We start from the raw sequence: 57,671 nt of genomic DNA, 5'->3' as shown, positions 1-57,671 counted from the left end.
AACTCCACCACCTTGAAATGGAAGCGATCCACAACGGGTCGGTGGCCAGCGTCCACTCGTGGGAACTGGTCACCGCCGTTGACGGTCCGGGCACGCGAATGACACTCTTTCTTTCCGGGTGTCTGCTGCGCTGCCAGTACTGCCACAATCCGGACACCTGGAAGATGAAGGACGGGCTCCTCACCACGCTGGACGACCTCGTCGCCCGGGTCAAGCGCTATAAGGGCGTCTTCGACTCGACCGGCGGGGGTTTGACCATCTCCGGTGGGGAACCACTCATGCAGCCGGCCTTCGTGACGCGGCTCTTCGAGGAGTGCCACAAGCTCGGCGTGCACACCACCCTGGACACCTCCGGGTTCCTGGGTAAGAGCGCGTCGGACACCTTGCTGGACAATCTCGACCTCGTGCTGCTCGACGTCAAGTCGGGCATCCCCGAGACTTACAAGGAGGTGACCGGCCGAGACCTCGCACCGACGATCGCGTTCGGTGATCGCCTGAGCGAACGGAACATTCCCGTCTGGGCGCGTTTCGTTCTCGTACCGGGGCTCACCGATGCCGTCGACAACGTCGACGCCGTCGCCGAGATCGTGTCGCGCTGGCCGAACGTGCAGCGCGTCGAGGTCCTGCCCTTCCACCAGATGGGTGAAGACAAATGGGACCGGCTGAACATCCCGTATCCGCTGCACGGCTCTCACCCCCCGGATGAGGCACTGCTGGTGCGGGTCCGGGCCCAGTTCGAGGCACGGGGCCTGACAGTCTTCTAAACAGTAATCACCGCTCGACCCACCCGGATCAGACGAGGCGTGGCATCTCTACAGATGCCACGCCTTTTCTGCGCAGTAAAGCAGAGGATGCCTCCTGCCAACCTGTGAAAGCGCTTACAAGACAACTAAACTCGGGTACATACAAAGGCATGCATCATGTCACAATGAGAGGCAACACAATGACAGCCGCAATGGCAACCCCGTCCGTCATCCTCAGCAGCAGAAAAGCCGGAGTGGTCCGACTTATCGGCATTCTCGGGCTCGTCGGCGGACTCGCCTTCCTGCTCGTCGGCGGACTCGGCTGGACCACGGTCAGCAGCCAGCTGAGCGATGAGGACATCACGGTTGCCGAAGACGCGTCGTTCCTCGGCGGCGCGCCGGTCGTCGGCCCGTTCTCCGCCTACGCGCAGGCGGACATCATCAACCACCACGCCATGGAGGCCAGTGGCGGCAAGACCTACGCGCAGCTCGAGCAGGATGACCCGACTCGCCCCACCGTCATGACCGCCTCGCTCCTGCGCGCGTCACTCTTCACCTCGATCCTCGCCTTCGGCGTCTCCGCCTTCGCGATGGGCGTCGGCGTCCTGGTCGCCCTGTTCGGCTGGGCCATTCTGACCCTCGTCCCGGGCAAGAACGCCACGGTCTAGCATCTGATCCCCGGAGCGTTGCGCTCCGAGAGCCCGGCAGCATTCGCTGCCGGGCTCTTCTACTTTGCGCAACCCCCTATCCCCTGAGTCCTCCTCAGGTTTGCATGCCATGGGACCCGATCGGGTTCGTGGACGCGTGGGGTGGTGCAATGGGTACGTCGGGATTCACCGAGCACAGAACCGCGGTGGGAGTCGTGGGCGGCCTGCTGGGTCTCGTGGCCGTGAGCGTCGTGGCCGGCCTTCTCGTCACCGCCGCGGTCACCCCGGTCGTCGCGCTCTCCGGTCTCGGAGCCGCCAATACGATCACCGTGTTCGAGAACCTGCCGGGCTACCTGGACATCGAACCGCTTTCCCAGAAGAGCGACATCTACGCGACGCAGAACGACGGCACACCCGTGCTGCTGGCGTCGTTCTACGATCAGAACCGCATCGAGGTCGGCTGGGACGAGATCAGCCCCTACGCCCGGGATGCCGTCGTCGCCAGCGAGGACCCGCGCTTCTACGAGCACGGCGGGGTCGACGCCCAGGGCACCCTTCGCGCGGCGGTGACGACCGCGGTCGGGGGTGTCACGCAAGGAGGGTCGTCAATCACCCAGCAATACGTCAAGAACGTGCGCGTGCAGAAGTGCGAGCTCGAGTCGGACGAACGGCTGCGCAGGCAGTGCTACAACGCCGTCACCGCAACCACCCCTGACCGCAAGATCAAGGAAATGCGCCTCGCGATCGGGGTGGAGAAGAAGTTCCCCAAGAACGCCATCCTGCGCCAGTACCTGAACATCACCGGTTTCGGCGGCACCGTCTACGGCATCGAGGCCGCGGCGAACTACTATTACGGAACGACGGCCGCAGCGCTCACCCTGCCGCAGGCCGCAAGTCTGGTCGCGATCCTGAACAACCCGGCCAAGTTCCGCCTCGACAACCCCGGCAGCGCGACCAATGGGGAGGCCGGCGGCTACGCCGTGAACAAGGCGCGCCGGGACTATATCCTGCGCGAGATGGTGAGGTACGAGAAGATCACCGCGGCGGAATACCGGGCCGCCGTGGACAGCCCGATCCAGCCGGCCATCCAGGAGCCGAGCACCGGCTGCCAGACCGCCGGCGGCAGCGCCTACTTCTGCGACTACGTGACATACCTGCTCCGGAACGACCCGGTCTTCGGAGAGGACGACCAAACCCGTCTGCAGAACTTCCGGCGCGGCGGCTACGACGTGTACACCAGCCTGGACCTCGACCTGCAGCTGGCGGCGGAGGCGACCATGGCGGTCAATGTGCCCATGGAGTATCCCGGTTGGGACGTGGGCAGCGTCATCACGAGCGTGCAGGTCGGCACCGGGCGGGTGCTGGCGATGACTCAGAACAAGCGGTACAGCCAGGACCCGACGGTTCAGGCCACCAGCGCCAGCTACACGGGGGTCAACTACAACACCGACTATGCCGAGGGTGGCTCGAGCGGATTCCAGCCCGGGTCGACCTACAAGGTCTTCACCCTGGCGGAATGGCTGAAGACGGGCCACCGGCTGGATGAGCGCGTCGACTCGGCACGGAAGGCCAACTGGGGCACGTTCAACGACAGTTGCCGAGGGCCGCAGAACTACGATTCCCAGAACTGGAACCCGCGGAACGACGCCGGGGAGAGCGGCGGCAACTACAGCGCGCTCGAGTCCACGCTCGGCTCGATCAATACGGGCTTCATCGGGATGGCGAAGAAACTGGACCTGTGCGGCATCCGTCAGACCGCGGAGGCCTTCGGCGTGCATCGCGCCGACGGTGACCCGCTCATGCAGACCGCGGCGGCCGTGATCGGCACGAATGAGGTGGCGCCGCTGACCATGGCCGTCGCCTTCGCGGGCATCGCTAACCGCGGGGTGACCTGCTCACCGATCGCGATCGACCGCATCGTGGCCGCGGACGGGGACGAGGTGCCCGTGCCGACGTCGAACTGCGTCGCCTCGGTGAACCCGACGGTGGCCGCCGGCGTGGTCTTCGCGATGCGCCGGGTGATGACCGATGGCACGGCGCAGCAGTCCTGGGGCGCCACCGCTCCCCGGGTGCCACTGATCGGCAAGACCGGCACCACGGACGGCGGCAAGGACACCTGGATGGTGGGGGCCAGCTCGGAGGTGGCGACCGTCGCCGCCGTCGTCAGCGTCACCGGGGAGGCCCGTCAGCGTTCCATCAGCTTTGCCAGCGGTCCGGCCGCCACGGCCAGGCACCGGATGTGGCCGGCCGTCATGTCCGTTGCGAACGCCAAGTACGGGGGAGACGAGCTGCCCGAACTCGGGCCGGCCCCGGTGATCGTTCCCGCCACGGACTCCGGGAATCGGGACGACTCGACAGACAACTCGACAAACAACTCGACGGACGACTCCGATGATTGACTATTCCGATGATCAGGGATTGGGGGAACCGGAGACGGTGACGAGCGCCTCGTTGTGCTTGAGGAACCCCGGCTTCCAGGGTGGGTCGAAACGGGCGAAGTAGGGCCGGCCGTCGGGCCGGAGTCCCTCGCGGTGCACGGCGTCGACGAGCAGGGCGCCGTTCTGCGCAAACCTGTCTTCGCTCCAGCTGCCGCTGAACCGGCGGGCGGCGACCGTGCGCTCGGGAACCTCGCGCCTGCGCACCTGCGCGTTGCGGGGCACGGGTACGTCCGCGGGCGGCATGCCGTCGGGGAGCACGAAGCTGACGGTGTGGCTCTGCGGGGCCGTGGTCTCCTGGATCACCGGCGCGGTCATCGCGATGCGCGTCGAGGTCTGGTTATTACCGCTGATGTACTGGAAGAGCGGTCCGAAACCGCGGTTTCCGGCCGCGGCGAAATCCCCGGCCACCTCCACCTGCACCAGCACGGCGCGGGGATAGTGACGCAGTTCGAAGTCGGTGTACTGACGGAGCACGTCGTAGCGCTGTTTCTCGGTCATGACAGGTATTTTAGGCGCGAGGCAGGCCAGGCGCGCATCAGGCGGTGCGTCGGGGCCACAGATGGCGCACCTTCGTGGTCGCCAGGGCGGCGAATTCGGCGGCGAGTTCCTCGGCCAGGTCAGGGGTGCGGTCGGCGCGCCGGGCGGAAGCCTCGTCGGCGTGGCGCAGAGTGACCCGGCGGGCGACATCCGTGAGGTCCCACAGGTTCTCGCCCGTGACGGACACGCCCTTGGCGCCGGACCGACGGGTGCGGCCGCGCACCAGCATCCGGTTGGTGTGGAACACGGGACCGCCGATGCGCTCCTGGGCGTCGTGGAAGAACACGACGTTCGAGACCGGGCCGGTGCCGTCGTCGAGGCTGACGAAGACCACTCGGCGCCCACTCCGCATCGGCGGCGTGTGCGTGGCCCGGCGCACTCCGGCCAGAAGCACCTCGGTGCCGCCGGGCAGGTTGATCAGCTCGGAGGCCGGCGTGACGCCCAGCTCGGTGAACAGCGGGTAGTACCGGGCCATCTGGTGCCCGGACACCGCCAGCCCCAGGTCCCTGAGCTCGAGGTCGGTCTGGCTGCGGCCGCGCAGCTCGAGCGAGGTCACCGCGTTGAACCGGGACCCCTCGTATTCGAGCACCGGCAGCGGCACGTCGAAGGCGAGCTGGTCGTCGTGGATGGTGACCGCGGTGCCGCGCAGCGACTGGATGTGGGCGAGCAGCTCGTGTCGGCGGGCGCGGTCATAGCCGATGAAACTGTCGAGCGCCCCGACCCGGGCGAGCGCCTCGAAGGTGCTGCGCCGCGGGCGCACCCGGTCGCGGAAATCCTGCAGCGAGGTGAACGGCTGGTGGCGCACGATGCGGGCGCGTTCGGCGGCCGTGCAGCCGGAGAGTTCCGGCAGGGCCAGACGGATCCCGCGCCGGCCGCTGTCGATCTGCTCCACCCGGTAGTCGAGGGCGCTGTATTGCACGTCCAGGCCCAGTACCGGCACGCCGAGCAGCCGCGCCTCGGCCACGATCAGGTCCTTCGGCCACATGCCAGGGGCGTGGGTGAGGAGTCCGGCCAGGAACACGGCGGGGTGGTGGGTCTTCAGCCAGGCGGACTGGTAGGTGGGTAGGGCGAACGCGGCCCCGTGCGCCTTGGCGAAACCGAAACTGCCGAACCCGGCGAGCACCGTCCAGGTGCGGTCGATCACGGCGGGCGTGAACCCGCGCTCGCGGGCGTGCTCCCGCACGTACGCCTCGATCCGGGGGAGGTGCTCCGGTTTGCCGAGGTGGCGGCGGAAGACATCCGCTCGGCCGAGCCCGCAGCCGGTGAGTTCGTCGAATAGGCGCATGACCTGCTCGTGGAAGATGACCACGCCCTCGGTCTCCCGCAGGAACGCCTCGAACCGGGGATGGATGTAGTCGGGCAGCACCTCCCCGTGCCGGGCCTGCAGGTATTTCAGGGGCATGTTGTTCTGCATGGGCCCGGGCCGGAACAGGGAGATCTCCACGGTGAGGTCGTTGAAGACCTTGGGCTGCAGCTTGCCGACCAGTTCCATCTGGCCCGGCGATTCGATCTGGAAGATGCCGAGGGTGCGGGTGGAGCGGATCAGTTCGAAGGTGGCCGGGTCGTCAAGCGGGATGCGGTCCAGGTCGATGGTCTCGCCCGACAGGCGGTGGTGTTCCTCGACGGCGTGGGCCATGGCCGACTGCATGCGCACCCCGAGGATATCGAGCTTGATCAGGCCCATCGGGTCCATGTCGTGTTTGTCGAACTGGGACATCGGCAGCCCCATGCCGGACGCCTGCACCGGGGTGCGGTCGAGCAGGGAGGCGTCGGAGAGGATCACGCCGCAGGGGTGCACCGAGATGTGCCGGGGGAGCCGGTCGAGCTTGATGGTCAGGTCGACCAGCAGGTCGAGCTGCGAGGAGGCGCGTACCTCGGCGGCCAGTGGCTCGAGCTCGGGCTTCTCGGCCAGGGCGCGGCGGAAGTCGCGCGCGTTGAAGCGCCAGATCTGCTTGGCCACGGCCGCGACCTGCTCATGGTTCATGCCGAGGGCCAGCCCGGCGTCGCGCACGGCCCCGCGGCCCCGGTAGGCGTTCGTCATCGACATCAGCGACACCCGATTGCTGCCGAAGGTGTCGAAGAGCTTGCGGTAGATGTCGTGCCTTCTGGCCGACTCGACGTCGAGGTCGATGTCGGGCAGGGTCTGCCGCTCGGGGGAGAGGAACCGCTCCCAGAGCAGCCCGTTGGAGATGGGTTCGACGGAGGAGGTGTGCAGGGCGTAGTTGAGTACCGAGCCCACCCCGGATCCGCGTGCCTGGATTCGGATGCCCATCTCCCGGATGATGTCCGCCACCCGGGCGACGGTGAGGAAATAGCCGGCGAAGCCGAGGTGCTCCACCGTCTTCAGCTCGTGCACGAGACGGGCGTGGGCCGCCTCCGCCAGCTTTCTGCCGGCCGGCGACGTGACGGGATACCGGGAGTCGATGCCGGCCCTGGCCCGGGCGTGCAGCTCGGTGAGCGGGTCGCCGCTGACACCGATGATGCGCGCCTCCGGCATTCGTGGACGGCCCAGGCCGATGTCGGTGTCCGGGTCGAGGCTGCACCGCTCGGCGAGCTGCTCGGTGTCGCGGAAGAGCCGGTCGACGGCGCCGTCGTCGTGCAGCCCGGCGTCGACGACCATGCGCGCCACCTGCCTCATGGCGCCCTCGGGTTTCAGCCAGGCCTGCCCGTTGGTCTGCAGCTGTTCCAGGTTCGCCAGCGCCGTCAGGGTGCGGGCCGCGTCGGCCAGGTCGGCGGTGACGGCCTCGTCGGGGGTGCCGTAGCGCACGGCGTTGGTGAGCACCGCGGGCAGTGCGGCGTGCTCGAAGAGGGCGAGCATGCGGGTGGCCGGCGTCACGCTGCCGGGACTGCCCGGCGCCGCCAGGTGGCACACGATCTCACCCACCACCGACTGCGGCGGCAGGGCGCGCAGCCACGCGGTGAGGCAGGCGCCGGCCGCGTCGGTGTCGCGGCGCTCGACCGATTGGCCCACATCGGAGGCGGGGCCGAGCAGCACGGTGAGGCAGCGGAGCCCGGCCAGCTCGGCGAGGTGCGAGCGCGCGATGCTGGGGGTCCGGCCGGCGTCGTGGGCGGCGCCGCTGTGCGCGGAACTGACCGCGCGGCAGAGGGCCGCGTAGCCGCGCCCGTTCAGATCGCCGTGGGCGAGCACCACGACCCGGCCCAGCGGATGCCCGTCGTCGTCGTGCACCGCGAGGTCTGCGCCCAGCCCCGGCCGGATGCCCGCGGCCGCGCAGGCGCGCACGTGCTTGACCGCGCCGTAGAGACCGTCTCGGTCGGTGAGCGCCAGGAAGGAACCACCCTGAGCCTGCGTCTGCTCGACCAGTGATTCGGGGAGGGTGACCCCGAAGTGCGTGGAGTAGGCGCTTGCGACGTGGAGGTGTGCGAACATGTGTGTACTCCTCTGGCAGGCAGGTTGACGGGTGATGGATCGAACAAATGTTCGATGTAGGGAGTGTACGTCAGTCGGCCGACACGCGCCAGTGGCAGTCCGGTCAGACGGTCCGGCCGGGCAGCCTGACTAGGCTAGGTGGCTCAGTCGCCGTTAGCCTCGTTTGGAGATCCCCATGACCACGCCCACTTCGTCCTGGACGGACTACCTCGGCCGGGCCGCCGTCCGCTCCGGCCAGGCCCTGCTGGTCCTCGCCCTGCTGGTGGTGGCCGTCTACGGGATCACGCAGCTCAAGCTGGTCTTCATCCCGCTCCTGCTCGCCCTGATCGTGGCGTCGGCGCTGCGCCCCGTGATGAGATTCCTGCTGGCCCGCGGTGCGAACGAGTCCCTCGCCGCGGCGATCACCCTGATCTCGAGCGTCGCGGTCTTCGGCGGCATCGTCACCCTCGTGGTGTTCGGCATCCGTGGTGAGTGGGACACCCTGTTCACCTCGGCCAACGACGGCCTGGACACCCTGCAGGAGCTTCTCACCAGCGGTACGCTGCCGATCGATTCCGCCCAGATCGATTCGGTGCGCGAGTCGGTCATCGACTTCGCGACCAGCAGCCAGTTCGGGTCTGGAGCTTTGGCTGGGGTCTCTGTCGCGGCCGAGATCGTGGCCGGCGTGGTGCTCGGCCTCGTCGTGCTCTTCTACTTCCTCAAGGACGGCCCCCACATCTGGAGCTTCCTCATCCAGCCTCTCGCCGGCAAGCGCCACGCACGGGCCGTGCGCATCGGCCTGAGCAGCGTCGACGTGTTCGGCAACTACGTGCGGGGCACGGCAATCGTCGCGTTCGTCGACGCCCTGTTCATCGGAATCGGGCTGTGGATCCTGCAGGTGCCGCTGGCACTGCCGCTCGCCGTCATCGTCTTCGTGGGCGCGTTCATCCCCATCGTCGGGGCGACGGCGGCCGGCATCCTGGCCGCATTGGTGGCCCTGGTCACGAACGACCTGACCACCGCCATCATCGTGGTGGCGATCGTGGTCGCGGTCAACCAGCTCGAGGGCAACTTCCTGTCCCCGGTGGTGCTCGGCAAGTCGCTGCGCCTGCACGGTCTCGTGATCCTGCTGGCCCTGACGGCCGGCACGATCCTGGGCGGCATCGTCGGCGCGATCATCTCGGTGCCGATCGCCGCCGTCGGCTGGGCCGTCATCAAAGCCTGGAACGCGCCCACCCTGCCGTCCACCCCGCCGCCCGTTCCGGAGCAGCCGGCCGTGTCGGTGGAATCCGTGCCACCCGGCCGGTCGATCGGGGCGTCCGGTGCCGCGGCCTAGCTAACCAATTCGACGGAGATTTTCGTTCACAACCGCCTTTTCGGCGTTTTCTAGGCTGTTTCGGGCAAAATCTCCGTCGAATTCGTTTGGGCCAACCCGAGCTCCTGCCCGCCGAGCGGTGCGAAAAACGCGGCGACGGATGCCTCCGTCACCGCGCCGAGACCGGCCGGCGACCACCGGGGGTCGCGGTCCTTGTCGATCACCTGGGCCCGGATACCCTCCTGCAACTCGCTCCGCTGCAGGAAGCGCAGCGTCACCCGGTACTCCTGGTCGAGCGCCGCGTCGAGATTCGGAAGCCGCCGGGCCCGGCGCAGCGAGGCGAGCGTGACCGCGAGGGCGGTCGGTGACCTCGTGAGGATCAGGGCGGCGGCGTCGCGTGCGCCCTCCACCGGTGAGCGGTGCAGGGCGGCGACGATCTCGCCCACGTCGTCGAACGCGTAGCACTCATCTATCCAGCGCCGCTGGGCGAGGAGCGGGGACGGCGGGGGAGTCTCGGCCAGGGTGCGCACCGCCTCGGCCGCGTCGCTCCCGGCGAGGGCCCGGGTCAGGGCCGGGAGCCGGTCGCTCGGCACGAAGTGGTCCGCCAGACCCAGCGCGATGGCGTCCGCCCCGGAGGCCAGGCCGGCGGTCAAGGCGAGGTGGGTGCCGAGCTCGCCGGGGGCGCGGGACAACAGCCAGGTTCCACCGACGTCGGGCACGAAGCCGATCGCGGTCTCCGGCATGCCCAGCCGTGTGCGCTCGGTCACGATCCGGGTGTTCGCATGGCCGGAGACGCCGACCCCGCCGCCGAGCACGACGCCGTCCATCACGGCTACGTACGGTTTGGGATACCGGTGGATCTGCGCGTTCAGCTGGTACTCGTCGGCGAAGAACGAGGCGGCCTCTGCGTCGAAGTCCGCCCGGTCGTGGGCGTCCGCTTCCGCACCGCGGTAGATCGCCACGATGTCGCCCCCGGCGCAGAGGCCCCGTTCGCCGCCCCCGGTCAGCAGGACTGTCTCGACCTGCCCGTCGGTGGCCCAGTCGGTCAGCACCGCGGACATCCGTCGGATCATCGCGTGGGTCAGGGCGTTCAGGGCGGCCGGGCGGTTCAGGATGATCCGGGCGAGCCGCCCGTCGCGGCGCAGTAATAGGTCCGGCCGGTCATCCGTGAACTCGAGCATGGACCACACGCTACCGCCACGAACTCAGATCCCGGGGAACAAACGAGGTATCCAGTAGCGTGGTGCTCGTGAGCGGGAAGCCAGCGGGAAGCCAGCGGGAAGCCAGCGCGAAGCCAGCGCGAAGCCAGCGCGAAGCCAGCGCGAAGCCAGCGGGGGCGGGGGCGACCGAGGGTGCACCGGCTGGTCGGCGAGTGCGTCGTCCTGGGTGGCCTGGCCCGGCAGGACGACGGTCGTTACTCCCTCGGTATGCGGCTCTGGGAGCTGGGCGTGCAGACGCCCACGGCCCGGACTCTGCGCGCCATCGCTCTGCCCCGCCTCGAGGACCTCACGGGGCCACCCGCGCACGTGCGCCTGGAGACCATCGCAGGAGCGGCCCACCTGGCCGCGCGGGAGCGGCCCGCGGAGGCGGCCGCGCTGTTGCTGGCCCAGCCGGGCAGGCAGGCCGGCCGGCAGGCAGGCAAGCAGGCGGGGGAGCCGGCCGCGAATTCCGCGCTGACGGTGGTCCGGGGTACCTTCAAGACCATCGACACCACGAACTGAAGCCGAAGGACCCTCCCATGGACAAGACGTTCTCCTCCGCTGCGGCCGCCGTCGCGGACATCCCGAACGGCGCCTTCCTCGCCGTCGGCGGCTTCGGCCTGGTCGGCGTGCCGATCGTGCTGATCCGGGCGCTCCTCGCCCAGGGCACCGCTGACCTCCGCGTCGTCTCCAACAACTGCGGCGTCGACGGCTGGGGGCTCGGCGAGCTGCTCCGGGAAGGGCGGATCAGCCGGGTGATCGCGTCCTACATCGGTGAGAACAAGGACTTCGCCCGCCGCTACCTCGGCGGCGAACTCGAGGTGGAACTGACCCCGCAGGGCACCCTCGCCGAACGGCTCCGGGCCGGCGGCAGCGGCATCCCCGGCTTCTTCACCGCCAGCGGCGTCGGCACCATGGTCGCCGAGGGTGGGTTGCCCTGGCGCTACGGGCCGGACGGTTCGGTGACGGTGTCGTCACCGCCCAAGGAGACCCGCATGTTCGCCTCGCTGCGTGGCGGGGAGAAGGAGTACGTGCTCGAGGAGGCCATCGTCACCGACTACGCCCTCGTGCGCGCCGCGAAGGGTGACCGGCACGGCAACCTCGTGTTCGAGAAGTCCGCCCGCAACTTCAACCCGGTCGCCGGGATGGCCGGCCGCATCACCATCGCCGAGGTCGACGAGCTGGTCGAACCCGGCGAACTCGACCCGGATGCCATCCACCTCGCCGGCATCTACGTGCACCGCATCGTCGAGCTTTCCCGTGACGAGGCAGCCGACCTGCCGATCGAGAAGACCACCACCCGGCCGCGGCCGGCCGCATCCGTTGCAGAGGAGCGCTGATCATGCCGTTGACCCGCAATGAAATGGCCGCGCGCGCGGCTCAGGAGCTCACCCCCGACAGCTACGTCAACCTGGGGATCGGGCTGCCCACGCTGATCCCGAACTTCCTGCCGGAGGGGGTGCACGTCATCCTGCACTCTGAGAACGGGGTGCTCGGCGTGGGCCCGTACCCGTGGGAGGGGGAGGAGGACCCGAAGCTGATCAACGCCGGCAAGGAGACCATCACGGTCAACCCCGGGGCCAGCTATTTCGACTCTGCGCAGAGTTTCGGAATGATCCGCGGCGGCCGGATCGACGTGGCCGTGCTCGGCGCCATGCAGGTGTCCCGGGCCGGCGACATCGCCAACTGGGCCGTGCCCGGCAAGATGATCAAGGGCATGGGCGGCGCGATGGACCTCGTGCACGGCGCCGAGACCGTGATCGTCGTGATGGAGCACACCGCGAAGAACGGCGACTTCAAGATCGTGGACGAGTGTTCTCTGCCGCTGACCGGCAAGCGCGTCGTCACCCGCATCATCACCGACCTGGCCGTGATCGACGTGACGCCGGAGGGTCTCCTGCTGCGCGAGATCGCGCCGGGGCTCACGGTGGCCGAGGTGCAGGCCGCCACCGCGGTGTCGCTGCTCGTGCCGGAAGCGCCGACACTCATCCGCACGCTGCGCTCCGCCGTGGACGACGCGGCTGATCGCGCCGAATCCGAAGCTGCCGCGCCATGAGAGACGTCGTCACCTGCACCTGCACCTGCACCGGCACCTGCCACCCGCACCGCACCGGCGGGCGCGATCTGCTCGAGACCATGTCTATCGGCGGCGGCCAGGGACTCGCCGCCATCTTCGAGCGGGTATAGCGAGCGGGTGCAGCGCGCCGTTTTGGTGCCCGTGCTGCAATGGGGCAAGATGGCGGGGAGCATTGGGGGATGCCATTACCAAGCCCAACACCCGTCGTCGTCTGCTTGTCGCACTCGGTGTCGCCGCAGCCATGGTTCTGAGTGGCTGCACCGCGGGCCCGGAGCGTGCCGACCCGAACGATGCCCCGATCGCGGCGGACATCGCCGGTCGGCTGGACTCGGCCGTGGGCGAGGCGATGGCGCTGTCGGGGTCCTCCGGAGCCCTGGTCGGCGTCTGGTCTGCCGCCGGCAACTGGACCGTCGCGCCCGGCACGACGGAAATCGGCGGTTCGGCCCCAATGAGCAGCGGGATGCATTTCCGCATCGGCACCAACACCACGGCCATGACCTGCACGGTGCTGCTCCGCCTCGTCGACAAGGGAAAGGTCTCGCTCGACGACCTGGTCTCCACCTACCTGCCCCGCATGGTCGGGGTGACCGGCATCACGCTCGGCCAGCTCTGCCAGGGCACCTCGGGCCTCGAGACCTACAGTTCCGTTCTGGCCGGGGAATTCGTGCACAACCCCCTGCGCACCTGGCCCGCGATGGAGCTCATCGCCCAGGGGCTGGCCGCACCTCGAAACGGTGCGCCGGGCACCGTGTGGGGTCCCTCGAACACCGGGATGGTGCTGCTCGGGACGGCCCTCGAGCGGGCCACCGGTCAGGAGTGGTCGGCGCTCTACGACGAGTACATCTTCCATCCGCTCGGTTTGCATGACACCTCCTATCCGCATGCCGGCGACGAGGACCTCCCCGCACCACACGCGCATGGCTACGCGGCACAGGTGGGTGCGGACGGCCCGGTGTGCACGGACATCGCCGACATCACCCTGCTCTCCAACTCCATGAGCGGCGTGGCCGGCGGCGTCGTCTCCACGCTGGCCGACATGAGGATCTGGGCGGGAGCTCTCGCGGCGGGGGGTCTGCTGTCCGAGACGTCGGCGAGCGCCCAGTGGAACACCGTGACCGAAGACCTGGAGGCGCCCGCGTGGCAGAGCTACGGCCTCGGCGCGGAGCAGGTCGGGCCGCTGCGCGGTCGCACCGGATCGATCCCTGGCTTCATCTCGGCGACCCTGGCCGATCCGGACCAGACCCTGACCGTGGTGGTCATGCTGAACAATTCGAGCGCGGGCGACCAGTTCGCCCTGACACTCGCCCGGCAGTTGGCGGCCATCGTCGCCGAGGCTCCGGCCGAGGGTGACACCGAACCGTCGGTCGTGCTGCCCTGGACGGTGGAGCAGACCCGGGCCGAGCTCGCCGCCGATGCGGCGTGCCCGACCCCGGCGGAGATCGTCGGCTAGAGGAGCGAGCCCGGTCAGCAGGCCCGGAGCCCGGGCGTACTCTGAACGTGTGGATTCAGCAGGAACGACCAACGACCGCGACACCGTCATCAACCAGGTGACGACGGCGCCGCTCGACCTGGCCGCGCACGTCGTCGCCGTCTCCACCGGCTCCTGCGGGGCCGTGGTGACCTTCATCGGCCAGGTGCGCGACCACGATCCTGACGCCGCCGGGCCGGTGACCGGCCTCGATTACAGTGCGCATCCGGATGCCGGCCGTATCCTCTCCGAGATCGTCGCCCGAGTCTCCCGGGAGTTCCCGGAGGTGAACCTCGCGGTCAGTCATCGGATCGGCCACCTCGACGTGGGTGACCTGGCCCTGGTCGCGGCCGCGGCCAGCGCACACCGCGCGGTGGCCTTCGAGGCGTGCGAACGCCTGGTGGAGACCGTCAAGCTCGAGGTGCCGATCTGGAAGAAGCAGTACGAGGTCGACGGATCCACCGCCTGGGTCGGCCTGACCTGATCCCAGCGCCGGTCCCGCGCCGGTACCGGTTTAATAAACCGGACGTGTATCCTGTTTATTAGCGGCCGACTCGGTCGTGTCACCGAGGAGGATCCATCCCATGACCGCCGAACCCATCACCCTGAGCAGCGCGCACACCTGCAACTGCAACCATGACGACGCCGAGACCATCGTGCTCGACGGCCGCACCATCCCGCACGCGGTCCGCCACGCGGCCATCTTCGGCGCCCTGGAGTCCATTGCGCTCGGTTTCTCGCTCGACCTGATCGCCCCGCACGACCCGCTGCCCCTGCTGGCGCAGTTGGAGAAGGCGCGCCCCGGCGCGTTCACCGTGTCGTACGTCGAGCGTGGCCCGGACGCCTGGCGCATCCGCTTCACCCGCGCCGCCTAGTCTCCCGGGAATCGACCACCACCGTGCACGGCAACGGGCGACTCGCGTTTCTGCTGCTCGGTGGACTCGCCCTGCTGGCCGGGCTCGACGGAGCACTGCTCCTGCTGGGCTTCTCGGCGCCGGTGGTGACCGCGCGGCTGGCGGATGTGCACGGACCTTTGATGGTCTTCGGGTTCGTGGGCACCGTCGTCGTGCTGGAGCGGGCCGTCGCCGTGCGCAAGACTTGGGCCTTCCTGTCGCCGGGGCTGCTCGGCCTCGGCGGCCTGGCGCTCATGTCGCCGCTTCCCGTGGTGGTCGGCCAGCTCGCCTTCGTGGCCGGATCCGCCGTGCTGCTGGCCATCTACCGGGCGATCTGGCTTCGGCAGCCATCGACGTCCGCCGCGGTGCAGGCGCTCGGCGCCCTGCTCGGCCTCACGGCCACCGTGCTCTGGCTCGGCGGCGTGCCCGTGCCCGTGCTGGTGCCGGCGATGACGCTCTACCTGGTGCTCACGATCGCCGGTGAGCGGCTCGAGCTCGCGCGCATCTCGCCATCCGTCGATCACCGGGCCGAGATGTGGATGCTGGCCGCCGGCCTGTTCCTGACCCTCGGCACCGTTCTCGCCCTCGTCTGGCCTTCTGCGGGCTACCCCGTTCTCGGGCTCGGGCTGCTCACGCTGGTCGCCTGGCTGTTCCGGCACGACGTGGCGACCCGGCTTATCCGCAGCGCCGGTCTGCCCCGGTATATGGCCGCGTGCCTGCTGGCCGGCTACGGCTGGCTGCTCTCGGTCGCCGCCAGCTGGGTCATCGTCGGCCCGAGCTTCTCCGGCCCCGGCTACGACGCCGTGCTGCACGCCGTCTTTCTCGGGTTTGTGATGTCGATGATCATGGCGCACGCCCCGACCATCCTGCCGGCCGTGCTGCGCCGGCCGCTGCCGTACCGACCGGTGCTCTACCTGCCGGTGTTGCTGTTGCACGGCTCCCTGCTGGTACGCATCCTGCTCGGTGACGCGCGCGGCCTGCCCGCACTCGTGCAGTGGGGCGGCGTGGCCAACATCGTCGCCGTGCTCCTGTTCGTGCTGCTGGCCGTGTTCTCGGTGGTGCGCGGCGTGTCGCAGCGCCCATCCCGGCCTAGCCGGCAAATCCCCCAACTGAAAGTCACACCATGAACCGCCGACTGTGGCATCGCATCACCGGGCTCCTGACTCCGGTGTGGCTCCTCCTCACCCTTATCGCCGTGCTCATCCACCGCTTCATCCCGGTCGCGCCGTGGCTCATGGTGCACCTCCTGTTCCTGGGCGCCGTGAGCACCGCGATCCTGGTCTGGAGCCAGCACTTCGCCGACACCCTGCTGCGGCATCCTGCCCCCGGCGGCCGCGTGTCGCTCGGGGCGAGGCTCGGCGTGCACACCCTCGGAGCGGTGCTCGTGATCACCGGTATCGTCGGCGGCTGGTGGCCTCTCGTGCTGGCCGGCGGCATCCTGGTCGGCGCGAACGGCCTCGCCCACGCCGTGCTGCTGTTCCGGCAGTCGCGCGGAGCGCTGCCCGGTCGGTTCGCGCCGCTCGTGCGCTACTACATGGCCGCCGGCATCGCGCTGGCCATCGGCGTGACCCTGGGCGTGCTGATGGCGCGGACCGACATCGACGGTGGGCCCGCGGAGCGGATGTACATCGCCCATGTCGGATTCAACCTCCTCGGCTGGGTCGGCCTGACCGTGATCAGCACGGTGGCCCTGCTCTGGCCGACGGTGCTGCACGCCCGGGTGCAGACGACGCGCGCCTCCAATCGTGGAACCCTGCCGCTGTTCCTGGCCGGCCTCACCGTGCTCGGGACCGGCCTGCTGATCGATGCGCGTCTGGTCGCCGCCGCGGGTGTTCTGCTCTACCTGGTGGGTCTCGGAATGGTGCTGGTGGAGGCCGTGCGCCTGGCCCGGCGGTCCCCGGCCCTCACCTTCGCCGGTTGGAGCCTCGGTGCCGCCCTCGCCTGGTTCTTCGCCTGCGTGCTCGGGTTCGGCCTGATCGTGACGTTCGCACCGAGCTGGGTAGCCGCGACCGACCGGCTCGGGCAACTCGTGCCTGTGTTCGCGGTCGGTTTCGCCGCGCAGATCCTGCTCGGAGCCCTCAGCTACCTGCTGCCGGTCGTGCTCGGCGGTGGACCCTCGGTCTCGAAGGCCACGGCCGCCATGCTCGATCGTGGCGCCCTGTTCCGGGTCATCGTCGTCAACGTCGGCCTGGTGCTCTACCTGCTGCCGGTGCCCAGCCTGGTCAAGGTCACCGTCTCGTTGCTCGTCGTCGGCACGCTCGCCTCCTTCCTGGTGCTGATGCCCCGGGCGCTGCGGCTGAACCGCCGGCTGCGCGGGGCGACGGATGCGACCACTCCGCCGGTTCCGCCGGCCCGGCCCGCTCCGTCGGTCGCCTCGGCTCCGTCGGTCGCCTCGTCACCGTCGGTCGCCTCGTCACCGCCACGCCGCACCGGGCCGATCGTCACGGCCGTCGGCGCCCTGCTCCTGGCCGTGACCCTGGGGATCGCCATGGACCCGGCCGCCGCCGGCATCGCCCGCGGCGCGGCATCGGTCGAGACGGCCTCGACCGGCCATACGACCACGGTCGACGTCGTCATGAAAGACACCCGCTTCAGCCCGGACACCATCGAGGTGCCCGTCGGCGACACCTTGGTGATCAACCTGACCAACGACGACGATATGGTGCACAACCTCGTGCTCGCCACCGGGGTGGTCTCCGGTTCCGTCGCCCCCGGCACCAGCCGGCAGGTCGACGCCGGAATCGTGGGGGCCGACGTCGAGGGCTGGTGCTCCATTGCCGGCCACAAGGTCCTGGGCATGGTGCTCACGGTCGTGGCCGTCGGTGCGGAGCCGGTGGCCGGCGACGGGGCCACGGCGATGGACCACGGCTCCGGGTCCGCCGGTGGCGCACCCAGCGCGGCCGACGACCTCGACCTGATGCGGGAGCCCGACGCCGACTTCGTCGCCCGGGACCCGGCGCTGGGGGCGGCGGACGCGGCGACCGTGCATACTCTGACCATGCGGGTCGAGAACGTGGAGACCGAGGTGTCGCCCGGCGTCACCCAGACCCTGTGGACGTTCAACGGCACCGCCCCCGGTCCGACCCTGCACGGCACGGTCGGCGACGTCTTCGACATCACGTTCGTCAACGACGGCTCGATCCAGCACTCCATCGACTTCCACGCGGGCGCCCTGGCACCCGACCGACCCATGCGCAGCATCAATCCCGGGGAGAGTCTGACCTATCGCTTCACCGCGACCCGCTCCGGGATCTGGCTCTACCACTGCAGCACCATGCCCATGTCGGTGCATATCGCGAACGGCATGTTCGGCGCCGTGATCATCGATCCGGCCGGATTGACCCAGGTCGACCGAGAATACGTCCTGGTGCAGTCCGAGCTCTACCTCGGTCCACAGGGCGGGGAGGCCGACGCCGACAAGGTGACGGCGCAGTTCCCCGACCTGGTGGTCTTCAACGGCATCGCCAACCAGTACGGCGCCCGCCCGCTGACGGCGAAGGTGGGCGAGAAGGTGCGCATCTGGGTGCTGGACGCCGGCCCGAACGTGGGCAGCTCCTTCCACGTCGTGGGCGGCCAGTTCGACACCGTCTTCAAGGAGGGCGACTACCTGCTGCGGGACGGCGGCAGCACCGGCACGGGCGGCTCCCAGGTGCTCGACCTGGCCGTGGCCCAGGGTGGCTTCGTCGAGATGACTTTCCCCGAGGCCGGCAGCTACCCCTTCGTCAGCCACGTCATGTCCGACGCCGAGAAGGGCGCCCGCGGCGTCGTCCTGGTCAGTCCGTGATCTTCGTCTGAGTTTCCCGAAAAATAGATGTGTGCGGCGTGTCGCGTTTCAGGTCAAATCGATAGGTGACCTGTCGTGCTGGCATCACACTCCTGTAGATAAAACGACTGGCCAGGGGTTCCATTTGGATTTGCAGCGTGCGCGGATCCGCAAATATGTATTGAAATGTCACTCATACTTTTTATCCTGTGGTAGCTTTCAACCACCCCGCGTGACCTATCCGGGGGAGGAAACGCGACAGGCGGCAGTACCTGCTTCCGCGCCCTTGAACCACGCAACGAGGAAAGGGGCCCACCGTGGTCCGAATAAGAGCCGGCGCAGGAAAACTGCGATCGGAGTTGATGGTTTCCAAAGGATGGCTGCAGGGCGTAGCCATGGTGATGGTCTTCGGGTTCGCCGTGATGGGCTTCCTGGCCCTCCGGACCTATACGGACTCGATGCCCCAGCCCAAGCAGGTCGTCGACTCGCAGGGTGAGGTCGTCTTCACAACGGAGGACATCACCGCGGGCCAGCAGACCTTCGTGCGGCGCGGTCTGCAGCAGTACGGCTCGATCCTGGGCCACGGCGGCTACCTCGGACCGGACTACACGGCCGACTACCTGCGGCGATCCTCGACCGAGGTGCTCGAGGCCCTGACCGCGTCCGGAATTCAGGACCCGCAGGGTGCCCTCGTTGAGATGATGCGGACCAACCGCTACGACAAGGCCACCGGCGACCTCGAATTCACCGATCTGCAGATCCAGGCCTTCGGCACCCTCAAGCAGCACTACGCCGAATTCTTCGGGTCCCCGACCACGCAGTACGGCCTGATCCCGAATGCCATCACGGACTCGGCGGACATTCACGACCTGACCGCCTTCTTCGCCTGGACGTCCTGGGCGGCGTCCGCCGAGCGGCCCGGACACAACTACTCCTACACGAACAACTGGCCGGCCGAGCCGCTCGTGGACAACGTGCCGACCGCCGACATCATCGTGTGGAGCGGTCTGTCGCTGATCGCCCTGATGGTCGCCCTCGGCGCCCTCTTCGGCCTCTATGGCCGCTGGAGCAAGAGGATGGGGTGGCAGCACGGGGAAGAAACGCCCGCCCTGTCCTTCCGCCAGCCGGGGGAGGTGGCCGTGACACCGGCCCAGTCCGCCACGGCCTGGTTCTTCTTCGTGGTGGCTTTGATGTTTCTGGGCCAGGCCTTCCTGGGTGCCGCCATCGAGCACTACCGGGTGGACCTGTCCAGCTTCTTCGGCATCGACCTGGCCCAGCTGCTCCCGTTCAACCTCGCCCGAACCTGGCACGTGCAGCTCTCGTTGCTGTGGACGGCCACCTCGTTCCTGGCCGCCGGAATCTTCCTCGCCCCGTATATCTCCGGGCGTGAACCCAAGCGTCAGCACTGGCTGGCCTACGGCCTGCTCGGGGCCCTCGCCCTGGTCATCGTCGGATCGTTCGTGGGAGAGGCCCTGAGCATCTTCGGCGTCGAGGCCGCCAAGGGCTCGCCGTTCTGGGACATGCAGTGGGAGTACATCGACCTGCCCAAGGTGTGGCAGGGCATGCTCGTCGTCGGACTCTTCCTCTGGATCGCGATCATCTACCGTGGCATCCGTGCGCGTCTGAAGTCGGAGCACCGCTTCAACCTGCCGTGGCTCTTCTTCTACGCCGGCCTCGCGATCCCCGCCTTCTACGCGGTCGGCATGCTGGCCGGCACCGAGGTGCACCTGAGCGTCGCCGAGTTCTGGCGCTTCTGGGTGGTTCACCTCTGGGTTGAGGACTTCCTGGAACTGTTCACGACCGTGATGGTGGCCTACATCTTCGTCATGCTCGGAGTCGTGAACCGCAAGATCGCGATGCAGATCATTCTGCTCGACGTCATCCTGTATTCCGCCGGTGGCATCCTGGGCACCATGCACCACCTGTACTTCTCGGGGACCCCGGTCGAGCACATGGCTCTGGGTGCCTTCTTCTCCGCCCTGGAAGTCATCCCGTTGACCTTCCTGACGATCGAGGCCTGGAGCTTCCTCCAACTCGGTGCCCGGCAGGAGTCGCGCAGTTCGGCTCCGTTCCCGCACCGCTGGGCCGTGATGTTCCTCGTCGCGGTCGGATTCTGGAACTTCCTCGGTGCCGGCGTCTTCGGGTTCCTGATCAACCTGCCGATCGTCTCCTACTACGAGATCGGCACCGCGCTGACGGCCAACCACGCCCATGCGGCGATGATGGGCGTGTACGGAATGATGGGCGTCGGTCTGTCGCTCTTCGCCCTGCGCTACCTGATCCCGGCCCAGCGCTGGCCGGACAAGCTCGCGAAGATCTCGTTCTGGTGCCTGAACATCGGCCTGGCCTGGATGACGTTCGCCACGCTGCTGCCGCTCGGCGTCATCCAGCTGTGGCACTCCATCAACGACGGGTACTTCGAAGCCCGCAGCCTGAACTTCATCAACGAGCCCGGCAACGCCGTTCTCGAATGGCTGAGGATGCCCGGTGACATCGTCTTCATCGTCGGAGGCGTGATGCCGTTCGTCTGGATCACCTGGCTCGGGGTGCGCTACCGCATCAAGGCCACCACGCACGACGTGCCGATGGAGGCCCTGTTCGTCGAGGCTGTCCCCACCGGCGCGACGTTCACCGGCGGCGCGGAGCCCACATCCGGATACTCCTCCGACCACCGTTCCACCGGCACCGGCACCGGTACCGGCATCGGAGAGGACGGTGGGGACCGCCCGGGCGGCGGCGCGTGATGGCAGCCATCAACCCGGAGGTCTGGTTCGCGCTTGTCTACGGCGGCTTCCTGCTGGCCGTGGCACACGTGCTGGACCTCCTGGCGCGGCGCACCGGGGCGAAAACCACCGCCATGAGTTCCAGCGGGTTCGAGTACCAGGCAAACCACGACGCCTGGAAGTGCCAGGAGGATCAGTGGCTCTGGCCGATCTCCTTCGATCCGGACAACCGGGTGACGCGGTATCAGGCCAGCCCCACGGTCTGCAACCCCTGCCCGGTCAAGCACACCTGCACCACCTCGGACGCCGGTCGGCAGCTGGCACGCAACATCGACCCCTGGCCCAGTTCGGAGGCGGAGCGGTTCCATCGCGGGATCGCCTGCTCCGTCGTGGTGCTCGGGCTCATCTGGCCGCTCGCGTCCATGTTCCAGAACCGCACGGGTGTGGAACTGGTGATCCTCGGTGCGGCCTCGGCGCTCATCGCGGCCGGCAGCTGGCCGTTGTGGTCACACCTGCGCCGCACCCCCGCTCGCTTCCCCGAGCATCTCAAGATCGTGGGCCTCGACGAGAACGTCGAGGCCCGTGCGGCCACGGCGGCCCTCGAGGCAGCACGGCGCAGCGGCTACGGCAGCATCAGAAAGACGGGCCCGCGGCCGGTTCGGATCGAACCGTACGCGAGCGTCAGGGCGTCGGAGCAGACCGGCGCCGATTCGGAAACGATGGAAGGAAACACAGTGAACGCCTCATTCGCGGCCCGTTGGGCTGAACTGGAGACGGAGGCCGACCCGGGCCGGGCCGACCCGGGCCGGGCCGGCCCCGCCGCGGGCTGGAGCCGGAGGGGCAACTCGTGATGGCCTGGCAGATCGCGGCCCTGATCGTGGTGGCGCTCCTGCTCGTCTGGCTGGCGGCATCCTTCAAGGTTCTCCAGGAGTACGAGCGGGGCGTGGCGTTTCGTTTCGGCCGGCTGCGCGCGGTGCGGGCGCCGGGTGTTCAGATGGTCTTCCCCGGGCTGGACAAGATGGTGCGGGTCGACCTCCGGATCGTGACCCTGACGATCCCGCCGCAGGAAGTCATCACCAAGGACAACGTTCCGGCCCGGGTCAACGCCGTCGTCCTGTTCCAAGTCACCGACCCGGTCCGGTCGGTGATGGCGGTCGAGAACCACGCCATCGCCACCTCGCAGATGGCCCAGACGACCCTGCGCTCGGTCGTCGGCCGGTCCGATCTGGACACGCTGCTGGCGCATCGCGCGGACCTGAACGAGGACCTCGCCCGCAACATCAACGCGCAGACCGAACCCTGGGGTGTGCAGGTGAAGGTCGTCGAGATCAAGGATGTCGAGATTCCGCAGGCGATGCAGCGCGCCATGGCCCGTGAGGCCGAAGCCGAGCGGGATCGCCGGGCGAAGATCATCAACGCCCACGGTGAACTGCAGGCGTCGGAGGAGCTGGGGCAGGCGGCGGAAATCCTGAGCCGCAATCCCGCGTCGCTTCAGCTGCGCTACCTGCAGACCCTGCTCGAGCTGGGCGCCGACCAGAAGTCGACCGTGGTCTTCCCGCTGCCGATGGACATCCTCGGCCCGTTCCTCAACAACAAGGCCCTGCCGGACCCGGCGGAGACCGCCGCGGCATTCGCCGCCGCCGTCGCAACCGCGGTCGCGGCCGTCGCATCACCGACAACGGAGGTTCCCGCCTGATGGCCGACACCGACTCGACCGACCGCACCCTCAGCATCCGTCTGATGCTGATCGGAGGCTTCGTCGGCATCTTCGCACCCATCTTCGGGTTCCTCGGCGGCACGATGGTCGGGGTCGACCAGACGGTCGGCGGCCTGGAGCCGCTCTTCGTTTGGCTCTTTGTGGGCATGATCGTCGGGATGCTCGGAGTGGCCGTCGGGATCCTCGGCGCCCTGCGCTGGGTCAAGGGCAAGCACCACCTGGACTGAGCGACCCACGTCCCTCCCGCACGCAGAAGCGCCCGGCCGAATTCTCGGCCGGGCGCTTCTGCGTCTGATGCGCTACTGGACCGCGAGCACACTGTCGCTGCTGGGCTGGTAGGCGCAGCTGGGATCCTCGGCCAGAGGGTCTCCGGTCACCGCGTAGGCGTGCGAGCGGGAGCCGCCGCAGACCGCGCGGAATTCGCAGTGACCACACCGGCCGCCGAAGAGGTCCGGGGTGCGCAGCTCCTGGAGTAGCTGCGCCTCCCGGTAGATCTCGGAGAAGGGCTGCTCGTGCACCGACCCCACGGACACGGGCAGGAAACCGCTCGGGTACACGAGACCGACATGGTCGACGAAGGCGAACCCGCGCCCGGAATTGACGTCGAGGGGTGCCCGCGGCCGCCGCCGTCTCGGCTCCTCGCCCGTGAGCACCTCATCCGTGGCCTCCCGCAGTGAGGCCCGCAGGGGTCCGACCGGGAACGCGGTGTCGAGGTCCGTGCTGTCGTCCACGTCGGCCCGCTGAATGGCGATGCGCCGGTAGTGGGCGGCCTCGGTCGCCTTGATGGCGACCAGGTCGGAGACGTCGTGCAGCCAGTGCAGCACCTCCTCCTCCTCGTCTGCGGTCAGGGCATTGAGAAGCTTGCCGCGGCCCGTGGGCACGAGGAAGAAGACGCTCCAGAGGGTGGTGCCGAGCTCGAGGACGGTCTTCAGGATGCCGGGCAGCTCGTGCACGGTGTCGCGGGTGACGGTCGTGTTGATCTGCAGCCGGTAACCGACCTCGCGCACCATCTTGGCGGCGATCATGGTGTCGTCGAAGACGCCGTCGACTCCGCGGAAGGCGTCATGGGTGGCCGCCGAGGCGCCGTCCAACGAGAGCGAGATGGCCTTGGCTCCGGCGTCGTGGAGCTCGACCAGGACTTCGCGGGTGAGGCGCGGGGTGACCGAGGGGGAGAGGGCCATGCTCAGGCCGAGGCCGGTGCCGTGGGCGACGAGCTCCGGCAGGTCGGGGCGCTCGAACGGGTCGCCGCCGGTGAGAACGACCAGGGGACGCGGCGTGCCGAAGGCGGCGAGGTCGTCCAGCAGCTTGCGACCCTGGTCCGTGCTCAACTCGAACGGATTGCGGGTGCGGATGGCGTCCGCCCGGCAGTGGGTGCACACCAGCTGACAGGCACGCGTCACCTCCCAGATGACGATGAAGGGCCGTTCGGCGGTGTCGTGGTGCAGCAGCCGGATGGGGCGCACGTGGGTATCAGTCATGAGGGAAGTCCTAGCTCAGCGCCGAATTTCGGCCCTCATTTGTTTTTACCATACATATAGGGAAAACTCATTCTGTGCCTATCCCACCGCTTGACGCCCGCACCCACCGCGTGCTCTCCGGCATCAGCCGGGTGGCCATCCTCGAGATCCTGCGCGCGGCCGATGCGCCGCTGGACGTGCCCGCCATCGCCGAGGCGGTGGGGCTGCACACCAACACGGTCCGGTCCCACCTCGATCGCCTGGTCGAGGTCGGCCTGGCAACCGGGACCGTCGAGGCTCGCCTGCGCCCCGGGCGTCCCCGGCTGCTCTTTCTGGCCACGGCCCCCGTTGCCCAAGTGCCCGACGACTCCTACCGGCTTCTCGCCGGCCTCCTGGCCGGCGGGTTGGGCAGGGACGCTCCCTCGGACGCGGCCGCGGAGGCCGGTCGGCGCTGGGGCCGGCAGCTGACCGCGTCGGAGTCCGGGCCCGGCGAATCGGTCGGGCGCATCGTGCAGATCCTCGACGAGGTCGGCTTCGAGCCGCGCCTCGGTTCTGCCGGAGCTGCCGGAGCTGCCGGAGCTGCCGGTGTCGACGCTGCCGCCGCCGGCCCGGACGACGCCGGGCCGGACGACGTCGTGATCGAACTGCACCGCTGCCCGTTCCTCGATGTGGCCAAGGACCACAGCGACGTCGTCTGCGCGGTGCACCGCGGCCTGATGGAGGGCGCCCTCGAACGCCTGCAGGCACCGGGAGTCACCGTCACCCTCGAACCGTTCGCCCGCCCGGGCGTCTGCCTCGCCCACCTCGCCCTCCCGGCGATGAAGCCGTGAGCGAGGCCCGGCGCACGCCGCTCCGCAGCACCTGTGCGCAGCCGCATCCGTGCTCCTCCGGCATGCGGAACACGATTCTCGGCCAGATCCCGATCTTCCAGGACCTGTCGGCCGGCGAGCTGGCCGACCTGGCCGACCGGATGCTGTCGCTCTCCTGGGGTCCCGGAGACACGCTGTTCACCGCGGGCGAGCCGTCCGAGCACGTGTACCTGCTCGCGGCCGGCCAGGCGAAGGCGTTCCGCTCGACCGCGTCCGGGCAGTCCACGAGCCTCGACTTCCTCGGCCCGGGCGACCTGCTGGGCAGCCTGACCGCGCTGGACGCGGGCCGGTACCCCGAAACGGCCGTGGCGCTGGTCACCACCTGCGCCCTGCGCCTCGAATCCGGCGCCTTCCGGCAGCTGCTGCTGGCACACCCATCGGTGGCGCTGCGCGTGCTCGACGTCATCGTCGACCGCCTGCACCGAGCCAGGTCGATGGAGGCCGAGCAGGCCTCCGCCACCGTCACCGCACGGGTGGCAGCGACCCTGCTGCGACTCGCCGACACCTTCGGCGTGCCGGGGGAGGGCGCCGGAACGACCCTGATCCAGTTGCCGCTGACCCGTGCCGACCTGGCCGCCATGACCGGCACGAGCGCCGAGTCGGTGTCCCGGGCCATGAGCGGCCTGCGCCGGCACGGTCTCATCGATTCCGGGCGGCGGTGGACCGCCGTGATCGACCGTGCCGGACTGGTTGCGGCAAAGTGACGACCGTCATGGTTGCCGCCGCCCCGGGTTCGTAACGTCGTAGTCATGACAACACACACTGCAACCCCGACCTCCACCCCGTCCACCGTGCACACCATCCTGCGGGCCGACGGCTTCTCCTGCCCGTCCTGCGTCGCCAAGATCGAGAAGCAGATCGGCCGCCTCGCCGGAGTCAGCGCCGTGACCGTGTTCTTCGCCACCGCGCGGATCGAGATCGACCACGACCCGGCCGTCGTCAGCACGGATGCCCTCATCGCCACCGTCGCCAAGGCCGGCTACACCGCCCGCCTGGCTGCGTTCTGACCGATGGATTGGGGGGAGTGACATGACCATCGTGCGCCGCTACCTGATCCCCATCGTCTCCGGCGGCTTGATCGCCCTATCCTGGCTGCTCGGCCTCCTGCCGTACCCGCCCCTCGTCGCCAGCGCGGCGATGGTGGCGGCCGCGGCGGTCGCCGGCTTCCCGATCGCGAGAACCGCCGGGCGGGCGCTGCGTGGCCGGGTCGTCGGCATCGACCTGCTCGTCACCGTCGCCGCCGTCGGAGCCCTCGTGCTCGGCGAATACTGGGAGGCCGCCGCCGTGACCTTCCTGTTCGCGATCGGGCACGCTCTCGAAACGGCCACCCTCAACCGCACCCGCTCCGCCCTGACCGCGCTCGTGGCCCTCGCCCCGGACGTCGCCCTCGTACTGCGGAACAATGAGCAGCTCGAGGTCCCGGCCGGGTCCGTGCAGACCGGGGAGACCGTTCTGGTCAAGAACGGCGCGCGGGTGCCCGTCGACGGCACTGTGCAGCAGGGCACCGGCACGCTCGACGAGGCCTCCATCACGGGGGAGTCCCGCCCGGCCGAGAAGGGCGCCGGCGACCGCGTCTTCGCCGGCACGATCTCGACCGGCGGCTTCCTGCAGGTGCTGGCCACCGAGGTCGGCGCGGCCACCACCCTGGCCCACATCGTGCACCGGGTCGAGGAGGCCCAGGAGGCCACCGCCCCGACCCAGGTCTTCATGGACCGGTTCTCGGCCTGGTACACCCCCGGCATCCTGGTGCTCTTCATCGTGGTCGGGCTGGTGACTGGCGACGTGTTCCTGGCGCTGACCCTGCTCGTGATCGGCTGCCCCGGCGCCCTGGTCATCTCCATCCCGGTCGCGATCGTCGCCGGGATCGGCCGCGCCGCGCAGCTGGGAATCCTGATCAAGGGCGGCGAGTTCCTCGAGACATCCGCGAGGATCACGGTCGTCGCCGTCGACAAGACCGGCACCCTCACCCGAGGCCGGCCGGCTGTGACGGATGTCGTGGTGTTGAACCCCGACCTGACCCGTTCCGAGGTGCTCGACTGGGCAGCGAGGGCGGAGGCCGGCTCCGAGCATCCGCTGGCCGGAGCGATCGTGCAGGCGGCCGCGAGGGAGGGATCCTCGGGGCCGGTCACCCTGCCCGAGCACATCACCTCGGTGCCCGGACACGGCATCGTCGCCAGTGTGGCCGGCCGCAGCGTGCTGATCGGCAACCCGGCCCTGCTCCGAACGCACACGATCGCGGGCACGGATGCCGCCACGACGGTGGCCGACGAACTCGCTGCGCGCGGGCGCACCCCGCTGATCGTCGTGCTCGACGGCGTCATCGCCGGGGTCCTGGCCGTTGCCGACGAGGTGCGTGCCGACGCCCCCGACATGGTGGCCGCACTGCACGCGGCCGGCGTCGCCCGGGTCGTCATGCTCACCGGCGACGGCCCGCTCGTGGCGCAGGCCGTGGGCGCCGAGGTCGGGATCGACGAGGTGTGGTCGTCCTTGCTGCCCGAAGACAAGCTCGACGTCGTCGCCGGGCTCCGGCGGGACGGCCACGTGGTGGCGATGGTGGGAGACGGCGTCAACGACGCTCCGGCCCTGGCCACGGCGGATATCGGCATCGCGATGGGCGCTGCCGGTTCCGCCGTCGCGGTCGAGACCGCCGACATCGCCCTGATGGGCGACAACCTGCTGATGCTCCCCGCCGCCATCGACCTCGCTCGCCGCACCGTGCGCGTCATGCACCAGAACGTGGCCCTCGCCCTGGTCACGGTGGCCCTGCTGCTGGCCGGGGTGCTGTTCGGCGGCGTGACGATGGCCGTCGGCATGCTCGTGCACGAGGCATCCGTGCTGATCGTGATCGTGAATGCGATGCGCCTGCTGCGCCGTGCTTCGTCCGAATCGCATGTGAAGTCTGTCGAAGAATCTGAGAAATCGGAGAATACAGAGATGATGAACAGGTGACGCCGTCCACCCCCTCCTCGAGCTACCGCACCCTCGCGTCCTTCAGCAGGATCCAGCTGCTTTTCTTCCTGCAGCAGCGCGGAACGATGACGGTGGGCGACCTGGCCGAGGCCACCGGCCTGCACCACAACACGGCCCGCGAGCACCTGCAGCGCCTGATCGGTGACGGTTTCGTCACCTGCCAGCCGGAGAGCAAGGACTCCAAGGGTCGGCCCCGGATGCTGTACAGCGCCACCGCCGCCGGTCCGGACCGCGCCGACGGTTCCATCCGGGCGGCGAAGGTGGAGGCCGCGGAGCGCAACGGTGATCAGGTGCGGCGGATGCTGCGGGTCGAGGCCGTGATCCACTCGCCGCTGCAACGGCAACTGGACGCCCTCGACGACCACCTCGACCAGTCCGGCTTCGACGCGCGGCTCGAGATCGACGGCACCGACGGCAACCGGGTGCACCTGCACGAGTGCCCGTACAGCGAGATGGTCAAGGCGCACCCCGAGGTCTGCCGGGTGCACTTCGGACTGCTGAAAACCCTGCTCGAGGTGACAGAGGGTCCCCTGAGCGCCGACGCGTTGCATCCGCTGGTCGCACCCGACACCTGCACCCTCGACCTGCACCGGTCCGACGCAAAACCTGGCACCGACGCCGAACCCACGCTCGGACGGACCGCCGAACCCGCCGTCGAAGAACAGTCCAAGCCGGCAATCATTTGTCACGGTGTTTCCGGCTTGTAGCGAATTTCACCACCCCTGAGACTGGACTCCGAGGGTGGTTGCCGTCCATGGCGACCCCGGGCAGTGCAAGGGGTACGTTGTGAAATCACTCAAGAATTCGGCCTTCGTCAAGCCGGCCAAGACCCAGCCGGGCAAGCCCGGCCTCGACGGCCCGATCGACGACACGATCCTGAAGCTCGGGCGCTTCCTGCGCCGAGGCAAGGCGTCCCCCGACCTGCGGTCAGTGTTCCTCGAGGGCGGCCGCGACGCCGACTCGTTCTACCGCGACCGCTGGACCCATGACAAGGAGGTCCGGTCCACCCACGGCGTGAATTGCACCGGCTCCTGCTCCTGGAAGGTGTACGTCAAGGACGGCATCATCACCTGGGAGACCCAGCAGACCGACTACCCCTCCGTCGGCCCGGACTCACCCGAATACGAGCCCCGCGGCTGCCCCCGCGGCGCCGCCTTCAGCTGGTACACCTACTCGCCGACCCGGGTCAAGTACCCCTATGTGCGCGGTGTGCTGCTCGACCTCTTCCGCGCGGCGAAGGCCCGCACCGGCGACCCGGTGCTCGCCTGGGCCGAGGTCACCGGTGACCCCGAGAGCGCCCGCGCCTACAAGAGCGCCCGCGGCAAGGGCGGCCTGGTCCGCACCAGCTGGGACGAGGCGTCCGAGATCGTCGCCGCCGCCCACGTGCACACCATCAAGAAGTACGGCCCCGACCGCATCGCCGGCTTCTCGCCGATCCCCGCCATGTCGATCGTCTCGCAGGGGGTGGGAAACCGGTTCATCTCCATGCTCGGCGGCACCATGCTCTCGTTCTACGACTGGTACGCCGACCTTCCCGTCGCGTCCCCGCAGGTGTTCGGCGACCAGACCGACGTGCCGGAATCGGCCGACTGGTGGAACTCGTCCTACCTGATCATGTGGGGCTCCAACGTGCCGGTCACCCGCACGCCCGACGCGCACTTCATGGTCGAGGCCCGCTACAAGGGCCAGAAGGTCATCACCGTCTCGCCCGACTACGCCGACAATTCCAAGTTCGCCGACGAGTGGCTGGCCGTGCACCCCGGCACCGACGGCGCGCTGGCGCTGGCCATGGGCCACGTCGTGCTCAAGGAATTCCTGGTCGACCGTCGCACGCCCCGCTTCGTCGACTACATGAAGCGTTACAGCGACTCCGCCTACCTGATTAGCCTCACCAAGCGCGGCGACGCGTACGTGCCCGGCAAGTTTGTGACCGCGGATGCCCTGCCCGGCCTCGACCCGACGGTCGCCAGCGCCGCGTTCAAGCCGGTGCTCCTCGACCAGAACGGCCAGGTCGTCGTGCCCAACGGTTCGATCGGGCACCGTTTCTCCGAGACGGATGTCGGCAAGTGGAACCTCGACCTCGAGGGTGTCGACCCGCTCCTGTCCATCGCGGACGCGCCCGACTACGACCAGGCGTCCGTCGCCATCGACATGCCCCGGTTCGACGTCGCCCCGGAGACCGATGAGATCGGCGAGCAGCACGCGGGAGGCGCGGGCGTCATCCGTCGCGGCGTGCCTGTGCGGATGGTCGCCGGCCAACTGGTCACCACCGTGTTCGACCTGCTGCTCGCGCAGTACGGCGTCGGCCGCCCCGGACTGCCCGGCGTCTGGCCCACCGGCTACGACGACGCCACCTCGCCCGGCACCCCGGCCTGGCAGGAGGGCATCACCTCGGTGCCGATGCAGGCCGCCGAGCGTATCGGCCGCGAGTTCGCGCAGAACGCCGAAGACTCCAACGGCCGATCGATGATTCTGATGGGCGCCGGAACCAACCACTGGTTCCACTCCGACACCATCTACCGCGCTTTCCTCGCGCTGACCACCATGACCGGCTGCCAGGGCGTTAACGGCGGCGGCTGGGCTCACTACGTCGGCCAGGAGAAGGTGCGCCCGCTCACCGGCTACGGCCAGTACGCGTTCGGCCTGGACTGGGTGCGCCCGCCCCGCCAGATGATCGGCACCGGCTTCTTCTACCTCGCCACCGACCAGTGGCGCTACGACGGCCTCTCCGCCGACACCCTCTCCAGCCCGCTCGGCACCGGCACCTTCAAGGACCGCACCACCGCCGACTGCCTGGTCGAGTCGACCAAGCGCGGCTGGATGCCCGGTTACCCCACCTTCAACCGCAACTCGCTCGACCTCGTCGACGACGCGGTCGCCGCGGGCGTCGACCCGGCCCAGTACGTCGTCGAGTCACTCGGCGACGGCACCCTCGAGTACGCGATCGAGGACCCGGACGCACCGGAGAACTTCCCGCGCATCCTCGACGTCTGGCGGGCCAATGTGATCGGCTCCTCCGGCAAGGGAAACGAGTATTTCCTCAAGCACCTGCTCGGCACCAAGAACGCCGTGCGCGCCCCCGAATCGCCGCCCGAGAAGCGCCCGAAGACCATGAAGTGGCACGAGACCGCGCCCGAGGGCAAGCTCGACCTGATGGTCACCAGCGACTTCCGCATGACGAGCACGACCATCTTCAGCGACGTGGTGCTGCCCCCGGCCACCTGGTACGAGAAGAACGACCTGTCGACCACCGACATGCACCCGTTCATCCACTCGTTCAACCCGGCGATCGCCCCGCCGTGGCAGGCGAAGACCGACTTCGACATCTTCCACATCCTCGCCGAGAAGATCTCGGAGATGAGCGTGGAGCACCTCGGGGTGCGCAAGGACCTCGTCGCGGTTCCGCTGCTGCACGACACCCCGGATGCGATGAGCGCCCCGCATGGCATCGTCGAGTACGACCAGGTTCTGGTGCCCGGCGTGACCATGCCCAAACTGGTCGTCGTCGAACGCGACTACCCGGCCTTCGCCGCCCGCCTCGGCGCCCTCGGGCCGCTGACCGAGAAGCTCGGCATGATGACCAAGGGCGTCAAGTTCAACCCCGACGTCGAGGTGGCCTACCTGGCCAAGAAGAACGGTCTCGTCACGAGCGGCCCCGCGGCCGGCCGGCCCCAGCTGAAGACCGCCATCCAGGCCTGTGAAATGGTGCTGGCTCTGTCCGGCACCACCAACGGTCGGCTCGGCACGCAGGGCTTCCGCCGCATGGAGGAGCGCACCGGTCAGAAGCTGGCGCACCTGGCCAGCGACAACGAGGGCCGACGCTTCTCCTACCCGGATGTGCAGGGTGCCCCGGTGCCGGTGCTCACCTCCCCGGAGTGGTCCGGCAGCGAGCACGGCGGCCGACGCTACAGCGCGTTCACGATCAACGTGGAGCACCTCAAGCCCTGGCACACTCTCACCGGGCGGCAGCACTTCTACCTCGACCACGACTGGATGATCGAACTGGGGGAGACCCTGCCGATCTTCCGGCCGCCGCTGGACATGCACCGCCTCTTCGACGACTCCATCGTCGGGTCGACGTCGTCCACGGGCGCGGCCGGCTCGAAGGGCCGGGCCGAGGTGGCCGTGCGCTACCTCACCCCGCACTCGAAGTGGTCGATCCACTCCGAGTACCAGGACAACCTGATGATGCTGTCGCTGTCCCGCGGCGGACCCACCATCTGGATGTCACCGCTCGACGCCGACAAGATCGGCGTGCGCGACAACGAGTGGATCGAGTCCTACAACCGCAACGGCGTCGTCGTGGCCCGTGCGGTCGTCTCGCACCGGATGCCCGAGGGCACCGTGTACATGTACCACGCGAAGGACCGCACCATCAACGTGCCGATCGCCGAGACCAGCGGCATGCGCGGCGGTACGAACAACTCGCTCACCCGGATCCTGCTGAAGCCGAGTCACCTGATCGGTGGCTATGCCCAGCTGTCCTTCGCTTTCAATTACCTCGGCCCGACCGGGAACCAACGCGACGAGGTCACCGTGATCCGTCGACGCAGCCAGGAGGTTGAGTACTAAATGCGCGTTATGGCTCAGATGTCGATGATCATGAATCTCGACAAGTGCATCGGGTGCCACACCTGTTCGGTCACCTGCAAGCAGGTGTGGACCAACCGCACCGGCGTCGAATACGTCTGGTTCAACAACGTTGAGACCAAGCCCGGCGTCGGCTACCCGCGCCGCTACGAAGACCAGGACAAGTGGAAGGGCGGCTGGCAGCGCAACAAGCGCGGACGCCTGAAACTGCGCTCCGGCGGCCGGATCAAGCGCCTCGCCACCATCTTCAACAACCCCGACCTCCCCGTGATCGACGACTACTACGAGCCGTGGACCTACGACTACGACATGCTGACCAAGGCTCCACTGAGCACGGAAAGCCCCGTGGCGCGGCCCAAGTCGCTGCTCACCGGCCAGAACATGGACATCAAGTGGTCCGGCAACTGGGACGACGACCTCGGCGGCTCGCAGGAGACCGCGGCCGACGACCCCATTCTCGCCACCATGAGCGAGCACGTGAAGATGGAATTCGAGAACACCTTCATGTTCTACCTGCCGCGCATCTGCGAGCACTGCCTGAACCCTGCCTGCGTCGCGGCCTGCCCCTCGGGCGCCATGTACAAGCGCGAGGAGGACGGCATCGTCCTCGTCGACGAAGACGGATGCCGCGGCTGGCGCATGTGCGTCTCCGCCTGCCCCTACAAGAAGGTCTACTTCAACCACAAGACGGGTAAGGCCGAGAAGTGCACTCTCTGCTACCCGTTGATCGAGCAGGGCAAGCCCACCATCTGCTCGGAGACCTGCGTCGGCCGGTTGCGCTACCTCGGCCTGATGCTCTACGACGCCGACGCGGTCCTCGCACAGGCCTCGGTCGAGAACGAGCATGACCTCCTGGACGCCCAGCGTGCCTGCTTCCTCGACCCGTTCGACCCTGAGGTCATCGCCGCGGCGAAGGCCGAGGGCATGGAGGACGACTGGATCCTCGCGGCCCAGAACAGCCCGATCTACAAGCTCATCTCCGAATACAAGGTGGCCCTGCCGCTGCACCCGGAATACCGCACCATGCCCATGGTCTGGTACATCCCCCCGCTGTCCCCGGTGGTCGACGTCATCTCGACCACCAACAACGACGGTGAGGATGCCCGCACCCTGTTCGCCGCCATCGACAAGCTCCGCATCCCGGTGGAATACCTCGCCGGACTGTTCTCGGCCGGGGACGTCGTTCCCGTCGAGTCCTCGCTGCGGAAGCTCGCCGCCATGCGGTCGTACATGCGCGACATCAACCTGGGCCGAGAGCGCGACGAGTCGATCCCGGAGGCGGTCGGCATGACCGGCACCGAGATCGAGGCCATGTACCGCCTGCTGGCCATCGCCAAGTATGAGGACCGTTACGTCATCCCCAAGGCCCACGTCGAAACGGCGCGTGAGCTGGAGGAACTCGCCTGCTCGCTCGACACCGACGGCGGCCCCGGCATGGGGGGCCCCACCGCCGCCACGGCGGCCGGCCCCTACGGCAAGACGCCCGGGATGCCGCTGAACGCGACCGTCGACAACTACAACCAGCTGGTCGGCAAGGGCGGGGAACGCACGAAGCCCACCACGCCGGGGCGGGTCAACCTGCTCAACTGGACCGGCGGAGGTGTGCCGGAGGGCCTGTTCCCGCCCAGAACGGCCGATGGCGCGACCGGTAGCCCCGCATGAAGCTCCCCAAGCTCCCGAACCGCAAGGTGACGGCGGTGCCTCTGTCCGCGGACGACGCGCGGATGGCCCATATGGCGGCATCCATCCTGCTGGACTACCCCAACGAGGAGCGACGGGCCCGGTTCGGGGCCGTCGCCGCCTCGGTGGCGTTGCTGCCGGATCCGCTCCGCCGCGCCTTCGAGGCGTTCCTGGGCGAAGCGGATGCGATGACGCAGCAGGAGCTGGAGATCCACTTCACGGCGACGTTCGACCTCAAGCGCAAGTGCTGCCCGTACCTGAGCTACTACGCGGCGGGGGACACCCGCCGCCGCGGCATGGCGCTGGTGCGCTTCGTGGAGGCCTACCGGGCCGCCGGCTGGGAGGTCGCGGCCGATGAACTGCCCGACTACCTGCCGATGGTGCTCGAATTCTCGGCGCTCAGCGACTCGCCGATCGCGCAGGAGCTGCTGGCCGCGCACCGCGACGGGATCGAGGTGCTCCGCACGGCGCTCGAGGCCGTGCCGAGCCCCTACTCGCACGTCGTGGAGGCGGTCTCCCTGTCTCTGCCGAAGATCGACGAGGAAACGCGTCAGCGCTACCTCAACCTGGTGAACGAGGGTCCGCCGACCGAGACGGTCGGCATGACCTTCCTCGGCAATCTCAAACCGTTCTCGCCGTCCGGCGCGAACAGCGAGGAAGTACGGGTATGAATCCGCTCGACATTCTGCTCTGGGTGGCGTTCCCCTACGCCGCCGCCGTGGTCTTCATCGTCGGCCACCTGCTGCGCTACCGGTTCGACCAGTTCGGCTGGACCTCGCGGTCGAGCCAGACCTACGAGAACAAGTGGCTGCGCTGGGGTTCGCCGATGTTCCACTACGGCATCCTGATGGTCTTCGGCGGGCACATCGTCGGACTCTTCATCCCCAAGCCGTGGCTCGAGTTCTTCGGCGTCACCGAGCACATCTACCACCTCGGGGCCACCTGGCTGGGCAGCGTCGCCGCGGTGCTGACCATCGCCGGTCTGGTCATCCTGCTGGTCCGTCGCCGCCTGGTCGCCCGGGTCAAGCTGGTCACCACCGTGATGGACAAGGTCATGTACCTGTTCCTCGCCGGCACGATCGCGTTCGGCACGATCGCGACCGTGCTGTACCAGGTGCTCGGGGCCGGTTACGACTACCGCGGGTCGATCTCGCCGTGGATCCGCAGCCTCTACGGCTTCCAGCCGGACCCGGCGCTGATGAGCGACGTGCCGTTCTTCTTCCAACTGCACGTGCTCACCGCGACAATGCTGTTCCTGCTGTGGCCCTTCACCCGACTGGTGCACGTCTTCTCGGCGCCGCTCGGCTACTTCGTGCGGCCCTATATCGTCTACCGCTCGCGGGACGGGCACCGCGGAGCGGGTGCTGTGAAGGCCCGGCGCGGCTGGGAGAAAAGCGAACTCCCCCGCGACACCCGCGACAGGGAGGGCAGCCGCCGCTAGGCGCCCGGCCCGGAGACGTTGACTCCGGCGGCCGGCCGGGTCATCGTGGAGACGTTCGCCCTCCTCGAACGACCCGCAGTAGAAAGGTCGCCGATCATGACCGCACCCACGGTGGCGCACCTCAGCGTGGAGGACCGCAAGGCGCGCGGCACGAGCGCGCGGGAGCGCACACCCCTCACCAGCCACCGCGGGTGGGCTCCCGCCGGCGGCCGCCCCGATCCGGTCGCCCTGCTCGAGGCGCAGAACGTCACCCGGGAGCGGGATCTGGTGCCGGTCCGGCACGGCCGGATGCTGGCGTCCCCGTTCACCTTCTACCGCGGCGCGGCCAAGATCATGGCCGAAGACCTGCGCCACACCCCACGGGCCGGTCTGGCCGTCCAGCTCTGCGGTGACGCCCACCTCTCCAATTTCGGCGTGTTCGCGTCGCCGGAGCGGCGTCTCCTGTTCGACCTGAACGACTTCGACGAGACGCTCCCCGGGCCGTTCGAGTACGACGTGCTGCGGATGTCCGCGAGCTTCACGATCGCGGCTCGGAACAACGGTTTCAGCGCGACCGACGTGCGTGATGCGACGCTCGCCGCGCTGCGCTCCTACCGCGAGGCCATGGGCAGGTTCGCCACCATGGGCACCATGGACATCTGGTACGCCCGACTGTCAGAGGAGGAGTTGACCGCCGCCATCCAACTGGCGATCGGCGCCCAGAAGGGCAAGCAGCGGAAGGCGGCGGAGGCGATCGGGAAGAACGCGCAGCGGAACGTCGCGAAGGCCCGTGGCCGCGACAGCCTGCAGGCCCACTCCAAGCTCGCCGAGTACGTCGACGGGCAATACCGGATCGTCAGCCAGCCGCCGATCGTCATCCCCGCCCGGGAGCTGCTGGACCATTTCGGCATGTCTCCCGACGAGACCCGGGCCGCATTGCACGCGCAGTTGCGGTCCTACCGGGCCACGCTGCAGGACGACCGCCGTCATCTGCTCGAGCAGTTCCAGCTTGTCGACGTGGCCCGCAAGGTCGTGGGCGTCGGCAGCGTCGGTACCCGGTCCTTCATCGCCCTGCTCCAGGGACGCGACGAGCAGGACCCCCTCTTCCTGCAGGTCAAGGAGGCCACGGCGTCCGTGCTGGAAGACCACCTGCCGAAGAGCCGCTACCGGCAACCGGGTGAGCGCGTGGTGCAGGGGCAACGGATGATGCAGGCCGCCAGCGACATCTACCTGGGTTGGACCACGGGCGTGCAGGACGACCGCTACCTGTACTGGCGGCAGCTGCGGGACATGAAGGGGTCGGCCGTGATCGAGACCATGCAGCCACTCGCCATGTCGTTCTACGCCCGCGCGTGCGGCTGGACGCTCGCCCGGGCGCACGCCCGCTCGGGCGACCCGATCGCGATCGCGGCCTATCTCGGCACGAGTGACAAGTTCGACAAGGCGGTCACCGATTTCTCCAAGCGCTACGCCGACCAGAACGACCGGGACTACGCCCGGTTCGCCGAGGCCGTGCGTTCCGGCCGGCTGCGGGCGATCGAGGGCGTCTGATCAGCGGGTGAGCGAAGCCTGCGCTTCGTGGCGGGGTGCCGCACCGGTGCCTAGCATTGCCTGTGCAGGCCCTTTTCGTGCTCGCCGCGACGCCCCACGAGGAGAACCACGTTCGAAGCGCTGCTCGACACCATCTTCGGTTTGCCGGTGCACCCCCTCGTGCTGCACGCGACCGAGGCCGTCGTCCCCACGGCCGCTCTCGTCCAGACCCACGTGGGACTGGCCGAAGGGCTGCTGCCCTGGGTTCTCGGACTGGTCGTGGTCGCCGCCGTCCTGCTCTGGTGGAACTACCGGGAGATCTCCGACCGGACATCCGTCGCCCGCGCCCCGAAATGGGCGGCCATCGTGCTGGTCGTACTGCCCAAGCTAGTCCGCGGTGGAGGCCCGTTCTTCGGCGAGTTCGGCGAGCCGGGCGAGGGCGCGGGGCCAGTCCGCGGCGAACATGGCCGTGAATTCCTCGTCGGTGTCGACCTCCACCACCAGGGTGGTCACCCCGTCGGATTCGCTGAACGAGTAGTCCTCGTGCGCGCCCGCGAAGCGTCGTGCATGAGCGCTCGTGGTGTCGTCGATGCCCCGGGACACTTCACCGCGGATCTCCAGAGAGATGAACTCGTCCCGCCGGTTCTCGATGACCGTGGCCACCAACCCGCTGTGGGAACCGTTCTGGTCGGGGGCGAGGAAGCGGATCAGGCCTCCCTGGGCCCAGCTGCCGACGTAGTGGGACCCCTCGTGGAACGTCCGGGTCCAGTCCCGGTAGGTGGACTCGTCGAGCATCGTGGTCCAGACGGTGTGCACGGGTGCGTCGACCCGAATCGTGAAGTGCAGCTTGTCCATGCGGAGAGCTTAACGCCGCTTCGGCAAGACGAAACCCCCCGCGTCCAGGGCGGTTTCAAGCAGGACGCGGGGGGTTTCTCGGTGCGAAGAATTGCCGGAGTCGTTCTAGCTGGGGAAGGGGGCACCCTTGCGGGCGTAGTAGAACCAGGCCAGCCAGGTGCAGAACACGCAGAACACGGCGCAGCCGATGAAGAACGCGGTCGGGCTGATGGCGGTGAGCGAGATTCCCACGATGAACGGTCCAAAGGCCGCGATGGCGGACGTCCAGGCGATGGCGCCGCCGGCCTGACGCTTCGGGAAGATCATCGGCATCTGCTTGAACGTGCCGGCGTTGGCCAGCCCGGCGAAGAAGAAGATGATGAGCATGCCGGTGAGGAAGCCCCAGAACTCGTCCACGCTGGTCGGCGTGAGGAAGAAAGCGGTGACGGTCGTTCCCGCCACCATGCCGAGGCCGCCGATGAAGGTGAAGATCGCGCCGCCCCACTTGTCGCAGAACGGGCCGCTCGCAGCCCGCACCAGGGCGCCGAGGACGGGGCCGATGAAGGCGAAGGCCAGGGGGTTCGGGGCATCTGGGAAGTCGCCGTAGACGTTGAGGATGATCAGGCCCATCTGGGCGGCCAGACCGCTGTATGCGCCGAAGCTCATCAGGTAGATGGCCGTCATGATCCAGGTGTGCTTGACCTCGAAGATGTCCATCTGCTGGCGGAAGTTAGCCGTGATCGGCACCCGCCGCAGGAACATTACCGCGAGGACGACGGCGAGCAGAGCCCAGGGGATGAGCACGAGTCCGCCGTTGTGCAGCCAGACGAGGTCACCGTCGGCGCTGCTCTGCGGGGTGAGGGCCGCGGTGCCGAGCAGGCCGAAGCCGACGACCCAGGGCAAAATCAACTGCATCAGGCCGATGCCGAAGTTACCGAGGCCGGCCTGCAGGCCCAGGGCCGTTCCGGCGAGGCGCTTGGGGAAGAAGTAGCTGGTCGACGCCATGAAGCCGGAGAAGGTTCCACCGCCGATACCGGCCGCGAAGGCCAAAGAAAGCAGAACCCAGTAGGGCGTGGACGTGTCCCGGGCGGCGAGGGTCCAGCCGAGCATCGGGATCACGAGCAGGGCCGACGACATGGCGACCAGGTTGCGGGTTCCCATCATCGGCGGCAGGAACATGAAGACCAGGCGCAGCAGACCTCCGGCCAGCCCGGGGAGGGCGACGAGCCAGTACAGCTGGCTGGGCGCGAGGGAGTATCCGATGTCGTTCAGGCGCGGGGCGATCGCGCTGACGAGATACCAGGCCGCGAAGCTCAGGGTCAGGCTGAAAGTGGTGATCCACAGTGTGCGCCAGGCGAGCTTGGGATCCCAGGTCTCGTCATTCTCCGGATCCCAGTTGGAGAGATCCGGTTTGAGTTTCGAGGCGAACTGTGTGGACGTTTCGACTGACATTGGCTTCCTCGGCTAGGTGCGCTGCCGGGCACATAGCCCGCGTAGCTTCCACCCTCGCGGTGCGGCCGGAATGCGACAACGCGCGAACACCGTGAAAAATGATTCGGTCGAACAGAACCGGGGGTGAGGGGCGTCAGCCGCCGTTCGTCATCCTCCGGTCGTCAGCCTCCGGCGAAGGGCGGCAGCACATCGACGGTGTCGCTGTCGGAGAGCGGCACCGCGTCATCCGTCGCCCGCGTGCCGTTCACGAGCAGGGAGCACCGGCCGAGGACCCGCTCGAACTCGGCGCCGTACCGGACGGTGAGCCGGGTGCGCAGGTCGCCGATGGTGGCGATGTCGAGGGTGGCCGCGTCGACGGCGGCCGCCTCGGCTGCCGCGGCGAAGAAACGGATGGTCGCCATCAGCGGGCATCTCCGGGCTGGCGTCCCGGCTGATTCGCCGGTTCGTCCGGCGGCCAGTTGAGGGCGAGTTCGGTCGCCCGTGCGCTGGCGGCCTCGATGTCGGCGACCGTGCCGCCGTTCCGGGCGGCGGCCAGCCCGACCAGAAAGGTGCTCAGCGGCGCGGCGGGCCGGGCCACGTTGTGCGCCACGTCGCGAGCCACGTCGAGCAGCGTGCCCACGGGGATGTCGGCCGGATCGAGTTCGAGGGTGGCGGCGAGGGCCACCAGCCAGTCGTCGAGAGCCTCGGGGGGAAGCGGGGTCGAGGTGCTCATTCGGTATCACTCCTCATCGGATTGCTCCGCGGTCGGATTGCTCCGCGGTCGGATTGCTCCGCGGTCGGATCGTCCCGCTGTGGGGTGCTGGTCAGCAGTGCGGAACTCCTTTCAACATCCTGCCATGTGTCCACGTCGCTCCCGGCGCCGGCCAGGTCGCGCACGCCCCGCAGCGTGAGCGTGGCCAGCAGCCCGTGCATGCTGGCGCCGTGGGCGTCGGCCCCGAGCCGGTGCGCGGCCGCCCGCAGGGGCGCCAGACGGTAGATCCCGGCGAGCCACTGCGCGCTGCCGCCCGGATCGACCAGGTGCAGGCCGTGAACGGATGCCGGCAGCCCCGGGTCGGTCGCCGCCGGAACCAGCAGGCGGGCGGCATCCGCTGCCCACGGCAGGTCGCAGGCCAGCAGCAACACCCAGCCGGGCGGTGCGGAGGCCTCCCGGGCGGCGGTCACGCGCTCGAGCGCGCCGAGTCCCGCCACGATCCCGGCGACCGGGCCGCCGAACGGTGGGTCCTCGAGCGTCCAGGTCAGGTCGGCCGTGGCGTCGGCCGGAACGGCCGCACGGGCTTCCACCGGCCCGACCACGACGACGTGCCGGGCGAGACCCCGGGCGTCCAGCACCCGGGAGAGCAGCGTGCGGCCGGCCACCTCGATTGCGGGCTTGACCGCGCCGTCGAGGCGCCGTGCCCGGCCGCCCGCCAGCACGATCAGGTCGACGCGCGCCGATTCCGTGGTCACGGCTACTCGTTCGGGCGGTGCCAGTCGCCGGACTTGCCGCCGGTCTTGGTGAGCAGGCGCACGTTCTCGATCATCACGGACTTGTCGAGACCCTTGACCATGTCGACCACGGCGAGGGCTGCGACCGAGACGGCGGTCAGCGCCTCCATCTCGACGCCGGTGCGGTCGGCCGTGCGCACGGTGGCCGTGACGCGTACCCCGGCGTCTTCGATGACGAGGTCGACGGCGGCGCCGTGCACCCCGATCACATGGGCGAGGGGGAGCAGGTCGGCGCACTTCTTGGCACCCTGGATGCCGGCGATGCGGGCCACGGCGAGCACGTCGCCCTTGGGGGTGCTGCCGTCCCGGAGGGCCGCGATGACGGTCGGGCCGCAGGCCACGAATCCGGCGGCGGTGGCACTGCGCACGGTGGGCTGCTTCTCGGTGACGTCGACCATGCGGGCCTGGCCGGCGGAATCGAGATGGGTGAAGGGGTGTGCGCTCAGATCGCGGATGCTCATGTCACCAGCATGACAGTGACGCGGTCGCCCTCGGCAATCCGAGTCACGTTCTCCGGCACCAGGGCGAGCCCGACGGCCTGGGCGAGCCCGGCGACGAGGTGGGATCCCGACCCGCCCGCGGCGGACCGGCGCACCACTCTGCGGGCGCCCTCACCCGCGACGGTCACCGGCATGTACTGGGCACGTCCGGGCGGGGAGTTCCAGCTCTCCCCGGCGGTCGCCGAGATCGTGGTGCGGAAAAGGTCGGTATGCCCGCCGAGGCGGCGCAGGGCCGGGCGCACGAACACCTCGAACGACACGAAGGCGCTGACCGGGTTGCCGGGCAGGGCGAAGATGAGCGGTCCCTCCACGGCGTCGGCGTCGGCCGGCCAACGGCCGAAGCCCTGGGGTTTGCCGGGCTGCATCTTGACCGGTCCGAACCATACGGTGCCGAGCGGGGCGAGCACGGCCTTGACGACGTCATAGGCGCCGACGCTCACCCCGCCGGAAAGCACGATGGCGTCCACCGTGCCGGCCAAGCCGGCCAGCAGGCTGCGGAGCGTGATCTCGTCGTCGGGAACCGCGCCGAGCCGGATCGGCACCCCGCCGGCCGCGGTGACGGCCGCGGCGAGCAGGTAGGAGTTGGAGTCGGGGATCTGACCGCGCCGGGTGGGTTCGCCGGGGGTGACGAGTTCGCTCCCGGTGGAGATCACGGCCACGCGCGGGGCCGGGTGCGCCCGCAGCGACGAGGTGCCGGCGCTGGCGGCCGCGGCCACTCGGGTCGGCCAGAGCACCGAGCCGCGGGTGAGCACGGTGTCGCCGGCGCGGGCGTCTTCGCCGGCGCGACGGATGTGCGCGGCCGGCTGCGGTGCCCGCACGATGGTGACCGTGTCGGTGCCCTGATCGGTGTCCTCGATCGGCACGACGGCATCCGCCCCGTCGGGGATCGGCGCCCCGGTCATGATCCGGGCCACCTGGCCGGCTTCCAGCTGCGGGTTGTGGCTGGTTCCGGCCGGAAGGTCGGCGACCACCGGCAGCGTCACCGGGTGCTCACTCGAGGCCCGCACCAGGTCGGCGTGCTGCACGGCGTAGCCGTCCATGGCCGAGTTGTCGAAGGGGGGTGTGTCCGTCCTGCTCCGAACATCCTCGGCCAGAACGAGACCCAGCGCCTCGTCGAGCGACACGAGCACGGGCGGCAGAGCTGCGACCCGTGCGAGCACGAAGGAGAGCTGGTCGGCGACACTGCGGGCTGAGACCGGCACGGTGCACCCGTCCGCGTCGTGCTGGTGCTGGTGCTCGTGCTGGGGCCTGTGCCCGGTCCCCGTCATGGTCGGTTCCCCGCTGTGGTCGTCGAGTCGCCGGACACGGCGTCGCCGCCCCACTTGCTGCCGACGCCGGGAGCGGTGCGGGCGTCGACGGCCGCGTCCCAGGCGACGATCCCGCCGGCGAGCAGGGTCAGGCCCGTGAAACCGGCCGCGTCCAGGGCCGTTGCGGCGCGTTCGGCCCGCGGCCCCAGGTGGCAGTGCAGTACCAGCGGCACGTCCCGCGGCAGGGTGGCCATGCCTGACACGGTGAGTAGTTCTCCGAGCGGGAGCAGAACGGCATCCGGGATGGAGCTCTCGGCATGCTCGTCGGCCTCGCGCACATCCACGAGCACGAACGAGTCGGTCCCGTCGGCGCGGGCGGTGAGCCGGGCCACGAGTTCCACCGGGGTGAGAGTCGGCCAGACCGGAGTGGCGGCCGCGGCCTGAGCTGAGGCGCGGGTGGCGGCGAGGTTCTCGGCCGGGTTCGGGGCGGCGGCGGCGATGCCGGTGCCGATCAGGGGTACCTCGGTGAAGCGGCCCGAGAGCGCGTCGATCACGAGCACGCGCCCGATCAACGGGGTCCCGATGCCGGCGATCAGCTTGATCGCCTCGGTGGCCATCAGCGAGCCCACCTGGCCGCAGAGCGCGCCGAGCACGCCGGCCTCGGCGCAGTTGGGCACCTCGCCCTCCTTCGGCGGTGTCGGGAACAGGTCGCGCAAGTGCACCCCGGTGAGGCCGCTCTCGGGCGGCGGGGTGGCCCAGAACACCGACAGCTGCGCGTCGAACCGGAGCACGGATGCCCACACCAGTGGCAGGCCCAGGGCCGCGCAGGTGTCGTTGACCAGGAACCGGGTGGGGAAGTTGTCGGTGCCGTCGATGACCACGTCGTAGCCGCCGATGATCGCGGCCGCGTTGCCCGTGTCGAGCCGTTCCGCATGCTGCACGACCACTGCCTCCGGCGCGATCCGAACGATCGACTCGGCGGCGCTGACTACCTTGGGGCGTCCGATGTCCGCCTGGCCGTGCACGATCTGGCGCTGCAGATTGCTGGGTTCGACGTCGTCGCCGTCGACGATGCCGATCGTTCCCACGCCGGCGGCGGCCAGGTAGACCAGCGCGGGGGAGCCCAGCCCGCCAGCACCGAGCACGAGCACCCGGGCGTTGGCGAGGCGGCGCTGGCCGAGCTCGTTGAGCTGGGGCAGGCGGCGTTGGCGGGCGGTGCGAACGGCTTCGGCGCCGCTGAGGCGGGCGATCGGTTCGACGAGAGGGGGAATGGCCATGGTTCCACGCTAGGCGGTGGCGGTGCCCCGTGCGTACCCATCGGCGGTCATCTGAGCATGCCCCTTGAATTCCCAGGCCTTATGGAGTCACCTAGACGTGCAGCAAAAAAATGCACCACCCGGCACCAACTAGAAATTCGATGCAGTCTCGCGCGGCCCGACGGGTCACGCTTTGAGGGAAGCACACAGGAACTAGGAAGGTACTTCATGACAGGGAACAGAGCAGTTGCCTACAAGAGCCCGGGCGTCGTCGAGGTCATCGACATCGACTATCCGACCTTCGAGCTGAAAGACGGACCGGGCGTCAACCCGGCCAACGTGGGCCGCAAGGTGCCGCACGGGGTCATCCTCCGCACGGTCACCACCAACATCTGCGGATCGGACCAGCACATGGTCCGCGGGCGCACGACGGCACCGTCGGACCTCGTCCTCGGCCACGAGATCACCGGTGAGGTGGTCGAATGCGGGCCCGACGTCGAATTCATCAAGGTCGGCGACATCGTCTCGGTGCCGTTCAACATCTCCTGCGGCCGATGCCGCAACTGTAAGGAGCGGAAGACCGGAATCTGCCTCAACGTCAACCCCGACCGCCCGGGCAGCGCCTACGGCTACGTCGACATGGGCGGTTGGGTCGGCGGTCAGGCCGAGTACGTCCTGGTGCCGTATGCGGACTGGAACCTCCTGAAGTTCCCGGACCGGGACCAGGCGTTGGAGAAGATCATGGATCTCACCATGCTCTCCGACATCTTCCCGACCGGGTTCCACGGAGCGTACAGCGCGGGCGTCGGGGTCGGCTCCACCGTCTACGTCGCCGGAGCGGGCCCGGTGGGTCTGGCCGCGGCGGCATCCTCGCAGCTGCTCGGTGCCGCCGTCGTCATCGTCGCCGACCTCAACGAGGAACGCCTGGCGCAGGCCCGCAGTTTCGGCTGCGAGACCATCGACCTGCGGAAGGGAGATCCCCAGGACCAGATCGAGCAGATCCTGGGCGAACCCACCGTCGACTGCGGTGTGGATGCGGTCGGCTTCGAGGCCCGCGGCCACGGCAAGGATGCCGGAACGGAGCGTCCGGCCACGGTGCTGAACTCACTGATGACGGTCACGGCCGCCGGTGGTGGCCTCGGCATCCCGGGGCTGTACGTCACCGGTGACCCGGGCGGGGTCGACGAGGCTGCCAAGGTCGGCTCGCTGTCCATCCGGCTGGGGCTCGGCTGGGCCAAGTCCCTCTCCTTCACCACCGGTCAGTGCCCGGTGATGAAGTACAACCGGTCGCTGATGATGGCGATCCTGCACGACAAGGTGCGGATCGCCAAGGCCGTCAACGCCCAGGCGATCAGCCTGGAGGATGCCCCGCGCGGGTACGCCGAGTTCGACGCCGGAAAGTCGGTCAAGTACGTGCTGAACCCGAACCAGTACATCAAGTAGGCACGTTCGACCAGTGACAGGACACCCGGCCGGCGGTTCGCCCCGGCCGGGTGTCCTGTTCTTCCGTGGGCCGGTCCGGGGTCCGGGGTCCGGGCATTTGTCACCGTCCCGAGGGACTAGTGCCGCAGAGGGCGGCGGTTAGTGTGGAGAGATGATTGATCAGTTCCAACGCCCCCTGCACGATCTGCGTATCTCGGTCACCGACCGCTGCAACTTCCGCTGCGTCTACTGCATGCCCAAGGAGGTGTTCGGCAAGGACTTCGCGTTCATGGAACGTGACGAACTTCTCTCCTTCGAGGAGATGACCCGGCTGGCACGGATCAGCGTGGCGCACGGGGTGGAGAAGATCCGTCTCACCGGCGGCGAACCGCTGTTGCGCAAGGGGATCGAAGAACTCGTGGCGATGCTGGCGGAGCTCCGCACCCCGGCCGGCCGGCCGATCGACATCGCCATGACCACCAACGGTTCGGTGCTGGCTCTGAAAGCCCAGGCACTGAAGGATGCGGGGCTCAAGCGGGTCACGGTGTCACTGGATTCGCTGGACGACGCAACTTTCCGGGCCATGAACGATGTGAAGTTCCCGGTCTCCAAGGTTCTGAACAGCCTCGACGTGGCTCACTCGGCGGGGCTCGGCCCGATCAAGATCAACATGGTGCTCAAACGCGGGCAGAACGACCAGGACATCGTCGCCATGGCGCGCCACTTCAAGGGCACCCCGTACATCCTCCGCTTCATCGAGTTCATGGACGTGGGCTCCAGCAACGGCTGGGAGATGGCTGACGTGGTGCCCTCGGGCGAGGTCGTGGCGCGCATCAACGCCGAACTTCCGCTCGAGGAGGTGGCCCCCAACTACAACGGCGAGACCAGCCGCCGGTGGCGTTACCGCGACGGGGAAGGGGAGATCGGCGTCATCTCCAGCGTCACGCAGTCGTTCTGCCACTCCTGTTCGCGGGCGCGGGTCTCCACCGACGGAAAGCTGTTCACCTGCCTGTTCGCGACCGAAGGGCACGACCTGCGCGCCCTGATGCGCGGCGGCAGCACCGACGAGCAGCTGGCCGCCGTGATGACGCAGATCTGGCGTGAGCGCACGGACCGCTACTCGGAGCTGCGCAGCGCCGAGACCGGCCGGCTGCGCGCATCCGCTAAGAAAAGAATCGAAATGTCGTACATCGGTGGGTGAATCCAGATGAGCAGAATCACGGCCAGGCGCAAGGTCGTGCGTCTGACGGTGGGCAGCCAGCCCACCACCCGCGAAGACGTGCTGGCGGTCGAAGAGCCGCTCGAGATCCGTGTGAACGGCCGCTCCCTCGCCGTCACGATGCGCACCCCCGGGAACGACTACGACCTGGCCGCCGGGTTCCTGGTGTCGGAGGGCGTCATCACCCGGGGCGAGCACTTCTTCACGGCCCGATATTGCGCCGGAGCCACGGTCGACGGGGAGAACACCTACAACGTGCTCGACGTGTTGCTCGCACCCGGCGTCACACCGCCCGACCCGAGTCTGGAACGGTCGTTCCTGACAACCAGTTCCTGCGGGCTCTGCGGCAAGGCGAGCATCGACGCCGTGCGCACGAAGTCGGCGTTCCCGGTGTTGGACGACCCGTTGCGGGTCGACGCGGCACTCTTGACGACCTTCCCCGAGGCCCTGCGCGCCGCCCAGGCCGTGTTCGAGAAGACCGGCGGCATCCATGCGGCCGCCCTCTTCGACGGCGCCACCGGGCGGATGCTGGTGCTACGCGAAGACGTCGGCCGCCACAACGCGGTCGACAAGGTCATCGGCTGGGCGCTGAAGGAAGACCTGCTGCCCCTCACCGGGACGGTGCTGATGGTGTCGAGCCGGGCGAGTTTCGAGCTGGCGCAGAAGGCGCTGATGGCCGGGATCCCCGTGCTCGCCGCCGTGTCGGCGCCGTCGTCGCTGGCCGCCGATTTCGCCGACGAGGTGGGCATGACGGTGGTCGGATTCCTGCGCGGCGACTCCATGGTGATCTACGCCGGGGCAGAACGCATCGAGAGCGGCGTGCGGACGCAGCAGAGCGTCTCGGGCTAGTCGCGCACCGCGGGTTCGACCACCCGCACGGTGCGCCAGGTGTCGACGGCGATCACGCAGCCCAGGACCACCAGGGAGATCGAAACGGAGGCGAGGGCATCCGTGGTCCAGTGGTAGCCGAGGTACAGGCGGCTGAGGGCCGCCAGCACGATACCGACCCCGGCGATGCCGAGGCCGAGTGCGGTGGCCCGCCCACGGAGACGACGTGAGAGCACGAGGTAGGCGGTCACCAGCAGGAAGTCGGACGCGCCCAGCACGTGGCCGGACGGGAAGGAGTGCGTGAGGTCCGTGCCGTACAGCATCAGGTCGGTCGGCGGTCGCTCGCGGTCGATCGTGCGGCCGATGATCTGAGCCAGCACCACGCCGGTCGCCATGGCCCCGGCGAGCAGCAGCGGGCGCCAGGCCTGCCGGGTGATCAGTCCCCAGCCCACGCACACGACCAGCACGATCAGGGGGAGCGCGATCGGCCCGAACACGACCGCCAGCACGATCATCACAGTTGTCAGAGCGGGGGAGCGGCTCTCCAGCAGCCACTCCTGCACGGGGACGTCGATCGCGGTGAGGCCGCCCTCCCCGAGCACGCTCAGCAGCGTGAACGTGAAGAAGACGGCGCCGGAACCCACGCAGGCGATCGCGGTGACGCGAAGGATGCGGTGGGAACCGGCATCCAGTCCCCGCGTCTCCACGACGTACCGGTGGTAGAACGTGCGCCACGGATGCGACGCGCGGCTCCGTCGGCGTTCGGCGTCGAGTCGTGCGGCCAGGGGAGCCCAGAGCACCACCGCGATACCGACCACCAGCAGCGCCGCGCCGATGGTGTCGGTCAGCCAGTGCGCGCCCAGATAGGTGCGGCTTTGCATCATCGTGACCGTGTACAGCACCCCGGCCAGCCAGACCCACCAGAACGGGAAGAGCACCCCCAGGATCATCGCCAGCGTCGTCGCATTGGCGACGTGCCCGGAGGGGAACGACCCGAAATCAACGTTGACCAGCAGGTCTTCGAGGCCTGTTGGGCGGGCCCGGCCGAAGAGCCCCTTGAGCAGGCGCACGGAGACATCGGAGACCACGGTCACCAGAAGTGCGTACCCCGCGGCCCAAGGACGTTTCAGGAACAGGAGCAGGCCGATGAGCAGGACCGGCACGGCGACGGAGGCGAAGAGGCCGCCACCCAGGCTGTTCATCACGAGGGCGAGGGAGTCCCACGCCGGTGCCCGGTTGGCGGACACCAGTATCATCCACTCCGTGTCCAGGACGAACGGCCTGCCGTTGCGGGCGATGATCACGCCCAGCCCCACCGCGAGCGCCACGGCGGCCAGGCCGCTGAACAGCGGCCACCGGCGGGTGACGCGCTCTGCCCCCTCACCCATGATCAGCTCGGAGTGCTCAGCTCGGCGACGCAGCGTGCGCCGCCTCGTGCGCGATGAACCGCACCGACATGGCCTTGTAGCCGGGGGTGTTCGACTCCCGGGCCACGAGTTCGCGGTGCATCAGGGCGTTCGCCTCGGGGAAGTACGCGGCCGCGCAGCCCCGCGGGGTGGGGTAGACCACCAGGCGGAACTCGTCGGCGCGGCGCTCTTCGCCCTGGAACGTGCTGATCACGTCGACCATGTCCCGGTCCGCGAAGCCCAGCTCGGTGGCGTCGTCCTGATGGATCAGGATGACCCGGCGTCCGCCGGAGATGCCGCGGTAGCGGTCGTCCAGCCCGTAGAACGTGGTGTTGTACTGGTCGTGGCTGCGCATGGTCTGCAGGATCAGGTGGCCGGCCGGCGGGGTGAGGTACTCGAGCGGGCTGACCGTGAACCGGGCCCGGCCGATGTCGGTGGCGAAGCTGCGGGTGTCGCGCGGCGGGTTGGGCAGCACGAAACCGTTCTTCGTCTTGAGGCGCGCGTTGAAATCGGTGAAGCCAGGGAGCACGCGCGCGATGCGGTCACGGATGACGTCGTAGTCGTCAGCCATCGCCTTCCAATCGATCACGTGATCCTCGCCGAGGGTGGCGCTGGCCATCCGGGCGACGATGACCGGCTCGGACAGCAGGTGCTCGGAGACCGGCTCCAGGCGCCCCTGTGTGGTGCGCACGACCGACATGGAATCTTCGACCGAGAGCACCTGCCGTCCGCCCGGGTGCTTGTCGTCGGTGTCGGTGCGCCCCAGGGTCGGCAGGATGAGTGAGGTCTTGCCGTGCATGATGTGCGACCGGTTGGGCTTGGTCGACACGTGCACGGTCAGACCCACGCGCCGCATGGCAGCCTCGAGGGCCACGGTGTCGGAGCAGGCGAGGGCGAAGTTGCCGCCCATCGACACGAACACGTCGACGTCGTCGTTCTCGAAAGCCTCGACGGTGTCCACCGAGTCGAGGCCGTGCTTGCGCGGGGACTCGATGCCGAATTCCTTGTCGAGAGCGGCGAGCATCGACTCCTTGGGCTTCTCCCAGACCCCCATGGTGCGGTCACCCTGCACGTTGGAGTGGCCGCGAACCGGGCAGGCGCCCGCGCCCGGCTTGCCGAAGTTTCCCTGCAGGAGGAGCAGGTTGATGATCTCCTTGAGCGTGTTGACCGAGTGCGGCTGCTGGGTGAGGCCGAGCGCCCAGCAGATGATCGTGGCCTGGGAGTCGACCATCATCCGCGCGAGGGTGGAGATCTCCACCGGGGTGAGCCCGGTGGCCTTCTCGGTCTCGGCCCAGTCGATGGTCTTGCGGGCGGCCCGGTACTCGTCGAGTCCCTGGGTGTTCGCCGCGACGAACTCCGCGTCGACGACGGAGCCGGGAACCCGCTCCTCCTCCTCGAGCAGCAGATGGCCGAGGGCCTGGAACAGGGCCAGGTCGCCGCCGACCTTGATCTGGAGGTACTCGTTCGCGAGCGCGGTGCCGTCGCCGATCAGGCCGGAGACCGACTGGGGGTCCTTGAAGTTGAACAGCCCGGCCTCGGGCAGCGGGTTGACGGCGACGACCCGGCCGCCGTTGTCCTTGCATTCCTTGAGGGCCGACAGCATCCGCGGGTGGTTGGTGCCCGGGTTCTGGCCGACGACGAGGATCAGCTCGGCGTGGTGGATGTCCTCGAGCGAGACGGTGCCCTTGCCGATGCCGATCGTTGCGTTCATGGCGCTTCCGGAGGACTCATGGCACATGTTCGAGCAGTCCGGCAGGTTGTTCGTTCCGATCGAGCGGGCGAACAGCTGGTAGAGGAACGCGGCCTCGTTGGCGGTGCGACCCGAGGTGTAGAAGACCGTGCGGTCGGGAACGGTGGCCCGGATCTGCTCGCCGATGAGCTCGAAGGCGTCGTTCCAGGAGATCTGGGAGTAGTGCGTGTCACCGGGACGGATGACCACCGGATGTGTGATTCGGCCCTGGTTGCCGAGCCAGTACTCGGTCTTCGTGGCGAGCTCCTCGATCGAGTGCTCGGCCCAGAACGCCGGGGTCACGGTGCGCTTGGTGCTCTCCTCAGCGACGGCCTTGGCGCCGTTCTCACAGAACTCCGCCGTCTTGCGGTGACCCTGCGACTCCGGCCACGCGCAGCCGGGGCAGTCGGTGCCGTCGCGCTGGTTGAGGCGCAGCAATGCCTTTGCCGTGCGGGGGACGCCCGCCTGAGCGAACCCGCGATCGAGCGCCACCAGAACCGCTTCCACACCGGCCGCGGACTTCTTCGGCTTCGTGACGACCAGATTGTCTTCGTTGATGTCTTCGATCGGAGCGCGTCGTGTCATGACTCCATTTTGCGCCTTTCGGCCAGGCGTTCCGACATCAGCCCCGTGTATGTTGAACCGGATTGGGTGAAACAGGACAGAGAGAGGGCACCGTGGGAACTCACACGACGCTGGACACAATGCGGCAGACCCGGTCAATTCTGGACGGTATCCGCTGCGCCGACGACCTGACCATCGCAGCGAGCCGGGACGGCGGAATCCGCGCCGTGCGACTGCTTGCCCAGGCGGCCACCGACCACGGTGATCAACTGACGGCGATTGCGGCCATCCACTCGCTCGGCCAAGTGTTCGACGAGTCCGCGGACGACGTGCTCGTGTCGCTGCTCACCCACGACTCCCTCTTCATCCGCGAGCACACGGCGTGGGCGTTCGGCGCCCGGCTGCCCCGGTTCGCGGCGCTCTCCGGGCTGTTGAGCATGGTGGTCGACGGCGGCTTCTCCGGCATGATCGCGCAGCGCACCCTCGAGCAGTGGGGTTCGTCGGTGCCGGAGCATGTGGCGCTCGCCCTGGAGGGCACCCTGATCGGCGTGCAGGAGTGCGGCGCCCGCGCCCGACTGGTCGAGACCATGGGTCTCATCGCCGGGCGCATCCCCGAACGTCTGTTGCGCCGCGTCGCCGTCGACGCGGCCGAGCCGGACGAGGTGCGCGCGGCGGCGATCGCCGCCCTCGGCGACCAGGGTCCGAACGAGGCCAGCATCCGCATCGTGAGCGACCTGTCGCAGGGCAGCGGCGTGCTCGCCGACGTGGCCCGGCTCGCCCTGATCGACCTGACCGTGCCGGCCTACCCCCGCCCGCCATGGAGCCAGGGGCTCACGGTGGCCCAGCTCTTCCTGCACGCCGACATCGACCGCGAGCTCAGCCAGGTGGGCGCCGGCGACAACGGCGGCATCGCCACGCTGCTCGTGCGCCTGGGCGATGCGCTCGTCTCCGCCGGCGGCAGCGGCAGTCGCAGCAGCAGCGGCAGCGGCGCGGGCGGCGGTTCCGTCGAACGGGTGCTCACCCTCTCCCGCGGCAGCTTCGCCGAGGCGCTCACCTCCCTGTCCGAGGTCGGGTCCACCCTCGCGGAACACGCCTTCGCGACCGTGCCCTTCCTGGGCGAACCCGTCGCCTCGGTCGACGCCTGGCCGCGGCGGATTGCGACCCAGCGCGGCATCCGTCGCATTCTGCGCGCCGCCGGCACCGTCGACGCGATCCACCTGCGGATGGCCGACATCGGCACGCTGGCCGCGTCCACCGTGGCCCGTGACCTCGACATTCCGATCGTGTTCACGGTGGCCCCCGACCCGCACAGCGTCATCCACTCCCTCGACACGTCCGGGACGCTCACCCGGGCGAACTTCGGCACGGTCGACGAGACCGAGCACTTCTGGTTCCGGGCCCGGCTCGTGCAGCGGCTGGCCGCGGATGCCGCGCACACCGTGCTCTTCCCTCGGCCCGAGCTGCGGCGCGACATGCGCGACCTCGTGGGAATCGACATCGAACAGCATCCGGAACGTCACTCCGTGATCGCGGAGGGCATCGACCTCGCCGTGATCGAGCGTGCCCTGGCGGATGCCCGCCTCACCGCCGGCCCGGCCGGCGCACTCGCGGCCCCCGACGTGGCAACCAGTGCGGACGGCGCAACCAGCCCGACCGGCGCCGCGGCGTTGGCCGAACTGGATGAGCTCCTCGCCACCCTTCCGCCGAGCCGGCGCGGGCTTCCGCTCGCCGTCACCGTCGGGCGGCTGCACCGCGTGAAGGGCATGGCGGCGCTGGTTCGGGCCTGGGCCGCGGATGCCGACCTTCGCGCCCGCTGCAATCTGCTCATCCTCGGCGGGGACCTGCGTGACCCGTCCCTCGACGAGAAGAGCCAGCTGGACCAGATGTACGCGGCCGTCGACCCGGGGGACGCGGCCGGCGAGGGCCTGCTGCTGGCGGGGCACCGCACCAATGACACCGCCCTGCACTGGCTGGCCGCGGCCCGGTACGGCCGGCCCGGACTGGCGGCACCGCATGGGGCGTATGTCTGCGCGAGCATGAAGGAGGAATTCGGCATCGCTCTGCTTGAGGCCATGGCCACCGGGCTCACGGTCGTCGCCCCGAATTCCGGCGGCCCTGCCACCTATGTGGAGCACGAGGTGACGGGTTTCCTCGTCGACACCGGCGACACGGCGGCCCTGGCGGGCGGGATCAGCGCGGCGCTCGACCTGGCCGCCGGCCCCGCCGGACCGGAGTCCGCCGACCGGGCGGGGGAGATGGTGTCCCGTTCCTTCACGATCCAGGCCATGGCGGAAACGCTGACCCGGGTCTACCGCGACGTCGCGGACAGCAACGAGTCGGGCGCCTACCTCGTGAACGTTTCATGACGCTGCTGATCATCAGCCCGGACTACGCCTCCCACCTGTTCCCGCTGGCGACCCTGGGCACCGCCTGGCGCGAAGCCGGCGAGCGGGTCGTGGTGGCCAGCGGTCCGGCCACGGCCGACATCGTGGCCGCGTTCGGATTCGAGCGTGTGCACCTGCAACTCGGCCGCGGCTCGAACCCCGGCACGATCCGCGCCGAGGAACAGCCGAAGGGCGAGGACGACGCGCTCCGCGGATTCTTCGACGCCACCCGGCTCGGCATGGTCGAGACGCTCACCTTCCAGGCCGAGGCCCGTAGCAGCGACCTGCTTTGGAACCCGGTCGAGGTGGCCCGCGCGGTGCAGCTCATCGTGGCCGAGGTGCGACCCGACCACGTGATTGTCGACCACCTGGCGTTCAGCGCGCGACTGGCCCTGGTGAGTGCGGGCATCCGTCACGCGGATGTGGTGCTCGGCCACCCGTCGGCGCTGCCCGTGGGCGGCGAGGTCTACGGTTTCCCGCCGGAGTGGCCGCTCGCCTTCGCGCCCGACATCGCCGACCTCGACGCCCTGCGGACGACCTGCGAGAGCGTGCGGGACGCGTTCACCACCCAGTGGAACGAAGCGCTGCTGGTGCTCGACCCGGCCGCGTCGCCGAGCCCGGATGCCTTCATGGAGTCCGGGGACATCCTGCTGCTCAACTACCCGGGCGAACTGCACGACGCCGCCCGGGGCGAGCTGCTTCCGGCGCACGCCTTCCTCGGCTCGGCCGTTCGCGAGGAGGCCGCCGATGAGGAGGTGGACGTGTGGCTCGCCATGGATAGCGACCTCCCGGTCGTCTACGTCAGCTTCGGCAGCTTCCTGTCGGTGCGCGGGGATGTCCTCGCCCGGGTGGCCGAGGCCCTTGCCTCACTCGACGTGCGGGTCGCCGTCGCCACCGGGGCCACCGACCCCGCGGAACTCGGGCCGATCCCGGACTCGTGGCTCGTGCGCGCATTCCTGCCGCAGGTCACCGTATTGGCGCACTCGGCGCTGGCGGTGTCGCATGGCGGCAACAACAGCGTCACGGAGGCGATGACCTCGGGGGTTCCGCTGCTGCTGCTGCCCTTCTCCACCGACCAGTTCGCCGGGGCCGCCGCGGTCGAGCGGTGCGGTTTCGGGCTCTCGCTCGCGCCCAACACGGCCACGGCCGAGGAGCTCCGGGCGGCCATGGCCGCGCTGCTCGCGCTCGACGGGGACGCGCGGCGCAGCCTCGACCGGTTGAGCTCGTCGCTGCAGGACGGGGCCGGGCCCAAGCGGGCGTATGCGGCGCTGCTGGCGGTGCCGGTCGAGTCGTAGGGGTTCGCGCTGGCGCGGCGTGCGCTGGCGCGGTGCGCGCTGTCAGGGTCAGACGTCGATCGCGTAGACCAGGGACTCCTGCACCATGCCGAACCAGTCGTAGATGTCGTGCAGGAACGGTGCCTCGTCGTCGCTTCGCCCTGGCACCCCGTCGGACCCGATCTCGAGGCGTTCTGCGAGGGTGAGGCGCAAGTCGGTGAGGGTGCGCAGCCAGGCCTGTACGTCGTCGGCGTCGAGGTCGATGGTCACGGGCTGGTCGGCGTCGTCGGCTGCTGTGTCGGCATCGTTCAGCTCGGCATCGTCCGGTTCGTCGGCGACGTCGGCGAGCGGTTCCTCGCCGAGCGTCGCGAGCAGGCACCGGGCGTTCCGCACCTTGCGCTCGAGCAGGTCGTCGGCGGTGAACCGGCGGAATTCCGCGGCGGCCTCCGGGTCGTCGGTGTAGGCATCCGGCAGCAGCCGGCGCAGGGCCGGGTCACCGGATGTGCCGAGCCTGTGGGTCTCGGCTGCCTCCAGCAGGTCGATCAGCTGGCTGGCGGCCAGGCGCAGCAGACCGATCTCGACGGGCTCGAACCGGGCGGTCACGCTGTCGGCGTTCTCGCTCGCCTGCATGAACTGCATCACGAGTCGGCCTTGGCGAGGGTGGCCCACAGGCCGTAGCCGTGCATGGCCTCGACGTGGCGTTCCATTGCCTCCCGGTTGCCGGTGGCGACCACGGCCTTCCCGTTGTTGTGCACCTGCAGCATGAGGCGCTCGGACTCCTGGGCGGAGAAGCCGAAATAGCTGCGGAACACATACGAGACGTAGGACATCAGGTTCACCGGGTCGTCCCAGACGATCGTGATCCAGGGGTGATCGAGGGACACGGCGTCCCGCAGATCGAGTCGTTCGTCAGTCTTCGGCACGGGTTAAGCCTCACACGGAGGGGTGGCAATTCCAACCCGGTGTGGCCGGTGCGACCGGCCGGGTTCGGGGTGCGTGGTGAGGGTGGCCGGCCGCGTGGCCGATGGCGGTGACGACGAGGGTGATGACCGCCGACAGGGCGATCCCTCAGGCGATGCCCTGCGGCAGCAGCAGCGCGCCGACCGCGGCGCCGGAGGGTTTCGAGCACAGAGGTCCTAACGGAGAGCGCGACCGTGGGCTGCCGACCCGAGCGCCGGGCATGTGGACCTACGACTCCACGGATGCCGGGATCACGCCGCAGGTGGGCGCGGAGGTCTTTTCGGTGTGAATCGGCGGTCAGTCGCGCGTGTCCACGTCGAGCCCGGTCTCCAGGTCGGTGCAGTCGATCAGCCGGACGTCGTGGGATCGCAGGTACGGGCGCGCACCGGTGTCACCGGTGGCGGAGCCGATGAGAGCGGCCCAGTGTGCTCGCCCGATCACCACCGGGTGTCCCGGACGGGCGTCGAACCCGGCCTGCCGCAGCGTGTACGGGCCGACGTCGGAGTCTGGCTCTCCGGGCAGCGTGCCGATCAGGCGTGCGACCGTGCTCTCCCGCAGGCCCGGGACATCGACCGGAACGATCGCCACGGCAATCGGGGCCGGCAGTAGTGGCGGCGACTGTAAGTGGGTTGACCGTTGTGTTGCTTGTTGGCTGGTTGCCTGTGGGTGGGTTGCCGGGAGTTCGGTTGCCTGCCGGAGGCCGGCCCGCAGAGATGCGGATAGCCCCTCCACCCAGTCGTCGGCTCGGGCGACGACGACCGACGCGGTGAGGCCGAATTCGTCGAGCAGTGCTCGGGCCTCTGCGGCCTTGGCGCCGAGCACGACGATCACCGGTGAGCAGCCGGCATCCGTGAGTGCGCCGATCGTGCGCACCAGCCAGGGGATGCCGTCTTCGTCCCGTGCCAGCGCCTTGGGCAGGCCATAGCGGGAGCCGGCGCCGGCCGCGAGCACCAGGCCGGCGATCGTGGCGGGAGAGGTGAGCATGCCTGCCATCGTAGGACGGTGCGGGTTCAGATGTGCGGTGGTCGAGCCTGTCGAGACCGGAACTCAGGCCTGGCCCGGTGGTTGCCCGTGGTCCGCCAGGTTTGGGTTGGGTCGTAGCAGAGTGGTGCCCTGACCTCGGGTTTGCCTTTCACCATGCGGATCTGCCAGCCGGAGGTGTCGATGCTGTGGTGGTGGTACCAGCAGAGGAGCACCCCGTTGTCGATGTTGGTTTTCCCGCCGAGGTGCCAGGGGATCACGTGGTGCACCTCGCACCAGGCCGCGGGGATGGTGCAGCCCGGGATGGTGCAACCCCCGTCGCGGGCGGCGATGGCGCGGCGTTGGGCCCGGTTGAAGAAGCGTTTCTCGGTGCTGAGGGTGAGGACTTCGTTGTTGGGGCCGAACACGATTTCCTGGAATCCGCCGGCGCAGAGGGCCTGCTTCACACTCGTCAACGAGATCGGGGACTCGACCCCGTCGATCCAGCCCACCCCGCGGTCGGCGGCGAGGTCAGCCTGGTTGACGTGGATCATCACGGTGGGGGCGGCTCCGCCCATGGTCGGGGTTCCCGCATCACGGGTGGCGGCTTCGAACACGCCGCGGAGGATGTCGGCCCGCTTCTCACCACCGTTCCGGTCGTCACTGTGGGCCGCGGCCTCGGCACCCGGGATCAGGTCCCCGGCGTCCATCCGCGCCTGTTCCTCCTCGGTGGGGAACGCGGGGGCCG

Annotated in this window: 51 protein-coding genes (1 of these 51 running past the window's edge); 33 read left to right on the top strand and 18 right to left on the bottom strand. The window is 69.0% G+C overall.

From position 1 onward, the window contains the following. The 3 genes from pflA to E3O67_RS04425 all read left to right on the top strand — a co-directional run. On the top strand, positions 1–764 hold the 3' portion of the coding sequence (gene pflA / locus E3O67_RS04435; protein ID WP_104101408.1) for a pyruvate formate-lyase-activating protein. It extends 94 nt beyond the left edge of the window; 764 of the gene's 858 nt are visible here — the last part of the coding sequence; its start codon lies off the left edge, out of view; the stop codon is at positions 762–764. Positions 765–955: 191 nt separating this feature from the next. Next, on the top strand, positions 956–1,411 hold the full coding sequence (locus tag E3O67_RS04430) for an aromatic ring-opening dioxygenase LigA (protein ID WP_174776790.1): 456 nt from the start codon (positions 956–958) through the stop codon (positions 1,409–1,411). A 149-nt stretch (positions 1,412–1,560) separates the two neighbouring features. After that, entirely contained in the window at positions 1,561–3,789 is a 2,229-nt protein-coding gene (locus E3O67_RS04425; protein WP_167726477.1) for a transglycosylase domain-containing protein, read from the top strand. Between the two features lie 12 nt (positions 3,790–3,801). Here the strand turns inward: E3O67_RS04425 and E3O67_RS04420 are convergent, their stop codons facing one another. Next, entirely contained in the window at positions 3,802–4,326 is a 525-nt protein-coding gene (locus E3O67_RS04420; RefSeq protein ID WP_134427237.1) for a heme-binding protein, read from the bottom strand. Between the two features lie 37 nt (positions 4,327–4,363). Further along, the gene (locus E3O67_RS04415; protein ID WP_135102025.1) at positions 4,364–7,753 is read right to left on the bottom strand and encodes a DNA polymerase III subunit alpha; all 3,390 of its coding nucleotides are present in this window, start codon (positions 7,751–7,753) and stop codon (positions 4,364–4,366) included. A gap of 175 nt (positions 7,754–7,928) precedes the next feature. On the opposite strand from E3O67_RS04415, the gene E3O67_RS04410 reads away from it, so the two are divergent. After that, positions 7,929–9,068 (top strand): AI-2E family transporter, encoded by a 1,140-nt coding sequence (locus E3O67_RS04410; protein ID WP_135102023.1) that lies wholly within the window; start codon positions 7,929–7,931, stop codon positions 9,066–9,068. Between the two features lie 50 nt (positions 9,069–9,118). Here the strand turns inward: E3O67_RS04410 and E3O67_RS04405 are convergent, their stop codons facing one another. Further along, positions 9,119–10,228 carry an enoyl-CoA hydratase/isomerase family protein gene (locus E3O67_RS04405; protein WP_135102021.1) on the bottom strand — a complete coding sequence of 370 codons (1,110 nt, stop codon included), beginning with the start codon at positions 10,226–10,228 and terminating at the stop codon, positions 9,119–9,121. A gap of 171 nt (positions 10,229–10,399) precedes the next feature. On the opposite strand from E3O67_RS04405, the gene E3O67_RS04400 reads away from it, so the two are divergent. The 13 genes from E3O67_RS04400 (at position 10,400) to E3O67_RS04345 (ending at position 23,114) form a co-directional block, all read left to right on the top strand. After that, a complete protein-coding gene (locus tag E3O67_RS04400) occupies positions 10,400–10,768 on the top strand; it encodes a hypothetical protein (RefSeq protein ID WP_135102019.1) in 369 nt (122 codons plus the stop codon). Positions 10,769–10,785: 17 nt separating this feature from the next. Next, complete coding sequence (locus E3O67_RS04395; RefSeq protein WP_135102017.1) at positions 10,786–11,586, top strand: CoA transferase subunit A; 801 nt, start codon at positions 10,786–10,788, stop codon at positions 11,584–11,586. A 2-nt stretch (positions 11,587–11,588) separates the two neighbouring features. Beyond that, a complete protein-coding gene (locus E3O67_RS04390; RefSeq protein ID WP_134427249.1) occupies positions 11,589–12,302 on the top strand; it encodes a CoA transferase subunit B in 714 nt (237 codons plus the stop codon). Beyond that, entirely contained in the window at positions 12,299–12,433 is a 135-nt protein-coding gene (locus E3O67_RS17605) for a hypothetical protein (protein ID WP_255575488.1), read from the top strand. Before E3O67_RS04390 ends, E3O67_RS17605 begins: the two co-directional genes overlap by 4 nt. A gap of 62 nt (positions 12,434–12,495) precedes the next feature. Continuing rightward, positions 12,496–13,773, top strand: coding sequence for a serine hydrolase (locus E3O67_RS04385; RefSeq protein ID WP_135102015.1), 1,278 nt, complete (start codon positions 12,496–12,498; stop codon positions 13,771–13,773). Positions 13,774–13,822: 49 nt separating this feature from the next. Then, on the top strand, positions 13,823–14,275 hold the full coding sequence (locus E3O67_RS04380; protein ID WP_241979119.1) for a molybdenum cofactor biosynthesis protein MoaE: 453 nt from the start codon (positions 13,823–13,825) through the stop codon (positions 14,273–14,275). Positions 14,276–14,375: 100 nt separating this feature from the next. Continuing rightward, on the top strand, positions 14,376–14,666 hold the full coding sequence (locus E3O67_RS04375; RefSeq protein WP_134427255.1) for a DUF2249 domain-containing protein: 291 nt from the start codon (positions 14,376–14,378) through the stop codon (positions 14,664–14,666). Positions 14,667–14,689: 23 nt separating this feature from the next. Next, positions 14,690–15,811 (top strand): hypothetical protein, encoded by a 1,122-nt coding sequence (locus E3O67_RS04370; RefSeq protein ID WP_134427257.1) that lies wholly within the window; start codon positions 14,690–14,692, stop codon positions 15,809–15,811. After that, on the top strand, positions 15,808–18,468 hold the full coding sequence (locus E3O67_RS04365) for a multicopper oxidase domain-containing protein (RefSeq protein WP_134427258.1): 2,661 nt from the start codon (positions 15,808–15,810) through the stop codon (positions 18,466–18,468). The genes E3O67_RS04370 and E3O67_RS04365 overlap by 4 nt, the downstream gene beginning before the upstream one ends. 341 nt (positions 18,469–18,809) lie before the next feature. Next, the gene (locus E3O67_RS04360; RefSeq protein WP_134427260.1) at positions 18,810–21,191 is read left to right on the top strand and encodes a nitric-oxide reductase large subunit; all 2,382 of its coding nucleotides are present in this window, start codon (positions 18,810–18,812) and stop codon (positions 21,189–21,191) included. Further along, positions 21,188–22,021: a hypothetical protein gene (locus E3O67_RS04355; protein ID WP_206750559.1), complete on the top strand. Its 834-nt coding sequence runs from the start codon at positions 21,188–21,190 to the stop codon at positions 22,019–22,021. The genes E3O67_RS04360 and E3O67_RS04355 overlap by 4 nt, the downstream gene beginning before the upstream one ends. After that, on the top strand, positions 22,021–22,866 hold the full coding sequence (locus E3O67_RS04350) for a slipin family protein (RefSeq protein ID WP_134427318.1): 846 nt from the start codon (positions 22,021–22,023) through the stop codon (positions 22,864–22,866). Before E3O67_RS04355 ends, E3O67_RS04350 begins: the two co-directional genes overlap by 1 nt. Beyond that, the gene (locus E3O67_RS04345; RefSeq protein ID WP_134427261.1) at positions 22,866–23,114 is read left to right on the top strand and encodes a hypothetical protein; all 249 of its coding nucleotides are present in this window, start codon (positions 22,866–22,868) and stop codon (positions 23,112–23,114) included. The genes E3O67_RS04350 and E3O67_RS04345 overlap by 1 nt, the downstream gene beginning before the upstream one ends. Positions 23,115–23,186: 72 nt before the next feature. Here the strand turns inward: E3O67_RS04345 and E3O67_RS04340 are convergent, their stop codons facing one another. After that, positions 23,187–24,365 carry a TIGR04053 family radical SAM/SPASM domain-containing protein gene (locus tag E3O67_RS04340; protein WP_134427263.1) on the bottom strand — a complete coding sequence of 393 codons (1,179 nt, stop codon included), beginning with the start codon at positions 24,363–24,365 and terminating at the stop codon, positions 23,187–23,189. A gap of 74 nt (positions 24,366–24,439) precedes the next feature. On the opposite strand from E3O67_RS04340, the gene E3O67_RS04335 reads away from it, so the two are divergent. The 10 genes from E3O67_RS04335 (at position 24,440) to E3O67_RS04290 (ending at position 37,424) form a co-directional block, all read left to right on the top strand. Further along, positions 24,440–25,174 (top strand): metalloregulator ArsR/SmtB family transcription factor, encoded by a 735-nt coding sequence (locus E3O67_RS04335; protein WP_167726475.1) that lies wholly within the window; start codon positions 24,440–24,442, stop codon positions 25,172–25,174. Beyond that, positions 25,171–25,917, top strand: coding sequence for a Crp/Fnr family transcriptional regulator (locus E3O67_RS04330; protein ID WP_241981978.1), 747 nt, complete (start codon positions 25,171–25,173; stop codon positions 25,915–25,917). Before E3O67_RS04335 ends, E3O67_RS04330 begins: the two co-directional genes overlap by 4 nt. Before the next feature lie 45 nt (positions 25,918–25,962). Continuing rightward, positions 25,963–26,220, top strand: a complete 258-nt coding sequence (locus E3O67_RS04325) for a heavy-metal-associated domain-containing protein (RefSeq protein WP_135102011.1) — start codon at positions 25,963–25,965, stop codon at positions 26,218–26,220. Positions 26,221–26,242: 22 nt separating this feature from the next. Continuing rightward, a complete protein-coding gene (locus E3O67_RS04320) occupies positions 26,243–28,162 on the top strand; it encodes a cation-translocating P-type ATPase (RefSeq protein WP_135102009.1) in 1,920 nt (639 codons plus the stop codon). Continuing rightward, positions 28,159–28,890 carry a metalloregulator ArsR/SmtB family transcription factor gene (locus E3O67_RS04315; RefSeq protein ID WP_135102007.1) on the top strand — a complete coding sequence of 244 codons (732 nt, stop codon included), beginning with the start codon at positions 28,159–28,161 and terminating at the stop codon, positions 28,888–28,890. Before E3O67_RS04320 ends, E3O67_RS04315 begins: the two co-directional genes overlap by 4 nt. A gap of 79 nt (positions 28,891–28,969) precedes the next feature. Further along, a complete protein-coding gene (locus E3O67_RS04310; protein ID WP_135102005.1) occupies positions 28,970–32,755 on the top strand; it encodes a nitrate reductase subunit alpha in 3,786 nt (1,261 codons plus the stop codon). Next, positions 32,756–34,435: a nitrate reductase subunit beta gene (gene narH / locus E3O67_RS04305; protein ID WP_134427275.1), complete on the top strand. Its 1,680-nt coding sequence runs from the start codon at positions 32,756–32,758 to the stop codon at positions 34,433–34,435. After that, positions 34,432–35,124: a nitrate reductase molybdenum cofactor assembly chaperone gene (gene narJ, locus E3O67_RS04300; protein WP_134427277.1), complete on the top strand. Its 693-nt coding sequence runs from the start codon at positions 34,432–34,434 to the stop codon at positions 35,122–35,124. The genes narH and narJ overlap by 4 nt, the downstream gene beginning before the upstream one ends. Continuing rightward, positions 35,121–35,894, top strand: coding sequence for a respiratory nitrate reductase subunit gamma (narI, locus tag E3O67_RS04295; protein WP_134427279.1), 774 nt, complete (start codon positions 35,121–35,123; stop codon positions 35,892–35,894). Before narJ ends, narI begins: the two co-directional genes overlap by 4 nt. Positions 35,895–35,990: 96 nt before the next feature. Then, complete coding sequence (locus E3O67_RS04290; RefSeq protein WP_134427281.1) at positions 35,991–37,424, top strand: DUF2252 domain-containing protein; 1,434 nt, start codon at positions 35,991–35,993, stop codon at positions 37,422–37,424. Positions 37,425–37,790: 366 nt separating this feature from the next. Here E3O67_RS04290 and E3O67_RS04285 read toward each other — a convergent pair whose 3' ends face one another. From E3O67_RS04285 to E3O67_RS04250, 8 genes are all read right to left on the bottom strand, one after another. Further along, positions 37,791–38,258 (bottom strand): SRPBCC domain-containing protein, encoded by a 468-nt coding sequence (locus tag E3O67_RS04285; protein WP_134427283.1) that lies wholly within the window; start codon positions 38,256–38,258, stop codon positions 37,791–37,793. 105 nt (positions 38,259–38,363) lie between these two features. Next, positions 38,364–39,689, bottom strand: coding sequence for an MFS transporter (locus tag E3O67_RS04280; RefSeq protein WP_134427285.1), 1,326 nt, complete (start codon positions 39,687–39,689; stop codon positions 38,364–38,366). Positions 39,690–39,850: 161 nt separating this feature from the next. Next, entirely contained in the window at positions 39,851–40,090 is a 240-nt protein-coding gene (locus E3O67_RS04275) for a MoaD/ThiS family protein (protein WP_134427287.1), read from the bottom strand. Continuing rightward, positions 40,090–40,401, bottom strand: a complete 312-nt coding sequence (locus tag E3O67_RS04270; RefSeq protein ID WP_135102003.1) for a DUF6457 domain-containing protein — start codon at positions 40,399–40,401, stop codon at positions 40,090–40,092. The genes E3O67_RS04275 and E3O67_RS04270 overlap by 1 nt, the downstream gene beginning before the upstream one ends. Next, positions 40,398–41,135: a molybdenum cofactor guanylyltransferase gene (locus tag E3O67_RS04265; protein WP_134427291.1), complete on the bottom strand. Its 738-nt coding sequence runs from the start codon at positions 41,133–41,135 to the stop codon at positions 40,398–40,400. Before E3O67_RS04265 ends, E3O67_RS04270 begins: the two co-directional genes overlap by 4 nt. A gap of 2 nt (positions 41,136–41,137) precedes the next feature. Next, entirely contained in the window at positions 41,138–41,635 is a 498-nt protein-coding gene (gene moaC, locus E3O67_RS04260) for a cyclic pyranopterin monophosphate synthase MoaC (protein ID WP_134427293.1), read from the bottom strand. Next, positions 41,632–42,942 (bottom strand): gephyrin-like molybdotransferase Glp, encoded by a 1,311-nt coding sequence (gene glp, locus E3O67_RS04255; RefSeq protein ID WP_134427294.1) that lies wholly within the window; start codon positions 42,940–42,942, stop codon positions 41,632–41,634. Before glp ends, moaC begins: the two co-directional genes overlap by 4 nt. Further along, entirely contained in the window at positions 42,939–44,198 is a 1,260-nt protein-coding gene (locus E3O67_RS04250; protein WP_135102001.1) for a ThiF family adenylyltransferase, read from the bottom strand. Before E3O67_RS04250 ends, glp begins: the two co-directional genes overlap by 4 nt. A 207-nt stretch (positions 44,199–44,405) precedes the next feature. Between E3O67_RS04250 and fdhA the strand changes: the two genes are divergently transcribed. The 3 genes from fdhA to fdhD all read left to right on the top strand — a co-directional run bounded on the left by fdhA (position 44,406) and on the right by fdhD (position 47,667). Beyond that, the gene (fdhA, locus tag E3O67_RS04245) at positions 44,406–45,620 is read left to right on the top strand and encodes a formaldehyde dehydrogenase, glutathione-independent (RefSeq protein WP_135101999.1); all 1,215 of its coding nucleotides are present in this window, start codon (positions 44,406–44,408) and stop codon (positions 45,618–45,620) included. Between the two features lie 151 nt (positions 45,621–45,771). Then, positions 45,772–46,800: a GTP 3',8-cyclase MoaA gene (gene moaA / locus E3O67_RS04240; protein ID WP_134427300.1), complete on the top strand. Its 1,029-nt coding sequence runs from the start codon at positions 45,772–45,774 to the stop codon at positions 46,798–46,800. Between the two features lie 6 nt (positions 46,801–46,806). Then, positions 46,807–47,667 (top strand): formate dehydrogenase accessory sulfurtransferase FdhD, encoded by an 861-nt coding sequence (gene fdhD, locus E3O67_RS04235; protein WP_134427302.1) that lies wholly within the window; start codon positions 46,807–46,809, stop codon positions 47,665–47,667. Here fdhD and E3O67_RS17730 read toward each other — a convergent pair. Both E3O67_RS17730 and E3O67_RS04225 read right to left on the bottom strand, forming a co-directional pair. Next, positions 47,664–49,034, bottom strand: coding sequence for a phosphatase PAP2 family protein (locus tag E3O67_RS17730; protein WP_370260066.1), 1,371 nt, complete (start codon positions 49,032–49,034; stop codon positions 47,664–47,666). The genes fdhD and E3O67_RS17730 overlap by 4 nt on opposite strands. A 16-nt stretch (positions 49,035–49,050) precedes the next feature. Further along, the gene (locus E3O67_RS04225) at positions 49,051–51,366 is read right to left on the bottom strand and encodes an FdhF/YdeP family oxidoreductase (protein WP_134427304.1); all 2,316 of its coding nucleotides are present in this window, start codon (positions 51,364–51,366) and stop codon (positions 49,051–49,053) included. Positions 51,367–51,485: 119 nt separating this feature from the next. Between E3O67_RS04225 and E3O67_RS04220 the strand changes: the two genes are divergently transcribed. Together E3O67_RS04220 and E3O67_RS04215 are read left to right on the top strand one after the other, a co-directional pair. Next, positions 51,486–53,711: a glycosyltransferase gene (locus E3O67_RS04220; protein WP_241979120.1), complete on the top strand. Its 2,226-nt coding sequence runs from the start codon at positions 51,486–51,488 to the stop codon at positions 53,709–53,711. Further along, complete coding sequence (locus E3O67_RS04215; RefSeq protein ID WP_135101997.1) at positions 53,708–55,024, top strand: glycosyltransferase; 1,317 nt, start codon at positions 53,708–53,710, stop codon at positions 55,022–55,024. Before E3O67_RS04220 ends, E3O67_RS04215 begins: the two co-directional genes overlap by 4 nt. A 48-nt stretch (positions 55,025–55,072) precedes the next feature. Here the strand turns inward: E3O67_RS04215 and E3O67_RS04210 are convergent, their stop codons facing one another. Continuing rightward, positions 55,073–55,642: a DUF2017 family protein gene (locus tag E3O67_RS04210; RefSeq protein ID WP_241979122.1), complete on the bottom strand. Its 570-nt coding sequence runs from the start codon at positions 55,640–55,642 to the stop codon at positions 55,073–55,075. Further along, positions 55,642–55,926, bottom strand: coding sequence for an ATP-dependent Clp protease adapter ClpS (gene clpS, locus E3O67_RS04205; protein WP_241979121.1), 285 nt, complete (start codon positions 55,924–55,926; stop codon positions 55,642–55,644). The genes E3O67_RS04210 and clpS overlap by 1 nt, the downstream gene beginning before the upstream one ends. Positions 55,927–56,048: 122 nt before the next feature. Here clpS and E3O67_RS04200 point away from each other — a divergent pair, with 122 nt between their 5' ends. After that, positions 56,049–56,252, top strand: coding sequence for a hypothetical protein (locus tag E3O67_RS04200; RefSeq protein WP_134427312.1), 204 nt, complete (start codon positions 56,049–56,051; stop codon positions 56,250–56,252). Positions 56,253–56,260: 8 nt separating this feature from the next. Here the strand turns inward: E3O67_RS04200 and E3O67_RS04195 are convergent, their stop codons facing one another. Continuing rightward, complete coding sequence (locus E3O67_RS04195) at positions 56,261–56,947, bottom strand: NTP transferase domain-containing protein (RefSeq protein WP_135101995.1); 687 nt, start codon at positions 56,945–56,947, stop codon at positions 56,261–56,263. Positions 56,948–56,973: 26 nt separating this feature from the next. Then, the coding region (locus tag E3O67_RS04190) for an HNH endonuclease signature motif containing protein (RefSeq protein ID WP_135101993.1) at positions 56,974–57,671 on the bottom strand (698 nt) is incomplete at its 5' end.

Origin of the sequence: Cryobacterium sp. TMT3-29-2 (genome assembly GCF_004564305.1) — a bacterium.
In the GTDB taxonomy this organism is placed as follows: Bacteria; Actinomycetota; Actinomycetes; order Actinomycetales; family Microbacteriaceae; genus Cryobacterium; species Cryobacterium sinapicolor.
The sequence above is the reverse complement of the archived record's forward strand: the minus strand, read 5'-3'. Positions and strand labels throughout refer to the sequence as shown.

What these genes read in the sequence shown, in the direction of transcription:
- fdhD (WP_134427302.1), top strand. Translation starts at nt 46,807, where the DNA reads ATGAGCAGAATCACGGCCAGGCGCAAGGTCGTGCGTCTGACGGTGGGC.
- narJ (WP_134427277.1), top strand. Translation starts at nt 34,432, where the DNA reads ATGAAGCTCCCCAAGCTCCCGAACCGCAAGGTGACGGCGGTGCCTCTG.
- E3O67_RS04220 (WP_241979120.1), top strand. Translation starts at nt 51,486, where the DNA reads ATGCGGCAGACCCGGTCAATTCTGGACGGTATCCGCTGCGCCGACGAC.
- moaA (WP_134427300.1), top strand. Translation starts at nt 45,772, where the DNA reads ATGATTGATCAGTTCCAACGCCCCCTGCACGATCTGCGTATCTCGGTC.
- E3O67_RS04390 (WP_134427249.1), top strand. Translation starts at nt 11,589, where the DNA reads ATGCCGTTGACCCGCAATGAAATGGCCGCGCGCGCGGCTCAGGAGCTC.
- glp (WP_134427294.1), bottom strand. Translation starts at nt 42,942, where the DNA reads ATGACGGGGACCGGGCACAGGCCCCAGCACGAGCACCAGCACCAGCAC.
- E3O67_RS04340 (WP_134427263.1), bottom strand. Translation starts at nt 24,365, where the DNA reads ATGACTGATACCCACGTGCGCCCCATCCGGCTGCTGCACCACGACACC.
- E3O67_RS04200 (WP_134427312.1), top strand. Translation starts at nt 56,049, where the DNA reads ATGACCGCCGACAGGGCGATCCCTCAGGCGATGCCCTGCGGCAGCAGC.
- narI (WP_134427279.1), top strand. Translation starts at nt 35,121, where the DNA reads ATGAATCCGCTCGACATTCTGCTCTGGGTGGCGTTCCCCTACGCCGCC.
- E3O67_RS04225 (WP_134427304.1), bottom strand. Translation starts at nt 51,366, where the DNA reads ATGACACGACGCGCTCCGATCGAAGACATCAACGAAGACAATCTGGTC.
- E3O67_RS04365 (WP_134427258.1), top strand. Translation starts at nt 15,808, where the DNA reads ATGAACCGCCGACTGTGGCATCGCATCACCGGGCTCCTGACTCCGGTG.
- narH (WP_134427275.1), top strand. Translation starts at nt 32,756, where the DNA reads ATGCGCGTTATGGCTCAGATGTCGATGATCATGAATCTCGACAAGTGC.
- E3O67_RS17730 (WP_370260066.1), bottom strand. Translation starts at nt 49,034, where the DNA reads ATGGGTGAGGGGGCAGAGCGCGTCACCCGCCGGTGGCCGCTGTTCAGC.
- E3O67_RS04280 (WP_134427285.1), bottom strand. Translation starts at nt 39,689, where the DNA reads ATGTCAGTCGAAACGTCCACACAGTTCGCCTCGAAACTCAAACCGGAT.
- E3O67_RS04215 (WP_135101997.1), top strand. Translation starts at nt 53,708, where the DNA reads ATGACGCTGCTGATCATCAGCCCGGACTACGCCTCCCACCTGTTCCCG.
- E3O67_RS04415 (WP_135102025.1), bottom strand. Translation starts at nt 7,753, where the DNA reads ATGTTCGCACACCTCCACGTCGCAAGCGCCTACTCCACGCACTTCGGG.
- E3O67_RS04405 (WP_135102021.1), bottom strand. Translation starts at nt 10,228, where the DNA reads ATGCTCGAGTTCACGGATGACCGGCCGGACCTATTACTGCGCCGCGAC.
- E3O67_RS04350 (WP_134427318.1), top strand. Translation starts at nt 22,021, where the DNA reads ATGGCCTGGCAGATCGCGGCCCTGATCGTGGTGGCGCTCCTGCTCGTC.
- E3O67_RS04375 (WP_134427255.1), top strand. Translation starts at nt 14,376, where the DNA reads ATGACCGCCGAACCCATCACCCTGAGCAGCGCGCACACCTGCAACTGC.
- E3O67_RS04290 (WP_134427281.1), top strand. Translation starts at nt 35,991, where the DNA reads ATGACCGCACCCACGGTGGCGCACCTCAGCGTGGAGGACCGCAAGGCG.
- E3O67_RS04360 (WP_134427260.1), top strand. Translation starts at nt 18,810, where the DNA reads ATGGTTTCCAAAGGATGGCTGCAGGGCGTAGCCATGGTGATGGTCTTC.
- E3O67_RS04210 (WP_241979122.1), bottom strand. Translation starts at nt 55,642, where the DNA reads ATGCAGTTCATGCAGGCGAGCGAGAACGCCGACAGCGTGACCGCCCGG.
- fdhA (WP_135101999.1), top strand. Translation starts at nt 44,406, where the DNA reads ATGACAGGGAACAGAGCAGTTGCCTACAAGAGCCCGGGCGTCGTCGAG.
- E3O67_RS04395 (WP_135102017.1), top strand. Translation starts at nt 10,786, where the DNA reads ATGGACAAGACGTTCTCCTCCGCTGCGGCCGCCGTCGCGGACATCCCG.
- E3O67_RS04345 (WP_134427261.1), top strand. Translation starts at nt 22,866, where the DNA reads ATGGCCGACACCGACTCGACCGACCGCACCCTCAGCATCCGTCTGATG.
- E3O67_RS04425 (WP_167726477.1), top strand. Translation starts at nt 1,561, where the DNA reads ATGGGTACGTCGGGATTCACCGAGCACAGAACCGCGGTGGGAGTCGTG.
- E3O67_RS04420 (WP_134427237.1), bottom strand. Translation starts at nt 4,326, where the DNA reads ATGACCGAGAAACAGCGCTACGACGTGCTCCGTCAGTACACCGACTTC.
- E3O67_RS04270 (WP_135102003.1), bottom strand. Translation starts at nt 40,401, where the DNA reads ATGAGCACCTCGACCCCGCTTCCCCCCGAGGCTCTCGACGACTGGCTG.
- moaC (WP_134427293.1), bottom strand. Translation starts at nt 41,635, where the DNA reads ATGAGCATCCGCGATCTGAGCGCACACCCCTTCACCCATCTCGATTCC.
- E3O67_RS04320 (WP_135102009.1), top strand. Translation starts at nt 26,243, where the DNA reads ATGACCATCGTGCGCCGCTACCTGATCCCCATCGTCTCCGGCGGCTTG.
- E3O67_RS04325 (WP_135102011.1), top strand. Translation starts at nt 25,963, where the DNA reads ATGACAACACACACTGCAACCCCGACCTCCACCCCGTCCACCGTGCAC.
- E3O67_RS17605 (WP_255575488.1), top strand. Translation starts at nt 12,299, where the DNA reads ATGAGAGACGTCGTCACCTGCACCTGCACCTGCACCGGCACCTGCCAC.
- E3O67_RS04195 (WP_135101995.1), bottom strand. Translation starts at nt 56,947, where the DNA reads ATGCTCACCTCTCCCGCCACGATCGCCGGCCTGGTGCTCGCGGCCGGC.
- E3O67_RS04250 (WP_135102001.1), bottom strand. Translation starts at nt 44,198, where the DNA reads ATGGCCATTCCCCCTCTCGTCGAACCGATCGCCCGCCTCAGCGGCGCC.
- E3O67_RS04410 (WP_135102023.1), top strand. Translation starts at nt 7,929, where the DNA reads ATGACCACGCCCACTTCGTCCTGGACGGACTACCTCGGCCGGGCCGCC.
- E3O67_RS04275 (WP_134427287.1), bottom strand. Translation starts at nt 40,090, where the DNA reads ATGGCGACCATCCGTTTCTTCGCCGCGGCAGCCGAGGCGGCCGCCGTC.
- E3O67_RS04430 (WP_174776790.1), top strand. Translation starts at nt 956, where the DNA reads ATGGCAACCCCGTCCGTCATCCTCAGCAGCAGAAAAGCCGGAGTGGTC.
- E3O67_RS04285 (WP_134427283.1), bottom strand. Translation starts at nt 38,258, where the DNA reads ATGGACAAGCTGCACTTCACGATTCGGGTCGACGCACCCGTGCACACC.